This is a genomic window from Solirubrobacter deserti, assembly GCF_027587175.1.
Taxonomy (GTDB): Bacteria; Actinomycetota; Thermoleophilia; order Solirubrobacterales; family Solirubrobacteraceae; genus Solirubrobacter; species Solirubrobacter deserti.
In genome coordinates this window covers 1-54,283 of record NZ_JAPCID010000016.1, presented here as the reverse complement: position 1 = coordinate 54,283, position 54,283 = coordinate 1, and the positions used below count along the sequence as shown (strand labels likewise).

59 protein-coding genes (1 of these 59 cut by a window edge) are annotated in these 54,283 nt (G+C 72.4%); 24 read left to right on the top strand and 35 right to left on the bottom strand.

The genetic code is table 11. The annotated features are described in order from the left end of the window. From OJ962_RS13270 to OJ962_RS13240, 7 genes are all read right to left on the bottom strand, one after another. Positions 1-951: the 5' portion of an aldehyde dehydrogenase family protein gene (locus tag OJ962_RS13270; protein WP_202958483.1), read on the bottom strand. 402 nt of this gene lie to the left of the window's left edge; only the first 951 of its 1,353 coding nucleotides appear in the window; it begins with the start codon at positions 949-951; its stop codon lies beyond the left edge, outside the window. A 154-nt stretch (positions 952-1,105) separates the two neighbouring features. Then, positions 1,106-3,271, bottom strand: coding sequence for a 3-hydroxyacyl-CoA dehydrogenase NAD-binding domain-containing protein (locus OJ962_RS13265; protein WP_202958482.1), 2,166 nt, complete (start codon positions 3,269-3,271; stop codon positions 1,106-1,108). After that, positions 3,271-4,488 (bottom strand): acetyl-CoA C-acetyltransferase, encoded by a 1,218-nt coding sequence (locus OJ962_RS13260; protein WP_202958481.1) that lies wholly within the window; start codon positions 4,486-4,488, stop codon positions 3,271-3,273. Before OJ962_RS13260 ends, OJ962_RS13265 begins: the two co-directional genes overlap by 1 nt. Positions 4,489-4,659: 171 nt before the next feature. Next, the gene (locus OJ962_RS13255; protein WP_202958480.1) at positions 4,660-5,187 is read right to left on the bottom strand and encodes a MarR family winged helix-turn-helix transcriptional regulator; all 528 of its coding nucleotides are present in this window, start codon (positions 5,185-5,187) and stop codon (positions 4,660-4,662) included. A gap of 37 nt (positions 5,188-5,224) precedes the next feature. Next, positions 5,225-5,401 carry a hypothetical protein gene (locus OJ962_RS13250; RefSeq protein WP_202958479.1) on the bottom strand — a complete coding sequence of 59 codons (177 nt, stop codon included), beginning with the start codon at positions 5,399-5,401 and terminating at the stop codon, positions 5,225-5,227. 64 nt (positions 5,402-5,465) lie between these two features. Further along, on the bottom strand, positions 5,466-6,227 hold the full coding sequence (locus OJ962_RS13245) for an ABC transporter permease (protein WP_202958478.1): 762 nt from the start codon (positions 6,225-6,227) through the stop codon (positions 5,466-5,468). Beyond that, positions 6,224-7,072, bottom strand: a complete 849-nt coding sequence (locus OJ962_RS13240; RefSeq protein ID WP_202958477.1) for an ABC transporter ATP-binding protein — start codon at positions 7,070-7,072, stop codon at positions 6,224-6,226. The genes OJ962_RS13245 and OJ962_RS13240 overlap by 4 nt, the downstream gene beginning before the upstream one ends. A gap of 75 nt (positions 7,073-7,147) precedes the next feature. On the opposite strand from OJ962_RS13240, the gene OJ962_RS13235 reads away from it, so the two are divergent. Both OJ962_RS13235 and ppk1 read left to right on the top strand, forming a co-directional pair. Continuing rightward, positions 7,148-7,978, top strand: coding sequence for a Ppx/GppA phosphatase family protein (locus OJ962_RS13235; protein WP_202958476.1), 831 nt, complete (start codon positions 7,148-7,150; stop codon positions 7,976-7,978). A gap of 36 nt (positions 7,979-8,014) precedes the next feature. Continuing rightward, complete coding sequence (gene ppk1, locus OJ962_RS13230; RefSeq protein WP_255526319.1) at positions 8,015-10,141, top strand: polyphosphate kinase 1; 2,127 nt, start codon at positions 8,015-8,017, stop codon at positions 10,139-10,141. 3 nt (positions 10,142-10,144) lie between these two features. Here the strand turns inward: ppk1 and OJ962_RS13225 are convergent, their stop codons facing one another. From OJ962_RS13225 to OJ962_RS13190, 8 genes are all read right to left on the bottom strand, one after another. Further along, positions 10,145-10,405, bottom strand: a complete 261-nt coding sequence (locus OJ962_RS13225) for a hypothetical protein (RefSeq protein ID WP_202958474.1) — start codon at positions 10,403-10,405, stop codon at positions 10,145-10,147. A 454-nt stretch (positions 10,406-10,859) separates the two neighbouring features. Further along, positions 10,860-11,873 (bottom strand): hypothetical protein, encoded by a 1,014-nt coding sequence (locus OJ962_RS13220; protein WP_202958472.1) that lies wholly within the window; start codon positions 11,871-11,873, stop codon positions 10,860-10,862. A 171-nt stretch (positions 11,874-12,044) separates the two neighbouring features. After that, complete coding sequence (locus OJ962_RS13215) at positions 12,045-12,908, bottom strand: sigma-70 family RNA polymerase sigma factor (protein WP_202958471.1); 864 nt, start codon at positions 12,906-12,908, stop codon at positions 12,045-12,047. Between the two features lie 117 nt (positions 12,909-13,025). Then, the gene (locus tag OJ962_RS13210) at positions 13,026-14,798 is read right to left on the bottom strand and encodes an ABC transporter substrate-binding protein (RefSeq protein ID WP_202958470.1); all 1,773 of its coding nucleotides are present in this window, start codon (positions 14,796-14,798) and stop codon (positions 13,026-13,028) included. A gap of 194 nt (positions 14,799-14,992) precedes the next feature. After that, the gene (locus OJ962_RS13205) at positions 14,993-15,796 is read right to left on the bottom strand and encodes an aldose 1-epimerase (RefSeq protein WP_202958561.1); all 804 of its coding nucleotides are present in this window, start codon (positions 15,794-15,796) and stop codon (positions 14,993-14,995) included. Between the two features lie 47 nt (positions 15,797-15,843). Further along, positions 15,844-17,814, bottom strand: coding sequence for an SDR family oxidoreductase (locus tag OJ962_RS13200; protein ID WP_238932663.1), 1,971 nt, complete (start codon positions 17,812-17,814; stop codon positions 15,844-15,846). A gap of 276 nt (positions 17,815-18,090) precedes the next feature. Then, positions 18,091-18,303, bottom strand: a complete 213-nt coding sequence (locus tag OJ962_RS13195; RefSeq protein ID WP_202958468.1) for a hypothetical protein — start codon at positions 18,301-18,303, stop codon at positions 18,091-18,093. Further along, entirely contained in the window at positions 18,300-18,569 is a 270-nt protein-coding gene (locus OJ962_RS13190) for a hypothetical protein (RefSeq protein ID WP_202958467.1), read from the bottom strand. Before OJ962_RS13190 ends, OJ962_RS13195 begins: the two co-directional genes overlap by 4 nt. 30 nt (positions 18,570-18,599) lie before the next feature. Between OJ962_RS13190 and OJ962_RS13185 the strand changes: the two genes are divergently transcribed. Then, a complete protein-coding gene (locus OJ962_RS13185) occupies positions 18,600-20,471 on the top strand; it encodes an ABC-F family ATP-binding cassette domain-containing protein (RefSeq protein ID WP_202958466.1) in 1,872 nt (623 codons plus the stop codon). Here the strand turns inward: OJ962_RS13185 and OJ962_RS13180 are convergent. After that, positions 20,457-20,867 (bottom strand): acyl-CoA thioesterase, encoded by a 411-nt coding sequence (locus tag OJ962_RS13180; protein ID WP_202958465.1) that lies wholly within the window; start codon positions 20,865-20,867, stop codon positions 20,457-20,459. The two genes, OJ962_RS13185 and OJ962_RS13180, sit on opposite strands and share 15 nt — an antisense overlap. Positions 20,868-20,909: 42 nt before the next feature. Between OJ962_RS13180 and OJ962_RS13175 the strand changes: the two genes are divergently transcribed. After that, a complete protein-coding gene (locus tag OJ962_RS13175; protein ID WP_270006390.1) occupies positions 20,910-23,765 on the top strand; it encodes an EAL domain-containing protein in 2,856 nt (951 codons plus the stop codon). On the opposite strand, the gene OJ962_RS13170 is transcribed toward OJ962_RS13175, so the two are convergent. Further along, positions 23,766-24,326: a hypothetical protein gene (locus OJ962_RS13170; protein ID WP_202958463.1), complete on the bottom strand. Its 561-nt coding sequence runs from the start codon at positions 24,324-24,326 to the stop codon at positions 23,766-23,768. A 52-nt stretch (positions 24,327-24,378) separates the two neighbouring features. After that, positions 24,379-25,428: an NAD(P)-dependent alcohol dehydrogenase gene (locus tag OJ962_RS13165; protein ID WP_202958462.1), complete on the bottom strand. Its 1,050-nt coding sequence runs from the start codon at positions 25,426-25,428 to the stop codon at positions 24,379-24,381. 106 nt (positions 25,429-25,534) lie between these two features. Here OJ962_RS13165 and OJ962_RS13160 point away from each other — a divergent pair, with 106 nt between their 5' ends. After that, complete coding sequence (locus tag OJ962_RS13160; RefSeq protein WP_202958461.1) at positions 25,535-26,374, top strand: helix-turn-helix domain-containing protein; 840 nt, start codon at positions 25,535-25,537, stop codon at positions 26,372-26,374. On the opposite strand, the gene OJ962_RS13155 is transcribed toward OJ962_RS13160, so the two are convergent. Both OJ962_RS13155 and OJ962_RS13150 read right to left on the bottom strand, forming a co-directional pair. Continuing rightward, on the bottom strand, positions 26,293-26,466 hold the full coding sequence (locus OJ962_RS13155; RefSeq protein ID WP_202958460.1) for a hypothetical protein: 174 nt from the start codon (positions 26,464-26,466) through the stop codon (positions 26,293-26,295). The genes OJ962_RS13160 and OJ962_RS13155 overlap by 82 nt on opposite strands. Continuing rightward, complete coding sequence (locus OJ962_RS13150) at positions 26,463-27,107, bottom strand: DsbA family oxidoreductase (RefSeq protein ID WP_202958459.1); 645 nt, start codon at positions 27,105-27,107, stop codon at positions 26,463-26,465. The genes OJ962_RS13155 and OJ962_RS13150 overlap by 4 nt, the downstream gene beginning before the upstream one ends. A gap of 38 nt (positions 27,108-27,145) precedes the next feature. On the opposite strand from OJ962_RS13150, the gene OJ962_RS13145 reads away from it, so the two are divergent. Together OJ962_RS13145 and OJ962_RS13140 are read left to right on the top strand one after the other, a co-directional pair. After that, positions 27,146-27,424 carry a cupin domain-containing protein gene (locus OJ962_RS13145; RefSeq protein WP_202958458.1) on the top strand — a complete coding sequence of 93 codons (279 nt, stop codon included), beginning with the start codon at positions 27,146-27,148 and terminating at the stop codon, positions 27,422-27,424. Between the two features lie 27 nt (positions 27,425-27,451). Continuing rightward, positions 27,452-28,396, top strand: coding sequence for an NHL repeat-containing protein (locus OJ962_RS13140; protein WP_202958457.1), 945 nt, complete (start codon positions 27,452-27,454; stop codon positions 28,394-28,396). Between the two features lie 3 nt (positions 28,397-28,399). Here the strand turns inward: OJ962_RS13140 and ald are convergent, their stop codons facing one another. Next, positions 28,400-29,536, bottom strand: a complete 1,137-nt coding sequence (ald, locus tag OJ962_RS13135; protein WP_202958456.1) for an alanine dehydrogenase — start codon at positions 29,534-29,536, stop codon at positions 28,400-28,402. A 55-nt stretch (positions 29,537-29,591) separates the two neighbouring features. On the opposite strand from ald, the gene OJ962_RS13130 reads away from it, so the two are divergent. Continuing rightward, entirely contained in the window at positions 29,592-30,038 is a 447-nt protein-coding gene (locus OJ962_RS13130) for an Lrp/AsnC family transcriptional regulator (RefSeq protein WP_202958455.1), read from the top strand. Here OJ962_RS13130 and OJ962_RS13125 read toward each other — a convergent pair. After that, a complete protein-coding gene (locus OJ962_RS13125; RefSeq protein WP_270006389.1) occupies positions 30,010-31,056 on the bottom strand; it encodes a glycosyltransferase in 1,047 nt (348 codons plus the stop codon). The two genes, OJ962_RS13130 and OJ962_RS13125, sit on opposite strands and share 29 nt — an antisense overlap. Before the next feature lie 139 nt (positions 31,057-31,195). Here OJ962_RS13125 and OJ962_RS13120 point away from each other — a divergent pair, with 139 nt between their 5' ends. After that, positions 31,196-32,245 carry an HD-GYP domain-containing protein gene (locus OJ962_RS13120; protein ID WP_202958453.1) on the top strand — a complete coding sequence of 350 codons (1,050 nt, stop codon included), beginning with the start codon at positions 31,196-31,198 and terminating at the stop codon, positions 32,243-32,245. Here the strand turns inward: OJ962_RS13120 and OJ962_RS13115 are convergent. Together OJ962_RS13115 and tsaA are read right to left on the bottom strand one after the other, a co-directional pair. Then, positions 32,231-32,812 (bottom strand): HD domain-containing protein, encoded by a 582-nt coding sequence (locus OJ962_RS13115; RefSeq protein WP_202958452.1) that lies wholly within the window; start codon positions 32,810-32,812, stop codon positions 32,231-32,233. The two genes, OJ962_RS13120 and OJ962_RS13115, sit on opposite strands and share 15 nt — an antisense overlap. Continuing rightward, positions 32,809-33,210: a tRNA (N6-threonylcarbamoyladenosine(37)-N6)-methyltransferase TrmO gene (gene tsaA / locus OJ962_RS13110; protein ID WP_202958451.1), complete on the bottom strand. Its 402-nt coding sequence runs from the start codon at positions 33,208-33,210 to the stop codon at positions 32,809-32,811. The genes OJ962_RS13115 and tsaA overlap by 4 nt, the downstream gene beginning before the upstream one ends. Positions 33,211-33,231: 21 nt before the next feature. Between tsaA and OJ962_RS13105 the strand changes: the two genes are divergently transcribed. After that, positions 33,232-33,867: a pentapeptide repeat-containing protein gene (locus OJ962_RS13105; protein WP_202958450.1), complete on the top strand. Its 636-nt coding sequence runs from the start codon at positions 33,232-33,234 to the stop codon at positions 33,865-33,867. Here OJ962_RS13105 and OJ962_RS13100 read toward each other — a convergent pair. Beyond that, complete coding sequence (locus OJ962_RS13100; protein ID WP_202958449.1) at positions 33,844-34,764, bottom strand: zinc-binding dehydrogenase; 921 nt, start codon at positions 34,762-34,764, stop codon at positions 33,844-33,846. The genes OJ962_RS13105 and OJ962_RS13100 overlap by 24 nt on opposite strands. A 10-nt stretch (positions 34,765-34,774) precedes the next feature. Beyond that, positions 34,775-35,020, bottom strand: a complete 246-nt coding sequence (locus tag OJ962_RS13095) for a hypothetical protein (protein ID WP_202958448.1) — start codon at positions 35,018-35,020, stop codon at positions 34,775-34,777. A 91-nt stretch (positions 35,021-35,111) separates the two neighbouring features. Here OJ962_RS13095 and OJ962_RS13090 point away from each other — a divergent pair, with 91 nt between their 5' ends. Then, positions 35,112-35,633, top strand: coding sequence for a PadR family transcriptional regulator (locus tag OJ962_RS13090; RefSeq protein WP_202958447.1), 522 nt, complete (start codon positions 35,112-35,114; stop codon positions 35,631-35,633). On the opposite strand, the gene OJ962_RS13085 is transcribed toward OJ962_RS13090, so the two are convergent. The 4 genes from OJ962_RS13085 to OJ962_RS13070 are packed head-to-tail and all read right to left on the bottom strand — an operon-like array spanning position 35,623 to position 39,351. Continuing rightward, the gene (locus tag OJ962_RS13085; protein WP_202958446.1) at positions 35,623-36,621 is read right to left on the bottom strand and encodes an ABC transporter ATP-binding protein; all 999 of its coding nucleotides are present in this window, start codon (positions 36,619-36,621) and stop codon (positions 35,623-35,625) included. The genes OJ962_RS13090 and OJ962_RS13085 overlap by 11 nt on opposite strands. Beyond that, on the bottom strand, positions 36,558-37,370 hold the full coding sequence (gene modB, locus OJ962_RS13080; RefSeq protein ID WP_202958445.1) for a molybdate ABC transporter permease subunit: 813 nt from the start codon (positions 37,368-37,370) through the stop codon (positions 36,558-36,560). Before modB ends, OJ962_RS13085 begins: the two co-directional genes overlap by 64 nt. After that, entirely contained in the window at positions 37,371-38,108 is a 738-nt protein-coding gene (gene modA, locus OJ962_RS13075) for a molybdate ABC transporter substrate-binding protein (protein WP_202958444.1), read from the bottom strand. A 49-nt stretch (positions 38,109-38,157) separates the two neighbouring features. Continuing rightward, entirely contained in the window at positions 38,158-39,351 is a 1,194-nt protein-coding gene (locus OJ962_RS13070) for a hypothetical protein (protein ID WP_270006387.1), read from the bottom strand. Positions 39,352-39,434: 83 nt separating this feature from the next. On the opposite strand from OJ962_RS13070, the gene OJ962_RS13065 reads away from it, so the two are divergent. Next, positions 39,435-40,445, top strand: coding sequence for a sigma-70 family RNA polymerase sigma factor (locus OJ962_RS13065; RefSeq protein WP_202958442.1), 1,011 nt, complete (start codon positions 39,435-39,437; stop codon positions 40,443-40,445). 336 nt (positions 40,446-40,781) lie between these two features. Here OJ962_RS13065 and OJ962_RS13060 read toward each other — a convergent pair whose 3' ends face one another. Continuing rightward, positions 40,782-41,363, bottom strand: a complete 582-nt coding sequence (locus tag OJ962_RS13060; protein WP_202958441.1) for a hypothetical protein — start codon at positions 41,361-41,363, stop codon at positions 40,782-40,784. 39 nt (positions 41,364-41,402) lie between these two features. On the opposite strand from OJ962_RS13060, the gene OJ962_RS13055 reads away from it, so the two are divergent. From OJ962_RS13055 to OJ962_RS13045, 3 genes are all read left to right on the top strand, one after another. Then, entirely contained in the window at positions 41,403-43,289 is a 1,887-nt protein-coding gene (locus tag OJ962_RS13055) for a hypothetical protein (RefSeq protein ID WP_202958440.1), read from the top strand. 68 nt (positions 43,290-43,357) lie between these two features. Continuing rightward, positions 43,358-44,563 (top strand): ROK family transcriptional regulator, encoded by a 1,206-nt coding sequence (locus OJ962_RS13050; protein WP_202958439.1) that lies wholly within the window; start codon positions 43,358-43,360, stop codon positions 44,561-44,563. A 30-nt stretch (positions 44,564-44,593) separates the two neighbouring features. Continuing rightward, on the top strand, positions 44,594-44,950 hold the full coding sequence (locus OJ962_RS13045; RefSeq protein WP_202958438.1) for a hypothetical protein: 357 nt from the start codon (positions 44,594-44,596) through the stop codon (positions 44,948-44,950). Here the strand turns inward: OJ962_RS13045 and OJ962_RS13040 are convergent, their stop codons facing one another. Genes OJ962_RS13040 through OJ962_RS13030 form a run of 3 tightly spaced genes read right to left on the bottom strand, consistent with a single transcriptional unit; the run spans position 44,951 to position 46,902 of the window. After that, complete coding sequence (locus OJ962_RS13040) at positions 44,951-45,649, bottom strand: phosphotransferase family protein (RefSeq protein WP_202958437.1); 699 nt, start codon at positions 45,647-45,649, stop codon at positions 44,951-44,953. Continuing rightward, positions 45,609-46,355 (bottom strand): hypothetical protein, encoded by a 747-nt coding sequence (locus OJ962_RS13035; protein ID WP_202958436.1) that lies wholly within the window; start codon positions 46,353-46,355, stop codon positions 45,609-45,611. Before OJ962_RS13035 ends, OJ962_RS13040 begins: the two co-directional genes overlap by 41 nt. Then, entirely contained in the window at positions 46,348-46,902 is a 555-nt protein-coding gene (locus tag OJ962_RS13030; protein ID WP_202958435.1) for an RNA polymerase sigma factor, read from the bottom strand. Before OJ962_RS13030 ends, OJ962_RS13035 begins: the two co-directional genes overlap by 8 nt. An 88-nt stretch (positions 46,903-46,990) precedes the next feature. On the opposite strand from OJ962_RS13030, the gene OJ962_RS13025 reads away from it, so the two are divergent. The 8 genes from OJ962_RS13025 (at position 46,991) to argS (ending at position 53,458) form a co-directional block, all read left to right on the top strand. Next, on the top strand, positions 46,991-47,314 hold the full coding sequence (locus OJ962_RS13025) for a DMT family transporter (protein ID WP_202958434.1): 324 nt from the start codon (positions 46,991-46,993) through the stop codon (positions 47,312-47,314). Continuing rightward, positions 47,311-47,844, top strand: coding sequence for a TetR/AcrR family transcriptional regulator (locus OJ962_RS13020; protein WP_202958433.1), 534 nt, complete (start codon positions 47,311-47,313; stop codon positions 47,842-47,844). Before OJ962_RS13025 ends, OJ962_RS13020 begins: the two co-directional genes overlap by 4 nt. Before the next feature lie 84 nt (positions 47,845-47,928). After that, positions 47,929-48,114: a hypothetical protein gene (locus OJ962_RS13015; RefSeq protein ID WP_202958432.1), complete on the top strand. Its 186-nt coding sequence runs from the start codon at positions 47,929-47,931 to the stop codon at positions 48,112-48,114. An 85-nt stretch (positions 48,115-48,199) separates the two neighbouring features. Continuing rightward, the gene (locus tag OJ962_RS13010) at positions 48,200-49,171 is read left to right on the top strand and encodes an ABC transporter ATP-binding protein (RefSeq protein WP_202958431.1); all 972 of its coding nucleotides are present in this window, start codon (positions 48,200-48,202) and stop codon (positions 49,169-49,171) included. Further along, positions 49,168-49,953, top strand: coding sequence for a hypothetical protein (locus OJ962_RS13005; protein ID WP_202958430.1), 786 nt, complete (start codon positions 49,168-49,170; stop codon positions 49,951-49,953). The genes OJ962_RS13010 and OJ962_RS13005 overlap by 4 nt, the downstream gene beginning before the upstream one ends. Beyond that, positions 49,908-51,104: a sensor histidine kinase gene (locus OJ962_RS13000; RefSeq protein ID WP_202958429.1), complete on the top strand. Its 1,197-nt coding sequence runs from the start codon at positions 49,908-49,910 to the stop codon at positions 51,102-51,104. The genes OJ962_RS13005 and OJ962_RS13000 overlap by 46 nt, the downstream gene beginning before the upstream one ends. Further along, on the top strand, positions 51,101-51,706 hold the full coding sequence (locus OJ962_RS12995; RefSeq protein WP_202958428.1) for a response regulator transcription factor: 606 nt from the start codon (positions 51,101-51,103) through the stop codon (positions 51,704-51,706). Before OJ962_RS13000 ends, OJ962_RS12995 begins: the two co-directional genes overlap by 4 nt. 27 nt (positions 51,707-51,733) lie before the next feature. After that, positions 51,734-53,458, top strand: a complete 1,725-nt coding sequence (argS, locus tag OJ962_RS12990; RefSeq protein ID WP_202958427.1) for an arginine--tRNA ligase — start codon at positions 51,734-51,736, stop codon at positions 53,456-53,458. Between the two features lie 7 nt (positions 53,459-53,465). Here argS and OJ962_RS12985 read toward each other — a convergent pair whose 3' ends face one another. Next, on the bottom strand, positions 53,466-53,669 hold the full coding sequence (locus OJ962_RS12985; protein WP_202958426.1) for a hypothetical protein: 204 nt from the start codon (positions 53,667-53,669) through the stop codon (positions 53,466-53,468). 156 nt (positions 53,670-53,825) lie between these two features. Here OJ962_RS12985 and OJ962_RS12980 point away from each other — a divergent pair, with 156 nt between their 5' ends. Continuing rightward, positions 53,826-54,215, top strand: a complete 390-nt coding sequence (locus OJ962_RS12980) for a VOC family protein (RefSeq protein ID WP_202958425.1) — start codon at positions 53,826-53,828, stop codon at positions 54,213-54,215. Positions 54,216-54,283: the final 68 nt, after the last annotated feature.

Below are 54,283 nucleotides of genomic sequence, written 5' to 3'. Positions count from 1 at the left end.
GCCGCGCTCCAGCGCATCGGTGACGTGGTCGTGGACGAGCCGGCGCTGGCGCTCGTTGATGAGCGGCCCGATCGTCCACTCGTCGGCCGCCTTGGCGAGCGCGGCGATGAACGGCTCGGCGACGTCCTTGTGCACGTAGATGCGCTCCACCGACGTGCAGATCTGGCCGGCGTTGGCGAACGCGCCCAGCGCCGCCTGCTGGGCGGCCCACTCGGGGTCGACGTCGGCGTCGACGATCAGCGCGTCCTTGCCACCGAGCTCAAGCAGCGCCTTGCCGAAGCGCTTCGCCACCACGTCGGCGATCTCGCGGCCCGTCTGCACCGAGCCCGTGTGCATGACCAGGTCGACGTCCGCGTGCGCGGCGAGCGGCCGCCCCACGCGCGCGTCGCCCTGCAGCAGCTGGAGAGCGCCCGGTATATCCAAAAGCTCGACGATCCGCGCGCCCGTCAGCGGCGTCTTCTCCGACGGCTTGAACACGACCGCGTTGCCGGTCACCAGCGCCGCTGCGATCTGCCCGCACGCGATCGCCACCGGGTCGTTCCACGGCACCAGCAGCGCGACCACGCCGCGCGGCTCGTACCGCATCACGTCGACCGCGTCCCAGCCGCCCTGCAGCGCCCTGCCCCGGTGCAGCGGCCCCAGCTCGGCGTACTGCTCGATCGCCCCGATGCCCGCCTCGACCCCGCCGCGCGAGTCGTCGAGCGGCTTGCCGCCCTCGCGCGTCTGCAGCTCGGCGAGCTCCTCGACGTGCTCGCGCAGGCGCCGCGCGCCGGCCTTCAGCGCGGCGGCGCGGTCGGCGGGCGCGGTCCGCGCCCACGCCGGGAACGCGGCCCGGGCGGCGGCCACCGCGGCGTCGACGTCACCGACCGGCAGCGTCTCGATCACCTCGCCCGTGCTCGGGTCGAGGACGTCGAACGTGCCGGTGTCAGGGGGAGAGGCGAGAGAAGTCACGCCGTCGCCCTACCCAGGCATCCTGAAGACATGCGCACGCTCCGGCAGCACATCGTCGAGGATCACGTGCGGCGACGCAAGGCCGCCCGGACAGCGGGGTGATGAACGAACGAGTCCTGTCGGGACCGGTTCGTGCATCACCCCTGGATCGAAACTACGCCGTGACGAGCTCCGCGTCGTAGAACGGCTCGGTACGAGCGGCCAAGGACTCCGGCGGCGCGAAGCGCTCGCCGTACGTCTCCGCCAACTCGCGGGCACGGGCGACGAAGCCCTGCACGCCGCCCTCGTAGCCGTTGATGTACTGCAGGACGCCGCCGGTCCAGCCCGGGAAGCCGATGCCCATGATCGAGCCGATGTTGGCGTCGGCGACGGACTCGATCACGCCCTCGTCGACGCACTTGATCGTCTCGAGCGCCTCGATGAAGAGCATGCGCTCCTGGAGGTCGCGCAGGTTGATCGAGGACGGGTCGTCGACAGCTGGGAACGCTTCGCGCAGGCCCGGCCACAGCCGCGTGCGCTTGCCGTCCGCGTACTCGTAGAAGCCCGCGCCCTCGAGCTTGCCGGGGCGCTCGAACTCGTCGAGCATGCGGTCGATCACCGCGTCGGCGGGATGCGCGACCCACGCGTCGCCGGCCGCGTCCGCGGACGCCTTGCGGATGCGCCGCATGAGCTTCAGATTGAGCTCGTCCGAGAGCTGCAGCACGGGCGCCGGGTAGCCGGCCTGCGAGGAGGCCTGCTCGATCGAGGCGGCGGGGATGCCCTCGGCGAGCATCGAGATGCCCTCGTTGATGAACGTGCCGATCACGCGCGAGGTGAAGAAGCCGCGGGAGTCGTTGACGACGATCGGCGTCTTGGAGATCTGCTTGGCGAAGTCCAGCGCGCGGTAGACGGCCGCCTCGCTCGTCTTCTCGCCCTTGATGATCTCCAGCAGCGGCATCTTGTCCACGGGGGAAAAGAAGTGCAGGCCGATGAAGTCGGCCGGCCGCGAGACGTTCTCCGCGAGCAGCGTGATCGGCAGCGTCGAGGTGTTCGAGCCGAGCAGCGCGTCCTCGGCGAGGTGCGGCTCGATTTCCTTCATCACCTGCGCCTTGACGCCCGGGTCCTCGAACACGGCCTCGATCACGAGGTCCGCGCCCGCGGCGTCGGCCGGGTCAGCGGTCGGCGTGATGCGCGCGAGCAGGGCGTCGCCCTTCTCCTGCGTGGTCTTGCCGCGCGAGACGCCCTTCTCGACGAGCTTCTCGCTGTAGCCCTTGCCCTTCTGCGCGGCCTCCAGCGAGACGTCCTTGAGCACCACTTCGATGCCGGCCCTCGCGCTCACGTAAGCGATCGCGGCGCCCATCATGCCCGCGCCCAGGATCACGACCTTCTTCACGGACGTCGGCTCCAGCGACTCCGGCCGGCCACGTGAGCCCTGCACGGCCTGCAGGTCGAAGAAGAACGCCTGGATCATGTTCTTGGCCACCTGCGAGGTGACCAGGTCCACGAAGTAGCGGCCCTCGACCTCCAGCGCGACGTCGAAGTCCACCTGCGCGCCCTCGACCGCCGCGGCCATGATGTGGTGCGGCGCCGGGTAGTTCGCGCCCTTGATCTGCTTGCGCAGGTTCGCGGGGAACGCGGGCAGGTTGGCGGCGAACTTCGGGTTCGACGGCGTGCCGCCCGGGATCTTGTGCCCCTTGACGTCCCACGGCTGGACCGCTTCGGGATTCGACGAAATCCACTGCTTCGCGGCGGGCAGGAGCTCGTCGACGGAGCCGACGACCTCGTCCACCAGGCCCATCTCCAAGGCGGCCGCCGGACGGTGGCGCGTGCCCAGCAGCAGGAGCTTCATGAGCGCGTCGGCGATGCCGAACATGCGGACCGAGCGCGTCACGCCGCCCGCGCCCGGCAGCAGCCCGAGCTGCACCTCCGGGAAGCCGAGCACGGCCTTGGAGTCGTCGACGATCACGCGGTGGTGCGTGGCCAGGCAGATCTCCAGGCCGCCGCCCAGCGCGGCGCCGTTGATCGCGGCCACGACCGGCTTGCCGAGGCGCTCCAGGCGCCGCAGGTCGGCCTTGAGCTCGCGCACCATCTGCGCGACCTCGGCGGCATCCTCCTTGCGGGCCTTCTTCAAGTCATTGAGGTCACCGCCGGCGAAGAACGTCTTCTTCGCGGACGTGATGACGACGCCCGTGATCGAGTCCTTCTCGGCCTCCAGGCGCTCGACCGTCTCGTGCATCGACGCCTTGTAGGCGTCGTTCATCGTGTTCGCGGACTGGTTCGGGTCGTCGAGCGTGAGCACGACGACGCCGTCGGCGTCCTGCTCCCAGCGGATCGTCGACATCAGACGCGCTCCACCACGGTCGCGATGCCCATGCCGCCGCCGATGCACAGCGTGGCCAGGCCGTAGCGCTGCTGCGTGCGCTCGAGCTCGTCGATCAGCGTCCCGAGGATCATGCCGCCGGTCGCGCCGAGCGGGTGCCCCATGGCGATCGCGCCGCCGTTGACGTTGATCTTGTCGAGGTCGGCGTCCATGTCCTTGGCGAAGCGCAGCACGACCGCGGCGAACGCCTCGTTCATCTCGATCAGGTCCATGTCGTCGATCGTGAGCCCGGCCTTGGCCAGCGCCTTGCGCGACGCGGGCGCGGGGCCGGTGAGCATGATCGTCGGGTCGGCGCCGGAGACGGCGGTGGCGACGATGCGCGCCCGCGGCTTGAGGCCCAGTTCGGCGCCCGTCTTCTCGTTGCCGATCGTGATCAGCGCCGCGCCGTCCACGATCCCGGACGAGTTGCCCGGCGTGTGGACGTGATCGATGGCTTCGACCCAGTGGTACTTCTGCAGCGCGACGGCGTCGAACCCGCCGTGCTCGCCCATCATCGCGAACGACGGCTTCAGCGACGCGAGCGTGTCCAGCGTCGTGCCCGGGCGGATGTGCTCGTCGCGGTCGAGCACGGTGTTGCCGTTCAGGTCGACGACCGGGATGACCGACTTGGCGAAGTAGCCGGCCTCGGTCGCGGCCGCGGCACGCTCCTGCGAGCGCACGGCGTAGGCGTCGACGTCCTCGCGCGAGAAGCCCTCGACGGTCGCGATCAGGTCGGCGCCGATGCCCTGCGGCACGAAGGACGTGTCGTAGTTGGTCTCCGGGTCCATCGCCCAGGCGCCGCCGTCGGAGCCCATCGGCACGCGCGACATCGACTCCACGCCGCCGGCCAGCACGAGGTCCTCCCAGCCGGACGCGACCTTCTGGGCGGCGATGTTGACCGCCTCCAGCCCGGACGCGCAGAAGCGGTTGAGCTGGACGCCGGCCACGGTCTGCGGCAGGCCCGCCTTGATCGCGGCGGTCTTGGCGATGTCCGCGCCCTGATCGCCGATCGGCGTCACGCAGCCGAGCACGACGTCGTCGATCCGGTTGGGATCAAGTCCGTCGTGCCGGGCGAGCGTCTCGTGCATCAGCCCGACCACCAGGTCGACCGGCTTGGTCGAGTGCAACGAGCCGTTGACCTTCCCCCTGCCGCGCGGCGTGCGAACCGCGTCGAACACCAGTGCTTCCGTCGCTGCCATGCCGATTCTCCTCAGAGCCGAACGTAGGCGTCCCAGGTTACTGACGTCACGTCAGCCCGGGAGCCGGTTGGTGACGCATGTCACCATTGTCGCGCACCACGGCGCCACGTGGCCGCGGCCGGCTTCGCCGGCGCGTGGCCACTTCGGCTGGGGAATCGCTTCGCGGATTCCCTAGCGGTAGCGGTCCGCGGCGCGCGTGACCGGGCAGCGGCGCTCCTCGTGCCCGCAGGCCCGCGCATCACAGAGGCGGCACGTGCGCGCCGCGGCGGCGACCTCGGTCGTGGTGGCGTGCAAGATCGCGTCGAGCACCCGGTCCAGCGCGCGCTTGTCCACGTCGGCCACGACCCGCTCGAGCAGCTCGGCGCGCGCCGCGAGCGCCCGCTCGGCCACTTCCCGGCCGGCGGGCGAGATCCGCACGAGCGCGCGGCGCCCGTCCGCGGGGTCGGGCTCCCGCCGCGCCAGCCCGGACGCCTCCAGCTGGTCGACCACCCGCACCGCGCGCGAGTGGGTGACGCGCAGCGCGCCGGCCAGCACGTCGACCGAGCGCCCGTCCGCCCACTCGTGCAGCGAAACCAGGGCCGCCGGCAGCCCGCCGGCCATGCCGGTCGCGGCCTCGGTCGCGTCGCGGATGCTGTCGCTCAGCGTGAGTGCAGCGGCGCCGAGGCGATTCGCCACCGGCGAGATCTGTGCCTCGGGCATACAACGAAGGCTAACGGCCCGCCGCAGCGGGCCGCAATCAGCTCTCGTCGCGGCCGGGTGCTCCGGCCACCACTGCCGTCATCAGCCCGAGCGCGCCGCCGATCACCAACGGAGCCCACGCTCCGGGCACGCCGGCAAGACGGATGATGACCATGAGGACGCCCGCGATCGCGAGCGCGACGACCAACTGCTTCCAGCCCGATAAGGCCGCCATCCCTCTCCTTGGACGGGTTGTTCGTACGGTGACCCTATCGCGTCGGCCGGACCGCGTGCAACATTCACTGATCGCGGCGGGCTTCCCACGAGAAGCCGCGCACCGCCAGGACGGCGCCGGCGAGGCCCCACAAGCCCAGGATGAGTAGTGAGACGGCGTTGGTGGCGACGCTCTCGCCGTCGATCATCGCGCCCGAGAGCCCTTCGACCAGATGGGTGAGGGGAAGCGCCTGCGCGATGTCGCGGACGATCTGGGGCGCCTCGTCGGCGTCGTAGAACACGCCCGCGATCAGGATCTGCGGCAGAAAGACCGCGTTGACGTACGCGGGTGCGGACTCCGGGTTCGGGATCGCGTGCGCGAGCGCCACGCCGAGGAACGTGAAGCAGACGACGCCCGCGGCCGCGAAGGTCAGCATCGAGCCCCAGTCCCGCGGCCACTCGACGCCGAGGATGAAGTGTCCGGCGAGAATGACGATCACGAGCTGCAGTGCGGCGTTGGCGACCGCGTTGCCGGCGAGGCCGGCGAGGTAGGCCGAAGTTGGCATCGGCGTCCCGCGCAGGCGCTTGAGGATGCCGCGCTCGCGCAGCGTCGTGAGGTTGTAGGCGAGCGACGTGAACGTCGCCGACATCACGCTCATGCCGGCGATGCCGGGCACGATCACGTCCAGGTCCTCGTCACGCCCCGCGAACACGGCGCCGAAGATCGCGAGCAGCCCGAGCGGCAGCAGGACGCCGAAGAACGCCGCGGACGGATTGCGCCAGAACATCCGGCGCTCGAGCCGGAACTGCCGCCACGCCGCGCCCCACCAGGGCACGGCTGCGGTCACGCGACGGCCTCCGTGAGCTCCAGGTAGACGTCCTCCAGTGACGGGCGGGTGACGCTCAGGTCTTCGAGCGTCTCGCCGCGGGCGAGCGCGTCGGCGGTCAGCTCGTGCAGCAGCGCCGTCGGGTCCTCGGTGAAGCGCTCTTCCAGCGTGCCGTCGCTCGCGCGCCAGGCGACGCGGTAGCGGGAGGCGCCGAGCTGGTCCGGCGGGCCCTCGGCCAGGATCAACCCGTCCTGCAGGATCGCGACGCGGTCGGCCAGCGCCTGCGCCTCGTCCAGGTAGTGCGTGGTGAGCACGACGGTCTTGCCGAGGTCGCGCAGCGCGCGGATGACGTCCCAGGCCGCGCGGCGGGCGGCCGGGTCGAAGCCGGTGGTGGGCTCGTCGAGGAAGATCAGCTCCGGGTCGCCCACCAGCGCGAGCGCGAAGTCCAGCCGGCGCGCCTGGCCGCCGCTCAACGTCCGCGCGCGACGGTCGGCGCAGTCGTCGAGGCCGGCGAGCGCGAGCACCTCGCTCACCTGCCGCGGGCGCGGGTACATGCCCGCCCAGTGCGCGACCGTCTCGCGGACGGTCAGGTGCGGATAGGTGCCGCAGCTCTGAAGGACGATGCCGACCCGGGCGCGCAACGCGCGATCCTTCGGGTCCAAGCCGAGCACGCGGACCTCGCCGGAGTCACGGTCGCGGTAGCCCTCGAGCACCTCGACGCACGACGTCTTGCCCGCCCCGTTGGGCCCGAGCAGCCCGAACACCTCGCCGCGCGCCACGGTGAAATCGACTCCTCGCAACGCCGCCAGCGAGCCGTACGCCTTGCTCAGTCCAGTGACCTCGATCGCGGGGACGCCGCTCGTCATCGTTCCCATCATGGCAACATCGCGGGCGTTTCCATGGTTTGCGGCTGCATAGATATCGGCACGAACACCACCCGCGTGCTGGTTGCGGACGCCCGCGACGGCCGCCTGACAGAGCTATTACAGCGGCGCGCGTTCACCCGGCTGGGCCGCGGGCTCGCGCCCGGTGGTGCGATTCCGGCGGCCCGGATCGCCGAGAACGCCGGGGTGGTGGCCGAGCAGGTCTCGCTCGCCGAGCAAGCTGGCGCGCAATCGATTCGCGCGGTGGCCACCGCCTGCATCCGCGTCGCGGCCAACCGTGAGGAGTTCTGCCGCGCGATGCGCGAGTACGGCGGCGTGGACGTGGCGGTGCTCGACGGCGAGGAGGAGGCGCGGCTCGCGTTCCTAGGGGCGACGAAGACGCTGCCGGAGCGGCTCGAAGGGCGCGTCGCGGTCGTCGACGTGGGCGGCGGCTCGACCGAGATCGCGGTCGGGACGGTCGACGGCGGCGTGGAGTGGTGGCGCTCGTTCGCCTTCGGCTCCGGCTTTCTCGCCGACGCCTACCTCGGCGACGACCCGCCTTCTCCCGACCAGCTCGACGAGGTCCGCTACCACGCGGCGCAGATGCTGGCCACGACCGTGCCGCCGCCGGTCGACGTCGCGGTCGCGGTGGGCGGCAGCGCCGCCTCGTTGCGGCGGCTGGTGGGCGATGTGCTCGGCCGCGAGAGCCTCGCGGCGGCGCTCGGCGAGCTCACGCGCGGGCCGGCCGTGGACGTGGCCGCGCGGTTCGCGCTCGATCCCCAGCGGGTACGGCTGATGCCGGCGGGCCTGCTCGCGCTGGAGGCCGCCGGCCGCCTGCTCGGACAGCCGCTCCACATCGCCCGCGGCGGCCTACGAGAAGGTGTGTTGCTTGATCTGGCAGGGATGTAACAACTCATTCACTGATCCCGGACGCCGGGTGCGATGATGCCCGATGTGACCGACGTCACCAGTCCGCCTGCGACACCGCCTGCCCCGGATCTCAAGGATCCGGGCCTCTACTTCAATCGCGAGACCTCGTGGATGGAGTTCAACGATCGCGTGCTGCAGCTCGCCGAGGACCCCAGCGTCCCGCTGCTCGAGCGCCTGAAGTTCCTCGCGATCGTCTCCTCCAACCTGGACGAGTTCTTCATGGTCCGCGTCGCCGGTCTGCACGACCAGATCGAGGCCGGCATCCAGAAGCCGCTGCAGGACGGGCGCACGCCGAGTGAGACGCTCGACGCCATCCGGAGGCTGGTGCGCGAGCACACGCAGCGCCAGTCGCGCTGCCTGCACCGCGAGCTGCGGCCCGCGCTGGCCGAGCACGGCATCCGCATCGTCGGCTACGACGAGATCCAGAGCCGCGAGCGCCGGACCCTGGACGAGCGCTTCCGGCGCCAGATCTTCCCGGTCCTGACGCCGCTGGCGGTCGGGCTCGGGCGGCCGTTCCCGTACATCTCCAACCTGTCGCTGTCGCTCGGCGTGATCGTGCGCGACCCCGTCACCGAGGTCGAGACGTTCGCCCGCGTGAAGGTGCCCAAGGAGATGCTGCCCCGCTTCGTGCCGGTCGACGGGCGCACGTTCGTGACGCTCGAGGAGCTGATCGCCGAGAACCTCGACGTGCTCTTCCCGGGCATGGAGATCCTCGACCACGCCGTCTTCCGGGTCACGCGCGACGCCGACTTCACGGTGTCCGACGAGGCCGACGACCTGCTGCAGGCCGTCGAGGAGGAGTTGCGCGCCCGGCGCTTCGGCGAGACCGTGCGCGTGGAGGTCTCGGCGGGCATGAGCGCGCCGATCCGCGAGCAGATCACGCGGGCGCTGGAGGTCGAGCCCGAGGACGTGTTCGAGGTCGACTCGCTGCTCGACCTCAAGGACCTGTGGGCGATCGTCGGCCTGCCCGGCTTCAGCGAGCTGCGCGACCCGCCGTGGTCGCCCGTCACGCAGCCGCTGCTGCAGCCCGACGAGGACGAGCAGCCGGACGTGCTGGGCGCGATGCGCAAGCGCGACATCCTCCTGCACCATCCGTACGACTCGTTCGTGAGCTCGGTCGAGCGCTTCGTCGAGCAGGCCGTCAACGACCCGGAAGTGCTCGCGATCAAGCAGACGGTGTACCGGACGAGCGACGACTCGCCGCTGGTGCCGGCGCTGATCCGCGCCGCCGAGCGTGGCAAGCAGGCCGTGTGCCTCGTGGAGGTCAAGGCGCGTTTCGACGAGCGCGCGAACATCCAGTGGGGCCGCGCGCTGGAAGAGGCGGGCGTGCACGTCGTCTACGGCCTTCCCGCCCTCAAGACGCACGCCAAGTGCATCCTCGTGGTGCGCCGCGAGGGCGACGGCGTGCGCCACTACCTGCACGTCGGCACCGGCAACTACAACGCCAAGACCGCGCGCCTGTACACGGACTTCGGCCTGTTCACGTGCGACGAGCAGCTCGGCAACGACGTCGCCGACATGTTCAACTTCCTGACCGGGTTCGCCCGGCCGCGCGGCTACCGCAAGGTGCTCGTCGCGCCAGCGCACATGCGCCAGGGCTTCATCGACGAGGTCGACAAGACGATCGCCGCGCACGCCGAGGGCCAGGCCTGCCGAATCCGCCTGAAGATGAACTCGCTCGTGGACAAGGAGAGCATCCGGGCGCTGTATCGCGCCTCGCAGGCCGGCGTCGAGGTCGAGATCAACGTGCGCGGCATCTGCTGTCTGAAGCCGGGCGTCCCGGGCGTGTCGGAGAACGTCCGCGTGGTCTCGGTCGTCGGGCGCTTCCTCGAGCACTCGCGCATCTTCGCCTTCGACCGTCCCGACGACCCGCTCGTCTACATCGGCTCGGCCGACCTGATGCCACGCAACCTGGACACGCGCGTCGAGCTCCTCACGCCGGTGCGCGACGAGTCGCTGCGCGCGGAGCTGCTGGACACGTTGGACCGCTGCTTCGCCGACAACACGAACTCGTGGGAGCTCGGCACGGACGGCGAGTGGACGCGGCGCACGCCGGACGGCGGCGAGGAGCGCAACGTCCAGCGCGAGCTGATGGCCGCGCACGCCTCGGCCGCGGCCGAGGCGAGCGCTTCGAGCGAGTGAACGTCAGGCGCCGCCGCGTTCGGCGGCGCCGTTGAGGTTGTGCAGCCGGGCGAGCTCGAATCCGGTCAGGAGCACCATCGAGCCCGCCCCGGCCAGCATCGGGATCCAGCCCGGGCCGACGAGCGTGAAGGCCGCCACCAGCGCACCCATCGCCCCCATCGCGAGGTTGAAGTGCACGTCGCGCGTCTTGATGTCGGTGAACACGAACAGGTACATCGCCGCGACCAGCGCGAGGACGCGCCGCCGACTGTCACGTCGAGCCAATGCGGCCACCGCCGTCTACGGACGTCGGCCACGCGGTAGGGCTCACGCAGCCGGTTGTCCATCACCGGCTCGGACCCCTCAGGCGCGTGGTCGTGCAGGAAGCGGAACAGCTCGTTGGCGTTGATCCGCCCGTTGCCGTTGCGGTCGGCGCCGGTGAGCGCGTCCGTGAGCGCGCGGGTCGGGACGCCCCTGATGACGGCCTGCCCCTCCGCCGGCCGCAGCTCGACGTCGTCGCCCAACACGGCCAGCAACGCCTGGCTGCGGCAGCGCGCGAAGCCCGCCGGGGCCGCGACACCGGCGAAGTGGACGAGCACCACGTCGTCCTTGCGCCGCGCAGCGAGGAACGCCTCGATCGCCGCCGGGTCGGTCGTGCGCTCCACCTCGAACCCGCCGCGGGCACGGAGCGCACGCGCGAGCGGTTGCGCGTCGGGAGCGGCGATCAAGGCGTAGCGGTTCATACGTTGCGGGTGCCGACGAGGCCGGCGGCGAGAAGGAAGACGGCTACCACGATGACGCCGACGCTGCGCGGACCGACGACCTGGTAGCCGAGACACGCGGCGCCGAACGCGGCGGTTCCGACGTACTCCAGGCGTCTGAGGATCGCTCTCAGGGAGCTGAGCGCGAGCAGCGCGAGGGCCAGGAAGGCGATCAGCACGCCCAGGCCGAGGTCCGGCTCGGCGAAGCGGTCCATGAGGCCGTAGATGCCGCCCACGCTCGCGCTCACGAGCGCGGCCAGCGCCGTGTCGCCGTGGCGGGTGGCCGCGAAGCCCAAGCCGGTGAGCGCCGTGAGCAGGCACAGCAGCGGGGCGATCCGCGACGGCCACGCCGTGTCGCCGGCGAACGCGTACTCGAGGCCGCTGCCGCCGAAGACCCACATCAGCGGCAGCGAGCCCAGCAGCGCGACGCCTCCGGCCGCCGCGGCGACGCGCAGCGACCGCACGCTGAGCTCCTGCCGGTGCTCGCGGCGGTTGCGGCGCAGCTCGCGCTCGCGGGCCCGCGCGTGGCGTTGCGTGTGCGTGACCACGAACGGCGTCTCGAGCTCGTCGCGGAAGTCGAGCGTCATCGTGTGCGCGAGCCGGTTGTGGAGCTCGCGCGCGGTGATGTCCCCGTCGGCGTTCCCGTCGGCCCTGCCGTCGCGCAGCACGCGCACGATCGCGCGCGTGGACGCGCCGGCGAGGACCGCGCGGCCCGGACCCGCTTCGGGCGCGAGCCGGCGGCCGGCGGCGATCACGAGCACGTGGGTGCTGCGGCAGGCGGCGAGTGCCTCGGGGTCCACGGGGACGCGGTCGGTGTGGACGAGCACGACGTCCGTCGGCGTGCGCGCGGCCAGAAAGCGCATGACCGCCTCGCCGTCCTGCGCCCGCTCCACGGTGTACCCGCCGCGGCGCGGATCGCCGAGCAGGCCGGCGAGCGCGGTGGCGTCCTCGTCGTCGGCGGGTGCGGCGATCAGGGCGTAGCGGCCGGCCACGCGCGAATCATGGCGTGGCCGCGCTCAGGACGCGCCGGAGAGACGCGCGGAGCGCGACGCGGGTCGGGGGTGCCGCCACCGGCCGTCTTGTCGGCGGGCGATGGCGGCACCCCGGGGCCGCGGAAACGAACGTCCCTGCAGGGGCGGGACGTTCGTTCGCCTCGGAGCGGGTCAGGCGGCGTCGCGCAGCGCGCCGGTGGCCGGCGACGCACGCAGGTGGCGCAGCGCGCGGTCCTCGGCGCAGCGCACGCGGCGGGGGGTGATGCCGAGCACGCGCGCGGCCTGGCCGGGCGTGTGCGGGGCCTCGGCGCCGAGGCCGAAGCGCAGCTCGAGCACGCGGCGCTCCAGGCCGCCCAGCCCAGCGAGCACGGTGCCGAGGTCGGCGTGCATGCGGGAGACCGCGGCGGACTCCTCGGGCGTGGGGCCCTCGTCGGCGAGCAGGTGGCCGAGCTCGGCGTCGCCGTCGTCGCCCACGGGCGCCTCGAGCGAGACCGGCGCCATGGCGATGCGGCGGACGTCGGCCACCTCGGCCTCGGTCCACTCGAGGGCGTCGGCCAGCTCGACCGACGTCGGCGTGGCGCCCAGCGACATGGCCAGGCGGCGCTCGACGGCCTGCAGCTTGCGGACGCGGTCGCCGACGTGCACGGGCAGGCGCACGGTGCGGCCCTTCTCTGACATGGCGCGGCCGATGGCCTGGCGGATCCAGAGCGTCGCGTAGGTGGAGAAGCGGAAGCCGCGCCGGTGGTCGAACTTCTCCACGGCGCGCACGAGCCCGATCGTTCCTTCCTGGATCAGGTCGAGCAACGTCATGCCGGAGTCCTCGCGCTGGAAACGCTTGGCGAGGTGCACGACGAGTCGCAGGTTGGCTTCGATCATGCGGTCCTTGGCTTCAAGGTCGCCGCGCTCGATGCGGCGGGCGAGCTCGAGCTCTTCAGCGGGGGTCAGGAGCCGCGTGCGGGCGATGCGCTGGAGAAAGATTCCGAGGCCGTCGCCGAGCTCGCGTCCGTCCGGGGTCGGCGGCGAAGCGGTGGGCATGGCGGGGAGCATCGGACACATCCCTAAGCGACTCTGAAGCCGACCCTATGCGGGGGTTAAACAAAGCGGCCCCGCGGGATGCGGGGCCGCAAAGTCTCGGGTTAACCCGAACGCAAACTACTTCAGCGACGTGAAGGCGAGGTCCCACTGGGAGTTGTACTCCGCGACGACGCCGTTGACGTTCGCCGACTGGATCAGCGCCTGCTTGTCCCAGATCCACGGGATGGCGGCAGCGCTCTCGGTGACCATCCGGTCGACCTCAGCCCACAGCTGCGCACGCTCCTTGACCGGAGCCACCTCGGCCTTGTCGATCGCCTCGTTGATCTTCGGGTCGTCGAGCTCCGACCAGTTCGAGTTGCCCTGCGGCAGGATGTTCTTGCCGGCGAAGGTCGGGGCGAGCATCGTCTGACCATCCGCGAAGTCGCGGATCCAGCCGACGTTCGGGCAGACGGCGACTTCGGCCTTGGGCACGTTGCAATAGCGCGTGTACATCGTCTGCGGCGCGACCAGACGCATCGTCACCTGGAAGCCCATCTTCTCCAGGCTGTCCTTGACCACCTCGGCGGTCTTGGCCGGCACGGTGGCGTTGGAGCCCACCATCAGGAGCTTCTCGGTGCCCTCGTACTTCCCGGACGCGTAGCCCGCGGCCTTGAAGTACTTCGCGGACACCTCCGGCAGCGGCTTGCCGTCAGGCGAGATGAAGTCCACGCCGGTGCCCTTCATGCCGCCGGCCTGGTCGAAGCCGGCCGTTCCGGGCGGGAGGAAGTGCGTCGCCACGTCGCCGACCGTCGTGCCGCCGCGGGTCAGCACCAGCGCGTTGCGATCCATGCCGGCGATGATCGCCTTGCGCACGTTGATGTCGTCGAACGGCTTGATCGTCGTGTTGAGCGAGACCCAGCGGCCGCCGATCGGCGGCGCGAGCTTGAGCTGATCGGGCGTGTTGTCGAGCGCCTGCTTGACGTTCTCCGGCGGAACCGTCAGGTCGCCGCTGATCATGCCCTCGTTGTCGACGATGCGGCGGATGGCGATGCCGGCGTCGTCGTTGCCCTGAAGGTTGTCGATCTCGTCGAGATACGCCGGCCTGAAGTCGAGCGACTTGTCCCAGTTCGGGTTGCGCACCAGCTGGATGCGCTTGCCCGGGTCATAGCCGATGGCCTTGCCGGACGCGTCGTTCTTGATCATGTAGGGGCCGGTCGCCAGCTGGTTCTCGCCGTAGGTCGTCTGCGGCTCGGCGTCGAACTTCTTGGCGTACTTCTCCGGCACCGGGGCGGTCGCCGGGTACGCGAGCGCCCCCGCGGCCATCACGCCACCGACGGGGCGCTTGAACTTCAGGACGACCGTGTAGTCGTCGGGCGTCGTGATCCCCTTGATCGTCGTGCCCGAGTCGACGCCGACCTTGGCGCCTTCGAGGTCGCTGAAGTAGGACGTGGTGAAGCCGTTGGCCACGGAGTTGAAGAAGCCGCGCTCGATCGCGTACTTGACGTCGGCCGCCTTGACCTCTTCGTTGTACGGCGGCGAGTACTTGACGCCCTGCTTGATCTTGATCGTGACGGTCTTGCCGTCCTCGGACACCTCCGGCGCGCCCTCGGCGAGGTCCGGCACCATGTTGACCGGGTCATCCGGCTTGTACGAGTACAGCGACTTCTGCGTCGCGGAGCAGATGAACAAGCCCATCTGGAAGTAGGTGCGGCCGCAATCGATGAAGTCGACGTCGCCGGTCCACAAGGCGGTCAGCTTGCCGCCGACCTTGGCGTTCTTGGGCGGCGTGTTCTCCGTCGCCGTCTTCTTGGCGTCTCCGCCGCTGTCGCCGTCGCCCCCGCCGCACGCGGCAAGTCCGATAGAGAGGACCGCGAGCAAAGCGACCCCGGTGGTCCGTGCGGACCTACGCATCTAGAGCGTCCTTTCCTTGAACCTCAGAAACGCGGCCGCTCCAGGTTTGGCCCCCGCCAACCCGTAAGCCGACCGCTGATCTGCCCAGCACGGTAGCGAGTGCCATTGTCGCCGAGAGCCAGTACCCAGCCTGCAAGCTTCCGTGCCGGTTAGTACCGGTAGGTCCGGTTCGCCAGGGTCTACCTGACATTCCGTCAGCGGTCTGACGCTTTCACGATGCTCACGCTGAAGCGCGCGGTGAACGTGTCGCCCGCATCAACAGCGGGCGGCGAGTGGCGGAGCGCGTCGGCGGGGGCGGTCATCGGCTCGAAGCACACCACGTCGGCGACGGCGGGCGCGAACACCTGGGCGTAGCCGTAGCCCTGCTCGAACACGACCTCGATCCGGCGCCCGCCGCCCGCCAGCACGAACGGGCCGCCCGCGTAGGTGAAGCCGTCGTCGAACGTGCGGTCGCCGAGACGGCCGTCCAGGTCGCCGGCCGGGACGCGCTCGCCCGTCGGGATCAGCTGCGCGTCGACGGCGATGCGCTCGGCCACGGGCAGCGTGAGCTCCCACTCCGCGCGCGGCACCCCGGGGAGCCGGAAGAACGGGTGATGCCCGAACGTGATCGGCACGGGCCGCTCCCCCGCGGTGAGCGACGTCGAGAGCGTGAGCGTGTCCGCGCGCAGCTCGGCGGCCACCTCGACGTCGTGCTCGAACGGAAACGCCCGAGCGGCGAAGCGGCGGCCGCCGACCAGCCGTGTCCCGCTCGCATGACGGACCTCCCAGCCCGTCACCGCTGCGCGCAGGCCGTGCAGCGGCAGGTCGTGCTCCTCGAGGTACAGGTCGTCCGCGGCCAGCTCCACCGTGGTCCCGTCGAACGTGTAGGAGAACCCGCCGAGCCGGTTCGCCCACGGCAGCAGCTGCGGGATCCCGCTCGCCCACGGCCGGTCCGGGACATGGGCGCTCACGTCCGCCAGCAGCTCCTCGCCATCGTGGCGCAGGGACAGGCAGTGCATCCCCGCCGCGGGCTCGAAGTCGGCCTCGAGCCCGCCGGAGCGCAGGGTTACCAGTGCACGCCCTTCATGAGATAGGCCAGCGCGGTCGCCTCGCCGGACGCCTTGTCGTCCCCGTCCGAGCCGCCCTTGGCCGCCGTGGACTCCGGGAACACGCGGTACGCGAGGTGCAGGATCTGGTCGACGGCCTTCGGCGCCAGCGCGTACGCGACCTCGCCGAACGTGCCGAGCTTGGTGTTGATCTGCTTCGGCTTGGCCCGGATCGCCTCGCACACGAGGTCGGCGGCCTCCTCGGGCGAGATCGTCGGGAACGAGTCGTACATCTTCGTCGGCGCGATCATCGGCGTGCGCACGAGCGGCATGTGGATCGTCGTGAAGGTCACGTTGTCGCCGACCGTCTCACTGGACACCACGCGCGTGAATGCGTCGAGCGCGGACTTGGAGGCGACGTAGGCGGAGAACCGCGGCGGGTTGGTCTGCACGCCGATCGAGGACACGTTGACGATGTGGCCGCCCTTCTGCTCGCGCATGTGCGGGAGCAGCCCGAGCATCAGCTTCACGGGGCTCAGATAGTTCAGGTGCACCGTGCGCTGGTAGTCGTGGAAGCGGTCGTAGGACAGCGCGACCGAGCGACGGATCGAGCGGCCCGCGTTGTTGACCAGCATGTCGATCCGGGGATGGTCGCCGAGCAGCTTCTCCACGAGCGCGTCGATTGCGTCGAAGTCGCTGAGGTCGCACGGCGCGACGTACGCCGTGCCGCCCGCGGCCTCGATCTCGCTCTTTACTTCCTCGAGCTTCTCCAGCGTGCGCGCGACGAGGATCGGGATGCCGCCCGCGGCCGCGATCTTGATCGCCGCGGCGCGGCCGATGCCCGACGACGCGCCGGTGATGACGACCGTCTTGCCGTTGACCGCGCCCTCGAACGAGTGGTCCTTGTAGAGGTCGGGGTCCAGGACGCGCTCCCAGTAGTCCCACAGCTTGTGCGCGTAGGTCGGCAGCGAAGGGACGGTGATGGTGGAGTCGCGCAGTGCGCGCTGGGTGTCGCGCGAGTCGAAGCGGCAGGTGAGCGCGATGTAGTCGACGACCTCGTCCGGGATGCCGAGGTCGGCGAGCACGTTGCGCCGGATCTGCTTGAGCGCCGGCAGCTTGAGCGCGAACGACATCACGCCCTTGGGCAGGTTCTGCAGCGCGCGGCGGTCGATGCGCATGACCGCGCGCGGCGCGTGCCCGGCCTCGGCGAACGTGTTGAGCACCTCGCCGACGCGCTGGCCCTTGGGGTCGACGATGTGGAACGTGTTGCCTTCCAGCTCGCCCTTGTGCGCGATGTGGTCGATCGCGGCGGCGACGTAGTCGACCGGGACGATGTTCGTCCAGCCCCATTCGAGGCTGATCAGCGGGAACCACTCCGGCAGCGCGTGCCGGACCTTCTGCAGCACCTTGAAGAAGTAGTACGGCCCGTCGATCTTGTCCATCTCGCCGGTCCTGGAGTTGCCGACGACGATCGACGGGCGGTAGATGCGCAGCGGCGCCTTGACGCGCTCGCGCACCAGGCGCTCGGACTCGAACTTGGTCCGGTGGTACGGGTGCAGGAGCTTTTGCCCCTCGTCGAACATGTCCTCGTTGAACGTCCCCTCGTCGTAGACGCCGGCGACGGCGATCGAGGACACGTGGTGGAACCGGCCGACGTCGAGCCGGTTGGCGAGCTCGATCGCGTGCTGCGTGCCGCCCACGTTGACGGCCGCGTTGCGCTCCTCGTCGGCGGCCATGTCGTAGATCGCGGCGAGGTGGAAGAAGTGGTCGATCTTCGGGAGGTCGACCTCGACCCCGAGCCCCGGCTGGGTGAGGTCACCGACGACGGGCTTGATGCGGTCCCCCTGGCCCCAGGTCTCGACGAGCGTGGCGAGCTTGTCGCGCGACTCTTCGCGCACGAGTACGTGGATGTCGCCTTCGCGCTCGAGCAGGCGCTCCACGAGGTGCCGACCGACGAAGCCGGTGGCGCCCGTGACGAAGTAGGTCGTCAACGCTCTCTCCCTCCGTGACCGCTCAACGGGCTCAGAGCCTACTTTCTCTGCGCGCATCGCCGCGCACCACGTTGTGAGCCAACGAGCCCAACGGGGACAGGCCGTCTTTAGGTCCTCGCTTCGAACCCGGCGGCGCTGCGAAGCGAATACCTAAAGACGGCCTGTCCCCGCCGCCGGGGCAGTTGAAGCCCGGCGGCGCTGCGAAGCGAATACCTAAAGACGGCCTGTCCCCGCCGCCGGGGCAGTTGAAGCCCGGCGGCGCTGCGAAGCGAATACCTAAAGACGGCCTGTCCCCGCCGTCGGGGCACGGAAGCGGCCGCGCCGGCAGTCGAGCTCCATCCCGCCCGCCAGGCGGTGGCCGGAGATCGCGGCGATCGTCGGCTTGGGGGAGAACAGGCGCGTAAAGCGGACGTCGACCGCGTTGTGGCGCTCCGGTCGGTCGATCGTGATGAGCGCCGCCGCATCGCCACGGCGCTCGGGGTGGATCACCAGCCGCCGCGAACATCAGCCCGCGCGGTGCGGGCCTTCTCGGCGGCCAGGCGGCGCAGGCGGCGCTTCTCCAGCCGGTCGTACGCGATCGAGAGGATCGTGATGATCACGGGGAAGCCGGCGATGATGATGAAGCCGGCCATCGTGACCACGCGGTCGTTGGTGAGGCCCCAGGTGCCCTCGCCGCCGTCCTTGCCGGGATAGGCGAGCGCGACGGGCGCGCTGAGGGCGAGCAGCCAGAGGGTGAGGAGCGCCGTACGGACCATGGCTTAGAGGTTACCTATCCTCGTTGTCCGATGGCTGTCGTGATCGCGTCCGATCTCGCCAAGGACATGGCGGGCGAGCCCCTGTTGCGGGGCGTCTCCTTCAAGCTCGAGCGCAAGGACCGCCTGACCCTGTCCGGGCGCAACGGCTCCGGCAAGACCACGCTGCTGCGCATGCTGGCGGGTGAGACCGGCGTGGACGGCGGCGAGCTCGCGTTCCAGAAGGGCGTGCGCGTGAAGCTGCACGACCAGCGGCCGCCGCGTGACCGCGACCTGACGCTGCGCGACTACGTGCTGGGCGGCTGCCAGGAGCTGATCGAGCTCGAGGAGGAGCTCGCGGCGCTCGAGGTCAAGATGGCCGAGGGCGACATGAGCGTGTTCGACGCGTACTCGCGCGCGCAGACGCGGCTCGAGCACGCGGGCGGCTACAACTGGCGCGAAGGCGTGAACTCGACGCTGCACGGCCTCGGGTTCCGCGACGAGCACATGGACCGCTCGCTGGAGACGTTCTCCGGTGGCGAGCTCACGCGCGCGTCGCTCGCGCGCGCGCTGGCCGGCGACCCCGACCTGCTGCTGCTCGACGAGCCCACCAACCACCTCGACATCGAGTCGCTGGAGTGGCTGGAGGCGCACCTGCAGGCGCTGGACGCGGCCGTCGTGCTCGTGGCGCACGATCGCTGGTTCCTGGAGGCGGTGGGCACGAGCGTGCTCGAGCTCGAGGGTGGGCGCTCGAAGTTCTTCAAGGGCACGTGGTACCAGTGGCGGGCCGAGAAGGCCCAGCGCGAGCTGGCGCTCGGCCGCGCGATCGAGAAGCAGCAGGCCGAGATCGCCAAGCTCCAGCGGTTCGTGGACCGCTTCAGCGCGGGCACGCGCTCCCGGCAGGCCTCCTCGCGGGCGAAGAAGCTCGAGAAGATGGACAAGCTCACGACCGACCCGAAGGACAGCAAGGGCCTCGGGTTCGCGTTCAAGCCACCGCAGCGCTCGGGCCGGGTCGTGTTCGAGCTCGAGGACGGGAAGCTGCAGATCGGCGACCGGGTGCTGCTCGACGACGCCGAGTTGTGGCTCGAGCGCTCCGAGCACGTGTCCCTGGTGGGCGCGAACGGCACCGGCAAGACGACGCTCATCAGCGCCCTGGCCGGGCTGCGCGAGCTCGACGGCGGCAAGCTGCGGCGCGGGCACAACGTCAACCTCGGGCTGCTCGCGCAGCACGCCGAGGCCTTCCAGCAGGGGCGCACCGTGCTGGAGGCGTGCCAGCGCGCGACCAAGCTCACGCCCAACGAGGCGCGGTCGCTGCTGGGGAAGTTCCTGTTCAGCGGCGAGGACGCCGAGAAGCCGCTCGACGGGCTCTCCGGCGGCGAGCGCCAGCGGCTGTCGCTGGCGATCCTCGTGAGCAGCGGCGCGAACGTCCTGATCCTCGACGAGCCCACCAACCACCTCGACCTCGAGAGCCGCGAGGCGCTGGAAGCGGCGCTGCAGCAGTTCCAGGGCGCGCTGCTGCTGGTCTCCCACGATCGCGCGCTGCTGGACGCCGTCGGCACCCGCACGATCGCGCTCGAGGACCAGACGCTGCACTCCTACGTCGGCGGCTGGCCCGAGTACGTGCGCGTGCGCGAGGAACGGGCGGAGGCCGAGCGCAGCGCCAAGCAGGCCAAGAAGCACGCGCCCAAGGCCGCGGCCCCGGCCAAGCCCGCGCCGCAGCGGTCCAAGAACGAGGTCGCCAAGGCCAAGAAGCTCGAGACGCAGATCGAGAAGGCCGAGGCCGCGTTGGCCGCGCTCGAGGTGGAGCTCGCCGACCCGTCCGCCTGGAACGATCCGCGGTCGGCCGAGAAGTCCACGGCGCGCCACGCCGAGGCCAAGAAGACGCTGGAAGCGCTCTATGCGCAGTGGGAGTCAGTCGCCGGCTAGGCGCTCCAGGGCGGCGCGGATGCCGTCCGGGATCGCTACCGGGCGCCGCGTGACCCGGTCGACGAACACGTGCACGAACCAGCCCGTGGCGGCGGGCTCGGCCGCGTCGCCGTCGTGCAGCGCGAGCTCGTAGGTCACGCTCGAGCGGCTCAGCTTGGACACGCGCAGGCCGGCGTTGACCGTGGTCGGGAACGCGAGCGGCGCGTGGTAGGTGCAGTGGGACTCCGCGCACACGCCGATCGCCTCGCCGGCGTGGATGTCCAGCCCGCCGGCGGCGATCAGGTACTCGTTGATGACGGTGTCGAAGTACGCGTAGTACTGGACGTTGTTGACGTGCCCGTAGACGTCGTTGTCCATCCAGCGGGTTGGAATGGCGAGGACATGGGGAAAGTCCATCCCGCAACGCTAGCTCCGAAATGTTCTGACCATTCGAATCCGATGACCAAACTCGCCGCCGAGACGGCACGCGTGCTCGCGGGTGCGCGGCAGGATGGCCACGAAGGGCTGTCGGCGGTCGCGCGCATGCTCGCAACCCGCTTCGACGGGGGTTGCCTGGTGTTGTTCCGCTCGCACCTGGACTCGACGCTCGTCCCGGTCGCCGGCCACCACGACGACGCCGGGATCGCCGGCCGTATGAGCGAGTTCCTCGGCGCGCCGTCCTCGTTCACGAGCACGCGCGCGGTCGGGCTGCTCGGCGCGGGCACGACGCTGCTGGCGTCCGGCACGCCCGAGCACCTGGGCGCGTGGTTCGGTCCGCATGCGGGCGCGGTCGACCTGTGCTCGGCGCTCGCCATGCCCGTCCGGGAGCGTGACGGCGCCGTCCGTGCCGCGATCCTGCTCGCCCGTCACGCCCAGCAGGCGCCGTTCAGCCGCGCCGACCGCGAAGCCCTGGAGGGTGAGGCGGCCGCGATCGGCGAAGCGCTCGAGCGTGAGTGGCTCGCGTGGGAGCTGCGCCGCACCGAGGTCGCCGAGGCCCGCGCCGCGCGGGGGCTGCGGCTGGCCGAGGAGCGCTTCACCGCCGCCTTCCGCCATGCCCCGGTGGGTCTCGCGCTGTTCTCGCTCGGCCCGGGCGCGGCGCTGATCGTCGAGACCAACCCGCACCTGGCGGCGCTGCTGGGCGTGAGCGAGGACGAGCTGCGCCGCCACAGCTCGCCGCGGGACTTCGTGCACGCCGACGATCTGCCCGCGCTCCACGAGGGCATGCGGCGCGTGCGCGCGGGCGAGGTGGAGGCCGCCACCGTCGAGGCGCGGCTGCGGCGGGCGGACGGCGAGCTGCGGCTGTGCGAGATCGCGCTCTCGCTCGTCCGCGACGGCCAGGGTGAGCTGCGCTTGGGGCTCTGCCAGGCCGTCGACGTCACCGATGCACGGCGCGACGAGGCGCGCGCCGAGCGCCACGTGCGCTGCCAGCGCGCGCTGGCCGCGATCGGCCGGCGCGCGGTCGAGGACGCCACCTGGGAAGGACTCGCGGCGGCGACGCTCCCCGCGCTCGTCGACGCGCTGCGCACCGACCAGGCGTGCGTGCTGTCGGCCGAGCCGGGCGGCTCGCTGCGCGTGATCGCGGGAGAAGCGGCGTTCGCGCTCAACCATCCGTTGCCGGACCGGCCGGTGGCCTACAGCGCGCGCGAGCTGCCGGTCGTGTGGCTGGCGCGCGGCGTGCGGACGGCGCTGGTCGTGCCGATCACGCCGCACACCTGCCGCGCGCCCCCCACCCACACCGACGACGATCCCGGGTCCGACCTCGGGTCCGTCGAGGCCCCCCCGCACCTGCTGGCGGCGGCCGCCGAACGCCGCGACGCCGAGGCGGGCGCGCGCCGGCGCGCGCTGCTGGACCCGCTCACGGGCCTGCCGACCCGCACGCTGTTCGGCGACCGGATCGGTCACGCGGTGACGCGCGCCGCGCGTGAGAACACGACGCTCGCCGTCATCCGTCTCGATGTCAACCGCTTCACCGACGTCAACGAGACCTTCGGGCACGGCCTCGGCGACGACCTCATCCGGGCGCTGGCCGAGCGGCTCGACGGCGCCCTGCGCGCCCCCGACTCGCTCGCGCGCATCGGCGGCGACGAGTTCGGCGTGCTATGCGAGCACGTCGGCGACGAGCGCGGCGCGCTCGCGGTCGTGCAGCGGCTGCTGCGCACGTTCGACGCGCCGATCGTGCTCGGTGATCGGCGCCTGCACGTGTCGGCCGGCTTCGGGGTCGCGGTCGGCGGCGGCGACGCGAGCCCGGAGGGCCTGATGCGCGACGCCGACACCGCGATGCGGCGCGCGAAGGAGCGCGTCGGCACCGGCTACGAGCTGTTCGACGCCGCGATGCGCCGCCGCGTCGTGCAGCGCCTCCAGCTCGAGCAGGACCTGCGGCGCGCGCTCGACGGCGACGAGCTGCGGCTCCACTACCAGCCGCTGGTCTCGTTGCGGGAGCGGCGGATCGTCGGCGTCGAGGCGCTCGTGCGCTGGGAGCACCCGGAGCGCGGGATGGTCTCGCCCGCCGACTTCGTGCCCGTCGCCGAGGAGACGGGGCTGATCGTGCCGCTCGGCGCCTGGGTGCTCGACGAGGCCTGCCGTCAGCTCGCGCGCTGGCAGGACGACTCGATCTACGTGTCCGTGAACCTGTCCGGCCGCCAGCTCGCCGTGCCTGGGCTCGCCGACCAGGTCGCCCGCACGCTCGAGCGCGCGGGGATCGCGCCGGAGCGGCTCGCGCTCGAGCTCACCGAGACCGTCCTGATGGCCGAGACGAGCTCTCCCGCCGCGATCCTGGAGACGCTGCACGCCCTCGGCGTCAAGCTGCTGCTCGACGACTTCGGCACGGGCTACTCCTCGCTCAACTACGTCAAGCGCTTCCCGCTGGACGGCATCAAGGTCGACCGCTCGTTCGTCGCCGGCCTCCCGCACGACGAGAGCGACCGCGCGATGCTGCGCGCGATCGCCTCGATGGCGAGCGCGCTCGACATCGCGGTGCTCGCGGAGGGCGTCGAGCGGCTCGACCAGGCGTCCTGGCTGGCCGGCGTGGACTGCGACGTCGCGCAGGGCTTCGGCCTCGCCCGCCCGGCGCCCGCGGATGTGATCGGCACGCTGTTGCGCGACGGACTCCCGCCTGAGCGCCTCGAGTGGACGCTCGTGCCCGAGCCCGACCACGACGACGAGGCGACGATGCCGCTCAGCGAGGCGGCCGAGGCGCTCGGCGTCTCGACGAGCACGCTGCGCCGCTGGGCCGACACGGGCCGCATCGGCGCGCACCGCACCGCGGCCGGGCACCGCCGCTTCCCGGTCTCGGAAGTGCGCCGGCTGCTCGGCTGATCACACGAACCAGAGCGCGGCGAACCCCACGCACGTCACCGCGGTCAGCGCGCAGCCGGCGTAGAAGACGGCGCGGTGGGGCCGGACGAGCCCGAAGACGAGGAGCGCGATGGCGGCGACGCCCGGCACGAACAACCCGAGGAACTGCGGGGTCGAGCGCAGCTGCTCGGTGCGGTTCCACGGGATGCTCGCGTCGCTGCTCTGGCACTCGACGGTCTCGTCGACGAGCTCCTCGGGCTCGGGGATCTCCAGCCGCCCGACGAGCTCATCGCCGACAACGGCGTTCGGGGACACGGCTTCGCGGGCCCAGCGGACGCAGTAGTCACCGTCGGCGTCGGTGCGGAAGCCGCCGACCGGCTCGTCGAGGCGGGACTCGAACTCGACCGAGAACTCGGTGTCGGCGAGCACGCGTCCGTCCTGCGTCTGCAGCCGGCCGCGGTACTCGGTGGTCTTGTCCGGGCTCTCGGCGCAGTAGGACGTGTCCCAGGCGCACGAGAGGCCGCCCAACGCGAAGTGCAGGAAGACGACGCCGCACGCGACGAGCAGGACGGCGATGAACACGACGCGGGAGATTCCCCCATCGTTGCGTACCCGCCGTCCCGCTCGCGCCGGGTCAGAGCGTGGAGTTGTCGATCACGAAGCGGTAGCGCACGTCGCTGTTGAGCACGCGCTCCCAGGCCTCGTTGACCTGGCCGGCCGAGATGACCTCGATCTCGGCGGCGATGCCGTGCTGGGCGGAGAAGTCGAGCATCTCCTGCGTCTCGGCGATCGAGCCGATGCCCGAGCCCGCGAACGAGCGTCGCTGGAGCAGCAGCGAGAACACCGGCACGGGCAGCGGCTCGCCGGGCGCGCCCACGTTGACCAGCGCGCCGTCGGTCTTGACGAGGCTCAGCAGAGCGCCCATGTCGACCTGCGCGCTGACGGTGTTGATGATCAGGTGGAAGCGGTGCACGAGCGTCTCGAACGTCGCCTCGTCGCTGGTCGCGTAGTAGTGGTCCGCGCCCAGCCGCAGGCCGTCCTGCTGCTTGCGCAGCGACTGCGAGAGCACGGTCACCTCGGCGCCCATCGCCTTGGCGAACTTGACCGCCATGTGGCCGAGCCCGCCGAGCCCGACGACCGCGACCTGCTTGTCCGGGCCGGCCTCCCAGTGGCGCAACGGCGAGAACGTCGTGATGCCGGCGCACAGCAGCGGCGCGGCCTGGTCGAGCGGGAGCTCGTCCGGGATCCGCAGCACGAAGTCCTCGTTGACGACGACGTGGTCGGAGTAGCCGCCGTAGGTGACGGTGCCGTCGCGGTCGATCGAGCCGTAGGTCTGCGTGTTGCCGGGGATGCAGTACTGCTCGTTGCCGGCCTGGCAGTTCTCGCACTCGCGGCACGAGTTGACCATGCAGCCGACGCCGACCCGGTCGCCGACGGCGAACTTGGTCACGTCGGAGCCGACCTCGGCGACCACGCCGGCGATCTCGTGCCCCGGAACGGCCGGGTAGGGGATCTCGCCCCACTCGCCGCGCGCGAAGTGGATGTCGGAGTGGCAGATGCCGCAGAACTTGATGTCGATGCGGACGTCGTCCGGGCCGAGCGCGCGGCGCTCGATCTCCAGCGGTCCGAGTGCGGCGGTCGGCGACAGCGCGCCGACGGCCTTGGCCTTGGTGATAACGGTCATGTCCGCGGCCCACTATGCGAGCGCGGCGCACGCTGCGAAAGGACCCTGCGAGAGGGGTACTGGCAGGGCACCCCGGCCCGCGCAGGGATCGCCGTACATTGGAGTGATGGGCCAATCGCGCGAGCTGTCGCAGTTCCTCGCCGCGCGCCGGGCGGCCGTCACGCCCGCCGACGTCGGCATCCCCGTGCACGGCCGGCGCCAGGTCGCCGGGCTGCGGCGCGAAGAGGTCGCGTCGCTGGCCGGCGTGAGCGTGGAGTACTACAAGCGCCTCGAGCGCGGACAGGCCACGAGCCCGTCCGACAGCGTGCTCGGCGCGCTCGCCGACGCGCTGCGGCTCAACGCCACCGAGCGCTCGCACCTGTTCGACCTCGCCCGCGCCGCCGGGCCCGCGTGCCCCACGCCGCGCGCCGAGCCGGCCGCGCTGCGCCCGATCGCCCAGCGCGTCCTGGACACGATCCAGGCCGCGGCGGTCGTCATCAACGCGCGCGGCGACTACATCGGCGCCAACGCGCTCGGCCGCGCCCTGTTCGAGCCACTCTTCGACAGCCCGGAAGGCGCCAACAGCGCGCGCTTCCTGTTCCTGGATCCCGCGGCGCGGACGTTCTGGGTCGACTGGGAGCAGATCGCGAAGGCCACCGTGGGCTCGCTGCGCAGCTACGCCGGGGCCAACCCGTGCGACCCCGCGCTGACGTCGCTCGTCGGCGAGCTCTCCACTCGCAGCGAGGCGTTCCGCACGTGGTGGGCGGCGCACACCGTCCACGCCCACCAGGCCGGCGTCAAGCGCGTGCGGCATCCGCTCGTGGGCGAGGTGACGGTCAACTACGAGATGCTCACGTTCGCGGCCGACGACGTGCCGATGGCGGTCTACACGCCCGAGCCGGGCAGCGCCTCCGAAGCGGCGCTCAACTTGCTCGGCAGCTGGATCGCGACGCCCGCGGCCGTCTGAGCGTCCGGCTGCGCCTCCTCGGTGGAGAGCAGGCAGGCGTCGCCCTCGCAGGCCGCCGCGTCCGGGTCGCCGAGCATCTCGAAGGCGCTCATGACGGCACCCGCTCGGACTGGACCTGCTCGAGCGCCTGCGCGAACGCCTCGGGGGCCTGGGCGCCGGAGATGCCGTACCTGCCGTCGATGACGAAGAACGGGACGCCGCGGATGCCGTAGCGCATCGCCTGCTCCTGGTCGGCGTGGACGGCGGCGAGGTGCTCGTCCGCGTCGAGCGAGCGCACGACGTCCGCGCGGTCCAGCCCAACCTCGGCGGCCAGATCCGCGAGGTCCTCGACGCGGCCGACGTGGCGGCCCTCGACGAAGTACGCGCGCAGCAGGCGCTCCTTCATCTCGAGCTGGCGGCCGTGCGCCTTCGCGTAGTGCAGGAGCTGGTGCGCCTTGACGGTGTTGGTGTGCTGGAGGGCGTCGAAGTCGTAGTCGAGCCCGACCTCGGCCGCGATGCCCGCGACGTGGTCGAGCATCGGCTTGACCTGCTCGGCCGGCATGCCCTTGTGCGCGACCAGGAAGTCGATCTCCGAGCCCTGGAAGTCCACCGGCGTGTCCGGCGCCAGCTCGAACGAGTGATACTCGACCTCGACCGGGAAGCCGGCGGACCCGGCCTCGAACTTGCGCTTGCCGATGTAGCACCACGGGCAGGCGATGTCGGACCACACGTCGACCTTGATCACGTCGCTCATACTTCAGAAAGTATAGTGACCCCTGTAGCGTCCGCCGCATGGCCGACTTCCACAGCGAGACGATGTCCGTCATCACGAACGACATGGCGCCTGGCGCGGGGCCGGCGCTGCACCGTCACCCGTACGAGGAGGTGTTCGTGATCGTCGAGGGCGAGGCGACGTTCACGCTCGGGGACGAGACGCTCGTGGTGCGTGGCGGAGAACCGCCGGTGGTCGCGCCGCCGAACACGCCGCACGCGTTCAAGAACACCGGCACGGGTCGGCTGATCACCGTCGACATCCACGCCAGCCCGGTGTTCAGGACCGAATGGCTGTGAGGCGCGCACTGACCATCGCGGCCCTCGGTGCGTCGCTCGCCGCTCGCGGCTCCGGCGTACTTCTTCGAGCGGACGGCCGGGCGGTTCGGGCTGGTGCAGAACCGACTCGCCGGGACCAGGCAGGTGCAGGTGCTCCCGGCCGGCGCGGCCGCCGGCGTGACGATCACGGTCGACATGGTGGCCGGCGGGATCGACGCGTTCGGGGTCGACGGGCGCGGCCGGATCGTCGTCGCCGGCTCACGGGCCGGGCAGGCCGGCGTGACGCTGTGGCGCTTCGAGCGCGACGGCCGGCCCGACCTCGGCTACGGCGGCGACGGGACGGTCGAGGTGCCGGAGCTGCGCGCGGCGTGGGAGATGATCGTGGAGCGCGACGGCCGCGTGTACGCGATCGAGCCGCGCCGGCTGGTGGGGCTCGACGCCTCCGGCAAGCCGCTCCCGGGCTTCACGCGGACCGGCCTGCCGTGGCCCGCGGGCCACTACGACGAGCGCTGGATCGACGGGTTCGCGCGCGGCCGGGACGGCACCTTCACCATCCTCGGCTCGGACTCCGGCTACGAGCTTCCCTTCGTCGCCCGGCTGCGGCCGAACGGCAGGCTCGACCGGCGCTTCGCCGCGCGCGGCTTCTTCGCGCGGCACCGGACGTTCAAGAGCGAGATCGAGTTCTCGGCCGTTACGGTAGATCGCCGCGGACGCGTCCTGTTCGGGGGCTCGGTGTTCGCGGACGGGTACGTCGCCGCGCTGTACCGCCTCACCGCGCGCGGCCGGCTGGACCGGACGTTCGCGCGGCGGGGCATCAAGGAGTTCCGGCTCGGCCGGCCCGCGGGCATCGACATCGGGCGGTCGACGATCGGCCACATCGCGGTCGACCGGCGCGGGCGGATCGTCGTCGCGGGCAACGTCTACGACGAGGACTTCGAGTACCGCGAGGACATCGGCAACCCGTACCCGGCGATCGCCCGCCTCCACGGGTAGCCGTCAGGCGACCGCGAGCTCGCCCTCCAGGGCCTGCGCCGGCGCGACGAAGTCGAGGCCCTGGTCGCGCGCGACCGGCTCGCTCGTCAGGCGCCCGCCGATGGTCGCCAGGCCCTCGAGGAAGCCGGGGTCGGCGAGCAGCGCGTCGCGCACGCCGCGGTCGGCGAGCTGCAGCACGTACGGCAGCGTGGCGTTCGTGAGCGCGCGCGTGGACGTGATCGGCACGGCGCCCGGCATGTTCGCGACGCAGTAGTGCACGATGCCGTCGACCTCGTAGGTCGGCTCGGAGTGGGTCGTCGGGCGCGAGGTCTCGAAGCAGCCGCCCTGGTCGATCGAGACGTCGACGAGCACGGCGCCCGGCTTGAGCGCCGGGAGCTGGTCGCGGCGAATCACGGACGGGGCCTTGGCGCCGTGGACGAGCACCGCGCCGATGATCAGGTCCGCCTCGGCGATGCCCTGCTCGACGTCCAGCGTCGAGGCGAAGCACGTGTCGGCCGCGCCGCCGAGCGTCTGCTCGAGCTCGCGCAGGCGCTCGATGCTGCGGTCGTAGATCGCGACGTCGGCGCCCATGCCGATCGCGACCCGCGCCGCGTTGGTGCCGACCACGCCGCCGCCGATGACCATCACCTTCGCGGCGGCCACGCCGGCGACGCCGCCGAGCAGGATGCCGCGCCCGCCGGAGTGCTTGTGCAGCGTGTAGGCGCCGGCCTGCGTGGCGAGCTTGCCCGCGACCTCGCTCATCGGCGCCAGCAGCGGGAGCCGGCCGCGCGGGTCGGTCACCGTCTCGTACGCGATCGACGTCGCGCCCGAGGCGATCAGGCCGTGGGTGAGCTCGGCGTCCGGGGCCAGGTGCAGGTAGGTGAAGAGCGTCTGGTCTTCACGCAGGCGCGCGACCTCGGCCGGCTGCGGCTCCTTGACCTTGACGACGAGGTCGGCGTCGGCGAACACAGCGTCGGCGTCGGGGACGATCGTCGCGCCCTGGGCGACGAAGTCCGCGTCCGGGATCGCGGACCCGGCGCCCGCGCCCGCCTGGATGAGCACGGTGTGGCCGCGGCCGGTCAGCTCGCGCGCGCCCGCCGGGGTCAGCCCGACGCGGTGCTCATCGACTTTGATCTCTGTGGGGACGCCGACGACGGTCATTGCGGGACTGTCACCCCCCACGCGACCGACTTGCAAGATGTGAAGGTCATCTGCTGTGGTTTCGGCTGTGTCCGGCGAGATCGACAACCACATCATCCGTGAGCTCGTCCGAAACGGACGGGCGCCGTTCGCGCAGATCGCGCAGGAGGTGGGCCTGAGCGCGCACGCGGTCGCCGAGCGCGTCCGGCGGCTGGAGGCGCGCGGCGTGATCCGCGGCTACACGGCGCTGATCGACCAGGGCGAGCTCGGGCGCTCGCTCGGCGCCTACATCGACGTGCGGCTCGCGCCCACGACCGACCCGGACACGTTCGAGCGTCTGGCCCGCTCGCTGCCCGCGACCCGCTCGATCGCGTTCGTCACCGGCCGCTTCGACTACATCGTGCAGCTCGCGTGCGAGGACGCGGCAGACCTCGACCAGACCGTGCGCGAGCTGCGCAGCCGCGGCGGCGTCGCCGCCACCGAGACGCGGATCGTCATGCGAACGATCGAAGTTCCGCGCTGACGCGCGCGTAGACGGCGGCGTACTGCTCGGCCACCAGCTCGGGCGTGAAGCCGAGTGCGTACTCGCGCGCCGCCGCCAGATCCGGCCGGCGGCGGCCGCACAGCACGTCGTCGAGCGCGGCGGCGAGCGCGTCCGGGTCCTCGGGCGCGACGAGGATCCCGCGCCCGTCGGCGAGCACCGCCGGCAGCCCTTCCACGGCGGCCGCCACCACCGGCGTGCCCAGCGCCATCGCCGTCACCACGCTCTGTGACCACGCGTCGGCGCGTGAGGGCGCGGCCAGCACGGCGGCGCCGGCGACCCACGGCGCCGGATCGCGCTGCCAGCCCGCGAACACCGCGTCCGGCGCGAGCGCCTCCAGATGCTCGCGCAGCGGCCCGTCGCCGACGAAGTACGCCGGCGGGCAGGCCGGCACGCGGCGCAGCGCGCGCGCCAGCACGTCGGGGCCTTTGTCCGGCGCCAGGCGCCCGCAGAACACGATCCGTGGCGACGGCAGCCCGGGCCGCGGACTCGCGGCCAGGCCCACGACCGGGGAGCGTCCGGGGGCCAGGCGCTCCGGCGCCAGGCCCGCCTTCAGCACGGTTGCGCGCGCGGCCGGACCGTGGGCGAAGAAGTGGTCGACCCGTGGCAGCGCCGCGCGCAGCTCCCGCTCCTGCGGCGGGCCCGGCCAGGTCAGCGCGTTGTGCTCGCTCGCCACCAGCGGCACCTCCGGCGCGAGCACCTGCGCCGCCGCCCACCAGGCGCCGAACATGTGCGCGTGCACGAGCTCGGCCCCCGCCAGCCGCGGGGCCAGCCACGCCGCGAACGCGCGGGACGGCGCCCACTGCAGCCGGCCCAGCTCGCCGCGCAGGCACTCCGGCTCGAAGCCGTGCTCGCGCGCGAGCTGAAGGCCCGCACGGCAGGCCTCGCCCGCGAGCAGCCGCGTCTCGATCCCGTGCTCGCGCAGCGCGACGCTCAGCCGGAGCGCGCTCAGCTGCGCGCCGCCCGGCTCGAGCTTCGCCAGAACGCGGACCACGTCCACTCCGACCAGCTTCCTCGCTCGACGGGCCGAAGATGTAAATGCCGTGTGAGCGCTCGGAAGTTGCCACTTCGTCAGCGTGCGAACCATTTCCGGCATATGCCTTCAAGTTCGCGCGGCGATCGGCCGATACTCACCGCCGATGCAGACCCAGTCGGACCCGGCCCAGGAGTTGATCGGCCTTGTCCAGCGGCTGTCGCTGGCCCGCTCGCTCCCCGAGATCCAGTCGATCGTCCGCACCGGCGCGCGCCGGTTGACGGGGGCCGACGGCGCGACGTTCGTGCTGCGCGACGGCGACAAGTGCTTCTACGCCGACGAGGACGCCATCGAGCCGCTGTGGAAGGGGCAGCGCTTCCCGCTCGGCCAGTGCATCTCGGGCTGGGCGATGAACAACCGGCGCTCGGTCGCGATCGAGGACATCTACGTGGACGAGCGGATCCCGCACGCCGCGTACCGGCCGACGTTCGTCAAGAGCCTCGCGATGGTCCCGATTCGCACGCTCGACCCGGTCGGTGCGATCGGCAACTACTGGGCCGACATGCGCCGCCCGAGCGACCACGAGCTCGACCTGCTGCAGGCGCTCGCGGACTCGACCGCGGTCGCGATCGAGAACGTGCAGGTCTACGAGCAGCTCGACGCGGCGCGCACCGAGACGCTGCAGTGCCTCGCGCGCGCCGCCGAGTACCGCGACGGCGCGACCTACGAGCACACCGAGCGCGTCGCCGACCTGGCCGCGCGGATCGCGTCCGAGCTCGGCTGGGAGCCGCACCGCGTCGCGCTGCTGCGGCTCGCCGCCCCGCTGCACGACATCGGCAAGCTCGCGATCTCCGACGCCGTCCTGCTCAAGCCGGGCCGGCTCAGCGAGCAGGAGTTCGAGCAGGTCAAGGGCCACGCCGAGGCGGGCGCCTCGATCCTCGACGGCGCGCACTCGGACGTGCTGCGGATGGGCCGCGCAATCGCCCGCTCCCACCACGAGTGGTGGGACGGGACCGGCTATCCGTACGAGCTCTCCGGGACCGCGATCCCCGAGGCCGGCCGGATCGTGGCGCTCGCCGACGTCTACGACGCGCTCACCTCGCCGCGCCCGTACAAAGACGCTTGGACGCCGGAGCGTGCCCGGGACGAGATCGTCGCCCTGCGCGGCCGCCAGTTCGACCCGGACGTCGTCGACGCCTTCCTACGGCTCGGCTGAGCGGCGCGCCTGCAGCGCGTCGAAGCGCGCCAGGAACGCGCGCTCGGCCTCGTCCGGCGGCCATGCGACCAGCTCGAGGTCGAGCGCCTCGACGCCCTCGAGCTCCGGCCAGTCCCAGCTCTCGCCGCTGAGCGTGCGCCGCTCGGTGGCGAGCAGCGCGCGGTCCACGCGCTTGATGTCCGGCACGTCGGACTTGATCGCGAAGCGCTCGCGCAGCACGCCCTCCAGGTGGCCCTCGGCCTCCTTGAACGCGGCGCCGAGCGGGGAGCGGTGCTTGATCGGGTGCGGCATGTCGCCGAGGTAGGCCTCGCTGGCGTCGTGCATGAGCGCGGCGAAGACGTCCTCGACGTCGCCGCCGCGCGCCTCCACCAGCTCGCTGACGATCACCGAGTGCTGCGCGACGGAGTAGAACGGCCGACAGTGCCCGCCGAAGCGGCAGACGTTCGCCAGTGCGCGGGCGATGTCGTGCGGGTCCAGCTGCTCGGGGTCGGGGTCGAACGGGTTCACGAATCGCCCCGACACGGTTTGCAGGTACGGCCCGGGGGCGGGTGGGGAAGGTCGGCTCATCGTTCCTCGATGCTGCGCAGCAACGGCTTGACGTCGACGATCGGCGTGCCGTCGAGCGCTTCCAGGTTACGCACGTGCAGGCGCGGGCCGTTCACTTCGAGCACGGTCACCCGGTGCAGGCCGATCGGGTTCGGGCGGTCCGGCGAGCGCGTGTTGAACACGCCCTGGACGCCGCGCGAGCGGTCGCCGCGCGGGATCACCTTGAGCACGTCGCGCTCGGCCTGGTCCAACCACGTCAGCAGGAGCAGCTCGTCGCCCGCCACGATCCCGTCGAGGCCTTCCGCCACCGCCTCGTCGAACACCAGCCAGGCGTCGGGCGCGCCCTCGTCCCCCTGTTTGGGCGCGTCCTCACGCAGCGTGAGCGGCGACTGCACCCGTCCGATCGCGACCAGGTTCATGACGTCGTAGCCTCCCAGACGATGCGGGTGGAGAAGCCGGACGTCCTCGACGACGAGGACCTGACGCCGTGGACGCCGGACGGGCGCTTCGACGTCGAGGACGCGCTCGTGGGCGAGCTCGACCTGAGCGAGCTCAAGGCTGCGGGCGCGCGCGTGCTGCGCAGCCGGCTGGACCGCACGCGCCTTGCGAGCGCGCGGCTGCGCTCGCTGCGGCTGGCGGACGTGGTCGTCACCGACGCCGACCTCTCCAACGCGGACGTCGGCGGCGGGGCGCTCACGCGCGTGCGCTTCGAGCGCTGCCGGATGACCGGGTTCAAGGTGGCGGAGGCGACGCTGGAGGACGTCGCGTTCGTGGGTTGCAAGCTCGATCTCGCCAGCCTGCGCGCCAGCAAGCTGCGCCACGTCAGCTTCGAGGACTGCGTGCTCGACGACGCGGACCTCAGCGGGGCGGAGATCCGCGAGTCGCGCTTCGCCGCGTGCGCGATGCGGCGCGTGGTGGTCGATCACCTGCGGCTGCGGGCCGTCGACCTGCGCGGCAGCGACGTGGAGCCCGACGGCGACGTCACGGCGCTGCGTGGCGCGACGATCGACCCGGTGCAGCTCGTGAGCCTCGGCCCGCTGCTCGCCCGCGGGCTAGGCATCGACATCCGCGACTGACAGGACGATCTTCGCGCGGCCGATGGTCGGGGCGACGGCGAGCTCGAACGCCTCCTGCGCGCGGGTGACGGGCAGCACGTCGGTGATGTAGGCGCCCAGCAGCTCCCGGTGTTCGAGCAGGTAGGCGCGGGCGGCCCGCAGGGCGCTCGCCCGCTCGACCGTGACGCCGGAGAGCAGCGTTCCGTTCTTGCGGAAGAATGGCGTGAACGGGAACGGGTAGTGCGTGTCGTCGGGGACGCCGAACGCGTACAGCGTGCCGTCGGGCGCGAGCGCGTCGACCGCCGCCGACAACGTGTGCGTCTGATGGCCGACGGCTTCGATCACGACGTGGAACGCGTCGTGGGGGAGGGCGGTGGCGTCGTCCCAGCGCACCTCGCGCAACCCGAACGGCTCGGCGAACGCGCGCCGGTCCACGCGGTCGACGCCGCTCACGAGCGCGCCGCGCCGGCTGAGCACGTGCGCGAACAGCAGCCCGATCGAGCCGAGCCCGATCACGGCCGCGCGCCGGCCGGTGACGTCGCCGAGCCGGTCGAGCGCGTGCAGCACCGTGCACAACGGCTGGATGACGGTCGCCTCGACGTCGCTGAGGTCGCTGTCGACCGCGATCACCTGGTCGGCGTCGGCGACGAACCACTCCGCGAGCCCGCGGTGCCCGGCCGGCCAGCCGACCACGCGCGTCCCGTCCTCGGCGTCCCCGACCACCTCGTGCAGCGGGAAGCCGGGGTCGCCCGTGTTGTCGATGAAGTGCTGGCTGCGGCGGCCGCGGAACATCGGCAGGTCCGAGCCGCAGATCCCGCCCGCGCGCAGCCGCACGAGCCGCTGGCCGGCGCCGGCGACCGGCACCGGTACCTCGACACGCTCCAGCCGTCCCGGCGCGATGATCGCGTACGCCCACACGGGCGTCAGCTTAGGGAGCGATCTCGGCGTGCGCGGCACGTCGGCCGAGCACGCCCGAGGCGGTGTCGCGCGCGCTGGCGACGGCGCGCTCGGCGTCCGTGGCACTGACCGTCATGTGCACGAGCATCCGACCGATGCCGAGCTCGATCGACGCGCCCGGCGCCGCGGCGGTGAGGCGCGCGCGCAGGCGGTCGAGGCGGTCCTGGGTCGGCGGATCGCCCGGCAGGGTGAACTCTTGGATGACGCGATAGTCCATGCACGACACGGTCAGTGGTTGTAGCCGAGCGCCGGTCCGCCATCGGCCTGATGGTCAGATCGCAACGCGCGCGGTAGGTTTGCCCGCGTCGATGCGGCGCCGTCCAGACCAGCTCGCGACCGGCGAGTGGGCCGTGCTCGCGCTCGTCGCCGAGGGGCCGACGCACGGCTTCGCGATCGCCCGCGCTCTCGCGCCCGGCGGCGAGGTCGGGCGGGTGTGGGCGATGCGCCGCCCGCTCGTGTACCGGACGCTGGACGTGCTCGCCGAGCGGGAGCTCGTGCAGGAGGTGGGGACCGAGCCGAGCGGGAGCGGCCCGCCGCGCACGGTGTTCGACGTGACCGCCGACGGCCGCGCGCGGGTGGACGCGTGGCGCCTGGAGCCCGTGTGGCACGTCCGCGACGCGCGGGCGGAGCTCATGCTCAAGCTGCTGTTCCTGGACCGTTCCGGCGTCGATCCGGCGCCGCTGCTGACCGCGCAACGCGAGCGCCTCGGGGCCATCGCGCGCGAGCTCGAGGACGCGCGCGACGAGGGCTTCGCACGCACGCTGGCGCTGTGGCGGCTCGAGAGCACGCGCGCGGCGATCCGGTTCGTGGACGGCCTGCTCAGCGGATGACGCGGGCGCTGCCCGGCGCGAAGGACGCGTAGGCGCGCGCACCGCGCTCGAGGCCATCGGCGGTCCCGACCTCGGCCACCAGCGGGCCGACGCGCACGCGGGTGCGCCCGCGGTCGGGCGTGATCGCGCCGACGGTGCCCGCGAGCACGTTGCCGGCGGCGGGCGGGCGGCTCGTGACGGCGATCTCCCACGGGTAGACGGCCACGCCGACGCGCCCGCGCGCGGGCTCGGCGACCTCGATCACGGTGCCGTCGTCGAGCGTGACGCGCGTGCCCTCGGCTTCCCCGTGCAGGAGGTTGCCGCCCGTGAGGCTGGCGACGAACTCGTCGGCGGGATGCGCGGTGAGTTCCTCCGGCCGCCCGATCTGGTGCAGGCGGCCGTCGCGGATCACGCCGACGCGGTCGGCGAGCGTGCTCGCGTCCAGGAAGTCGTGCGTGACCATCAGCGTGGGGATGCGCTGCGCGGCGAGGATGTCGGCGAGCTCCTCGCGCACGGCGGCGCGCGTGTGCGCGTCCAGCGCGGACAGCGGCTCGTCGAGCAGCAGCACCTGCGGGTCGCGGCCGAGCGCGCGGGCGACGGCCACGCGCTGGCGCTCGCCGCCGCTCAGCCGGGTCGGTTTCTCGCGCGCGAGATGGCCGATCCGGAAGCGCTCCAGCAGCTCGCCCACGCGTGCCTGCGACGCGCCGCCGAAGGCCACGTTGGCCGCGACGGTCAGGTGCGGGAAGAGCGCGTACTCCTGGAAGACGAGGCCGACGCTCCGGCGGTCCGGCGCGCGGTCGATCCGCCGCGCGCTGTCGAACCACACGTCGTCGCCGAGGGTGATCCGGCCGGCGGACGGCGTCCGCAGCCCGGCGACGTGGCGCAGGATCGTCGACTTGCCCGCGCCGCTCGGCCCGACCAGCGCGAACGTCTCGGCTTCGACCGTCAGGCGGGCGCGGAGCTCGAACGTGCGAAGGAGGTCGGTGAGGTCGAGCTCGAGCGGCGCCACGAGAGGAGCTTGTACGAAAGCAGCACGACCGCGCTGAGCACCACGAGCAGGATGCCGATCGAGAGCGCGACGTCGAAGCTCGCCTCGAGCTGCTCGTAGATGGTCAACGTGAGCGTGCTCGTCTCGCCGCGGACGTTGCCGGCGAACACGATCGTCGCGCCGAACTCGCCGATCCCGCGCGCGAACGCGAGCACCCAGCCGGCGACGAGGCCGGACGCGGCGAGCGGGAGCGCGATGCGGGCGAACGTGCGCGCGGGGGAGGCGCCGAGCGTGCGCGCCGCGTCGTGCAAGGTGGGGTCCACGCTCTCGAACGCGCTGATCGCCTGGCGCAGGTAGAACGGCGAGGCGACGAAGACGACGGCGAGCACGACCGCCCACTCCGTGAACGGCAGCACGAACGCGCCGCCGAGCAGCCCGCCGGCCCCGAACGCGGCCAGCAGCCCGATCCCGGCCACCGCGGGCGGCAGCACGAGCGGCAGCTCGATCAGCGTGATCACCAGCGCGCGGCCCGGGAACCGGCGGGTCGCGACCAGGTAGGCGGCGGGCGTGCCGACGAGGAGGATCGCGCCGTTGGCGATCGCGTTCGTGCGGGCGGTCACGGCCAGCGCGTCCCGCACCGCCGGGTCGCCCAGCAGGCTCGGCACGTCCCCGAGCGGGACCTCCGTGAACAGCGCGACGATCGGGATCGCCAGGAAGGCCAGGACGACGCCCAGGCACAGCGCCAGCAGGGCGGTGAACCCGGCGCGCACTCAGTCCCCGGGGGGCGGCGTGAAGCCGAGGCGCTGGAGCACGCTCCGGCCCTCCGGCGACCGCACCTGGTCGATGAACGCCTGCGCCGCCTCGGTGTTGGCGCCTTCCCGCTGGACCGCGCACAGCAGGTACTGGATCTTCGGCTGCACGTCCGCGGGCAGGCGAATCACCTCGACCCGGTCGCCCGTGGCGCGCGCGTCGGTGTTGTAGGCGAAGCCCGCGTCGGCCGACCCGAGCGCGACCTTGGCGCTGAGGCTTGCCACGTCCGGCTCGTTGGAGACGGTGTGGCGGGCCAGGACGTCGCTCAGCCCGGCGTTGTCGAGCAGCTCGCGCGTGTACTTGCCGACCGGCACGTCCTCGGCACCCACCGCCAGCCGCCGCCGCGGGCCGGACGCCAGCGACTGCAGCGACGTCACCCTGCCCGGGTTGCCCGTGGGGACCATCAGCACGACCGCGTTGCCGGCGAACGCCACCGGCCGCGAGCAACGCCCGGCGGCGTGCAGCGCGGTCGGCTCCTTCGCACTGGCGGAGGCGAAGACGTCCGCCGGCGCGCCGCGCTCGATCTGGGTCTGCAGCTGGTTGGAGCCGGCGAAGTTGTACCGGGGCGCCTTGTCGATCGCCGGGAAGACGTCCCGCAGCGAAGCCGCGGCGTAGACGGTCACGGGCGTGTCCGCGGCGGCCCCGCCGCACGCGGGGAGGACCACGAGGAGGGCGAGTGCGAGCAGGCGGAACCGCATGACCGGCATCCTAGTCAAAATCGGACTACTGCATAGGTGATGCCTAGGCTCAGTCGGTGGCGACGTGCAGCGCCGGCTGGAAGCCGGTGCGCCACGTCACCCGCACGCGGCCGTCCGCGAGCACCGACACGCGCGGGGCGTGCGGCCCGTCCGTTGCCGCGACCTTCTCGCGCCGCCCGTTGCGCTCGAGGTAGACCGCGCCGCGGGCGGCCCAGGTGACCAGCGGGCGGCTGTCACCCGTGAACGCGACGTCGGCCCCGGTGCCGTCCGCCGTGAGCGTGCGTCGCGCGCCGAACCGTTGGCCCGGGCGCGCGGCGGCCACGCGGACGGCCTTGCGCTCCCCGCGCACGAGCGCGGTCCAACTCGCGAGCGCGCGGCCATCCGGCGCGAGCGCCACGCGCGCGTCCCCGTCGGGGTCGTCCGCGAACGCCGAGAGCGTGCGCGCGCGGTCCAGCAACTGGGCGGGCCGGAAGCGCCCACCGGCGCGCACGGCCGCGTACACGCGGGTGCGCTCGTTCTGCTCCTCGCCGCCGTCGCGGGTGCTCCACGCGACGACCGCGCGCCCGCCCGTGCCGAGGGCGGCGACCGGGGTCGCCATGTCCAGCGAGCGCCCGACGGTGACGGGAAGCCCCGGCTTCCCGGACCGCGAGACGATCGCCGCCCGCACGTGGTCCTGCGTGGACCAGGCCACGAGGACGCGGCCGTCCGGCGCCGTTGTCACGGTCAGCTCGTCCACGCCGGGATCGAGGTCGCCTGCGTCGGGCTCACTCGCCAGCGTGACGGCCTTGCCGCCGACGAGCGCGCGCACCCGCACGCGCGTGTCGGAGAGGTGCTCCGCCCACGCGACGGCGCCGGGAGCGAGCTCGACGGGCTGCGCGTACCCACGCACCGGAAGCGGGGCGCGGCTGAGCACGCGCCCGTCGGCGGCCACGGCGGCGAGGTCCATCCTCGTGCCGCCGCAGCGCTGGGTGTTGAGCACGGCGGTGTAGTGGTCGGCCGTGGCGATCGGGCCGGCCCACAGCTCCTCGCGCAGCTCGGTCACGGGCGGCGGCGCGGTTGCCGCCAACGGCGCGAAGCCGCTCGCGCAGTCGCCGAAGGTCGCGCCGATCAGGCCGCCGCTCAGGCCGGCGACGATGGCGTCGTAGCTCGCGCCGCGTCCGTCCAGCGCGCTGGTCAGGCGCTCGTGCGACCAGGTGGGTGCGGCGGCGACGGCCGCGGCCAGCAGCGGTTCGATCAGGCGCATGCCGACCACGGTCGTACCCCGCCCGGCCACACCGAAGCCACCCAGGGTGGATCCGAGGTCCACCCCGGTTAGAGTTCCGGGTGATGCCGCGGACCGCCGAAGCCCCGATCGAGCAGGAGCTCGAGACCTACCGCAAGGCCCTCACGGGCTACTGCTACCGGATGATCGGATCGGGGGCCGAGGCCGAAGACGCGGTGCAGGAGACGATGGTCCGGGCGTGGAAGTCGGCGGACAAGCTGCAGGAGCGCGGCGCGCTGAAGGCGTGGCTGTTCCGGATCGCGAACAACGTCTGCCTCGACATGCTCGGCAGCGCGCAGCGGCGCGCGACGCCGATGGACATGGGGCCGAGCTCCAGCGCGGACGGCCCGCTCGGCGAGATGATCGTCGACAGCGCGTGGGTGCGCCCGATCGCGGATGTGAAGGTGCTCGAGCCGACCGCCGATCCCGCCGAGCTGGCGGCCTCCAAGGAGTCGCTGCGGCTCGCGTTCGTGGCCGCGCTGCAGAACCTGCCGCCCAAGCAGCGCGCCGTGCTGATCCTGCGCGAGGTGCTGCGCTGGCAGGCGTCCGAGGTCGCCGACCTGCTGGACACGAGCGTCGCCTCGGTCAACAGCGCGCTGCAGCGGGCGCGCGCGACGATCGAGCAGCTGGACCTCGACGAGAGCGGCGCCGCGGAGGTCGACGAGGCCGAGCAGAAGGAGCTGCTGAGCAAGTACGTCAAGGCGTTCGAGGCCTACGACATGACGGCGCTGACCGCGCTGCTCAAGGACGACGCGGCGTTCAGCATGCCGCCGTTCCCGCTGTGGGTCGTCGGGCCGGAGCAGATCGAGGCCTTCATGCGGGGCAAGGGCGCCAAGTGCGAGGGCTCGAAGGTGCTCGTGACGTCGGCCAACGGCGGTCCGGCGTTCGGCATCTACAACCCGACGCCGGAGGGCGACTACGCCGGCTGGGCGGTCGTCGTGATGGAGACCTCAGCCGGGCGGATCTCGGGGCTGCACCACTTCATCTACCCGGAGCTGTTCGCGGAGTTCGGGCTCCCGCTGCGGCTCGACGGCGAGCACGTCGGTGAGGCCGACGAGCTCCAGCAGCCCGCGTAGATCCGGGGACACGTTCTGCAACCGCACGCGCTGACCGCGCCGGCGGGCGCGCAGCTGCATGCGCGCGAGTGAGTCGACGAGCGCCAGATCGGGGCGGGTCGCGTCGACGTAGCCGAGCACCTCGTCGGTGTCGGCGTTGACGATCAGCACGGCGTCTTTGTTCATGTCACCGACTAAGACGACGCGCCTCGCCGAAACTCATCGCCCGGCCCCATTGACCCGGCCGGTGGATTTGTGGATGATCCCATCGAATTTGTCTACGACGGCGCCGTGGACAGACAGGCGGCCGCGGCCGGCCCGGGTACTCCTCCCCGGGCCGGCCGCGGTGGCCAGCAGTTACCGGCGGTCCTCGTGCGAGCTGTGCGAGGCGGTTGCGCGGCCGTTCGAAACCGTGTCTTGGTCACGGTCGCGGTCGAAGCGGCGCTCGGACTCGAGCTCACGTTCGCGGCGCACGTTCTGGGGCGCGCCGCCGCGGCGCTTGCCGATGCGCGGCATCATCGCGAGCAGGATCAGGCCGGCGCCCATCGCGCCCATGATGAGCTTGGTCCAGTTGTTGGTGGCGATCAGGCCGAGGATGTCCGTGCCGTCGGAGAGCGCGATCAGCGCGCCGACGATCATCGCGACGCCGACCATGAACGCCATCGACTTCGCGCCCCAGTGCACCGGCGCGCCGAGCAGCAGCAGAAGACCGGCGGCGGCGAACAGCGCCCACGTCCAGCCGTTGCCCTCGACGCCGAGGAACGTGCTGCCGTTCACGGTCCCGTCGGGGATGTCCATCGTGAAGCTCTGGTTCGCGAAGATGAACCCGAGCACGCCGAACACGAGGGAGGCGATGCCGACGATCGCGACGGGTCCCTTCGCCAGGGACAGCCCTTTGCGCGGTTTGACGGTGTCGTCGTAGGTCTCGGTACGTGCCATGTGATCCTCCTAGAAGCTGTTGTGTAGGAGGATTCCCGCGTGATCGGCACCTCAAGCGCGCTCCGTCAACTTGCGATGCTCCTGGCGCTCGCGTTTCCGGGGAGCGCCGCGGCCGCGCCGCTCGGCGAGGTGTCCTATCAGGACCTGGCGAAGGGCACCGGGTGCCTGGCGCCGACGGGTGCGCCTGGCGAGCTCTCGTGTTGGGCGGCGGGTGGCGCCGAGGTGTTGGTGGCGGGCGTGGACGGAGTGGGCGCACCGGTCCGTGTGCCGTTCGGCCGGCTCCCCGGATGCCCACGCGTCGCCGCGGATGCGAGCGGCGCGGCGGTGGCGGCCGGCGCGACAGACCGGGCGGTGCGGGTGGCCCTGCGGGAGCCGGGCGGCGGCGGATTCGGCGCACCGGTGACGCTCGCCGCCGCCCGGGACGTCTTCGAGCTCAGCGTGGCTGTCTCGCCGCGCGGTGACGCCGTCGTGGCGTGGGCGGAGATGGCCTATCCGCCGCGGCGGCTGCGCATGCGGATCGCGCGCCGCCCGGCGGGTGGCGTGTTCGGCCCGCCCGAGGACCTCGTGCCGTGGCGCTCGTTCGGCGGCTCGGCCGGCGTCGCGGTCGGGATGGCCGCGGACGGTGAGACGGTGCTGATGCTGCGCGAGCCGCGGGGCTCGGACAGCGTGCAGACGCTGCGCATCGCTCCAGCGAACGCGCCGTTCGGTCCCGCCTCGCCGGTGCCGCCGGGCTTCTCCGGCCTCGCGCTCGGCGTCGCGCCGGACGGGCGGGCGCTGGTCGCCGCCTCGACGGGCGCGGGCGTCGCCGTGCTCGAGCGGCCTCCCGGCGGCGCCTTCGGCGCTCCGCAGGTGCTCACCGACCCGGCGGGTGCGATCAACGCGGATCTGATGGCGGTCGGGTTCGGCCCCGGCGGGCGCGCGGTCGTCGCGTGGCACACCGAAGGCCAAGGCACGACCGGCGCGGCGACGCGCGAGGCGCTCGGTGCCTTCGGCCCGCCCGTGGTGATCGTGCCCGCGCCTGCGGACCAGAGCTTCGGCTTCGGCGCCGGCGAGCCGGTGGTGTTCCCGGCGTCGCCGCTGCACGCCGCGATCGCGCCCGACGGGCGCGCACTCGTGGCGTGGCCGGACGACGGCGCCCGCATCGTGACGCTCTCGGGCACGACGATCGTCGAGCGCCAGCGGCTCGGCGGAACGCTGCGGGCCGCCGATGGCCTGTCGCTGCTCATGCTCCCCGACGGGCGGCGCGCGCTGGCGTGGACGAACCACGACCGGTTCCGCGAGAGCGGCCCCGCGCGCCTGCACTACGCCGTCGAGGGCCGCCCGGCCGCGGCGCAGCGGCCGGCGCCCCGGGTGACGATCGGCCGGCCGCGCGAGCGCGCGCTGCGACCCGGACAACCGCTGGTGCTGCCCGTCCGCTGCAGCGCCGCGTGCGACCTGCGCGTCTCCATCCCGGGCCGCGGCGTTCAGGCCGTCGAGCGCTCGCTCACCCGTGCCGGCACCGCGATCGTGCGCTTCCGGCCGTTCGCGCGGGCGATCGCCGCGCCGCGGGCCGCTCCGATCCGGATCGTCGTGCGGGCGAGCGCTCCGGGCTCGCAGATCGTCGCCCGCGCGACGGGACGCGTGTCGCTGACGCGCGTGCCCGCACTCCCGTTCCCGCGCGTGACCGACGTGCGTGCCCGGCGGATCTCGGGCGGCCGCGTCGAGGTGCGCTGGCGCATGACCGGGTCCGCGACCGAGACGCTGCTGTCGGTGGAGGGAATGCTCACGAAGGGCGGCGAGGCGGTCGCGCTGAACGCGCTGTGGGGTGGGCGGCGGCGCAGCTACCGCCTGGTGCTGGACGACGCCGCGCGCGTGCGCTGGGTCACGGTTCGCGTCCGTGCCCTCACCGGCCGCCGTACGCACAAGGTGATCGTGCCGCTTCGCTGACGTTTACGAGCGTGCGTGAGCATCGTGCGGGCGCGCAGTCGCCGAACCGTCTACCTTCTGCTGGCGAAGTGAGCTTAAACGAGTCACCGACCCCGAGCGTCCGGCACGCCAACCGGGTGCGGATGCTGCACGCGCTGCTCCGCCATCCCGCGCGCAGCCGGGCCGACCTCGGGCGCTCGCTGGGACTCTCGCGCGCGACGGTCACCGCGCTGCTCCACGAGCTGGAGGTGGCCGGCATGGTCGAGCAGCAGCGCTACGAGCTCGACGACGAGCGGCCGCCCGCGATCGGCCGCCCGCCGCTGCAGGTCTCACTCGCGCCGCGCGCCGCGTACGCGGTCGGGCTCGACTTCGGGCACCGCCACGTGCGCAGCGCGGTCTGTGACCTCGGCGGCCGGATCGTCGGCGACCAGTGGGCCGCCAACGACACCGACACGCACCCGCTCAGCTCGTTCGACGTCGCCCATCGACTCACGAGCGCCGCGCTGGCCGAGGCGGGCGTGTCGCCCGCGCACGTCGTCGGCGCCGGGGTCGGCCTGGCCGCACCCGTGGACGCCGTCACCGGGCTCATCTACGCCGAGGGCGTCCTGCCGCGCTGGGACGGCGTGCAGCCCGCCGCCGAGCTCGAGCGCCGCCTGGGCCTGCCCGTGCAGGTCGTCAACGACGCGAACGCCGGCGCGATGGGCGAGCACCTGTTCGGCGCGGGCCGCGGCGTCAGCGACTTGGTCTACCTGCAGCTCTCGGGCGGCGTCGGGCTCGGCTTGATCCTCAACGGCGAGTCCTACGGCGGCGTGGCCGGGGTCGCGGGCGAGCTCGGGCACACGCCGGTGATCGAGGATGGCCTGATCTGCCGCTGCGGCAATCGCGGCTGCCTGGAGACGCTCGCGACGTCGGACGCGGTCGCGGACCTGCTCGGCCGCAGCCGCGGTGAGGCGATGACGTTCGCGCGGGTCCTCGAGCTGCTCGAGTCCGGCGACCGCGGTGCGCGCCGCGCGGTGACGGACACCGGCGCGGCGGTGGGCCGCGCGATCGCGGGCGTCGTGAACCTGCTCAACCCAGAGCTCGTGATCATCGGCGGCGAGCTGGCGGCGGCCGGCGACACGCTGCTCGAGCCGATCCGCGAGGCCGTCGACCGCCGCGCGATCCTGCCCGCGGCGCGCGCCGTCCGCGTCGTGCGCGGCAGCCTCGGCGAGCACGCCGAGGTGCTCGGCGCGGCCGCCGTCCAGCTCGCCCGCGCGCCTGAGGCGCTCGCGGGGCGGCTGGCGAACATCGCGTGACGAACGCGCGCCGCGCGCGTAGTACCGGTGATGCGCTGGTTGGTCCTCGCGTTGGTACCGGCCTTCGGCTTCGCGGGCTTCGTCGTCGTCGCGGCCGTGACGTCGGGGCCGGCCGGCGAATCCGATCTGGGTGAGCGGCATCTTCCCGAGACGGCCGAGGAGCAGCTCGTCGCGCGCGTGGCCACCGCGCACGTGCGCAAGCTCATCCGCGGTCGCAGCGTCCACGCCGAGGGCGACTTCGAGCTCAACAGCATCGCGGTGCGCGAGGACGGGACGGCGAGCGTCTGGTTCACCGGGCTGCAGCCCGGGCCGATCCTCAGCGTCTCGCTGCGGCGCGAGGGGGAGCGCTGGCGGGCGATCTCCCACGACTCGTTCGCGCTGATCTGATCAGTGCAGCGCCGCGAGTGCGGCGCGCGCGTTCTCGACGTACAGCGGGACGCCGTAGTCGAGGTCCTCGAGCGCGGTGCAGATCGCGTAGAAGCGCGCCCGCTCGTCGCCGGGCGTGCCGAAGTCGCGCATCAGCCGGCCGAGATCGATCGCGGGGTCGCCGATCGCGGCGTCGCCCCAGTCGATGATGCCGGTGATGCGGTCACCGTCGGCGAAGACGTGCTCAGCGCCGAGGTCGCCGTGGATGAAGGTGAGCCGCGTGGCCGGGGCGGGCACCGCGACGCCGGCCCGGTCGTCGAGCCAGGCCTCGGGCGGCGTGTCGTCGAGCGGCGCGTCGACGCCTTCGAGCGCGTGCACCGCGGCCGCGAACTCGAGCAGCTGCGGCGCGAACGCGACACGGTCGGCGCGCGGGCGCTCCAGCAGTGGCCGGCCCGGGATGCGCCGCTGGACGATGCAGCCCGCGCCGACGATCACCGGCTCGGGAACGGGGAGGGGGAGCTGCGGCGCGATCTGCGCGAGCAGCCTCGCCTCCTGCTCGACGCCGTCGCCGAAGCGTGCGACCAGCCGGTCGCCGACCGCGTAGGCGCGGTGGTCGAGGCCCGCGCCGAGCGGGACGATCTCGACGTCCCCGAGCAGGCGCCGGATCGCGGCGCGGTCCCTAGATGACCAGCCGCTTGCGGTACTCGGTCCCGGACGCATCGCGCCAGACGATCTCATGCAGGCCGCGCTGCTGGAACTCGAGGACGTTCCCGCGCACGCGCTTCTCGACGGTCTTGCCCGATTTCAGGTGCAGCGTCACGCGCTCGACGCCGTCCGGGAACAGCAGGAGGTAGATCGGGCCCTCGCGGTGCGTCGTGCGCGTCCAGGACGGGAAGTCGACGCGCGGGAAGCCGGGGTTGCAGATCACGCCCAGCGTCCGCTGCCCGCGCTGGCCGACCGTGCACAGTCCCGGGATGCCGTCCCACAGGCCCGGCATGACGAACTCGCGGACGTCGCCGCGCTGCTTGACCAGGCGCGCCCGGTCCCAGTCCGGCTGCTGCGGGACGACGAAGCGCGGTTTCAGGCGTGAGGCGGGCTGGTCGGAGGCGCGCGCAGCGCGCCGGAACAGGCCGAACGCCGCCTCGGCCTGGGCGCGCGCCTGGGCGAGCGTCGCGGGCGGGGTGGAAGGATCGCGGCGGTTCGGCGTGAACGGATTCGGTGCGGGGGTCGCCGTCGCCGTGGTCGTCGGCCCCGCCACGACCGGCCGCTCGTCGCTGCGGCGGTCCCCGCCGGCCACGTACGCGAACGCCGCGGCCGCCACGGCCGGAACCGCGACCAGCCGCAGGCCGAGCGTCGTGCGCCGGCGGCGCGCGCGCCGCTCCGCCACCTCGCGCACGAGCGCGCGCAGCTCCGGGACGTCAGACATCGTCGTGCTCCATGATCGTTCTCAGGGTCAGCAGCCCGCGGCTCACGTGCTTGCGCGCGACGAGCGTCGAGCAGCGCATCCGCTCGGCCAGCTCCGGATAGGTCAGCTCCTCGATCACCCGCGCGCGGATCGCCTCCGCCTCCCGCGGGCGCAGCTGCGCGAGCAGGTCGTCCACCGACCGGTTGCCGAGCTGGTCCACGCGCTCGAGCCGCTCGTCGATCAGCTCCAGGCGCGGCGCGCCCAGCTTGCGCCGCGCGCGCTCCTGCACCCGGCCGCGCTCGACCGAGCGCAGCAGCTTGTGCCGGGCGATCCCGAGCAGCCACGCGACGGCCGGCCCTTCGGACGCGCGGTAGCGCTTCACCGACGCCAGCGCGGCGACGAACGTCTCCGCCGCGAGGTCGATCGCGACGTCCGCGGACGCCGTGCGCTTGCGCAGGTACCCGAGCACGAGCCGCTCGTGGCGCACGTAGAACGCGTCGAACGCCGCCGCGTCACGGGGTGTGCGCCGGAGCAGCTCCTCGTCGCTCAGCTGGCTGAAATCGGCCACCACTGAACTCTTCCGGTTGAACGCCACAACGTGACACGCTAAAGTTGAACGAACTTCCTAGAAGATCGTTCAGAAAAGGGTGCTCGACATGGGATACGTCTTCCTCGCCGGCGCGATCAGCGTCGAAGTCATCGCCACCATGAGCCTGCGGGCGTCCGAGGGCTTCTCCAAGCTCGGCTTCAGCGTCGTGGTCGTCGTCGGCTACATCGCCGCTTTCACCCTGCTCACGCTCGCGCTCCAGCGGGACCTGCCACTCGGCATCGCGTACGGCATCTGGGCCGCCGTGGGTGTCGCCGCCGTCGCGATCCTCAGCGTCCCGATCTTCGGCGAGACGCTGACCACGATCCAGATCGGCGGGCTCGCGCTGGTCGTCGCCGGCGTGTTCGCGCTCGAAGCCGGAGGCGCGCATTGACCGAGCCCGACGGGCGCCGCGCCCGCGGCGAGGCCCGCCGCCACCAGCTGATCGAGGCCACGCTGGCCGTGATCGAGCGCGACGGCCTCGCCGGCCTGACGCACCGCGCCGTGGCCGAGCAGGCCGGCGTCCCGCTCGCCTCCGCGAGCTACCACTTCCGGGGCATCGACGAGCTCGCCGCGACCGCGCTCAACCAGGTCACGGACGATCTCGTCGCCGCCCTGCGCGCCGAGGGTGACCGCAGCCTGGGCCGCCTCGCGCAGCTGCTCGCCGACGAGGTGCGCGACCACCGCGGCCAGTGGATCGCCTGTTACGAGCTGTACCTGCTCGCGATCCGGCGCCCGCAGTTGCGCGACCAGGCCTTCGCGTGGCTCGACGTGATCGCCGACACGTTCGCGCCGACCCTCACCGGCACCGACCGGCAGGCCTTCCAGGCCCTGGTGGAGGGCATCTGCCTCCACACGCTCCTGCGCGACCGCCCGTACACCGCGGCCGAGATCGAAGCGCTCCTGCGCACCCCCGGGGTGTAAGTCAAGGGGTTTCCCCCATGGTTGCTCCCCGGAGGCGGCGCGAGGCTGCGCAGCGTTCCCGCACACCTCCGAGAGGACGCTTCGATGCTTCGCCGCCTGCTCGCCGCACTCGTGATCCCGACGGCCGCGTTCGCGCTGCTCGCCGGGCCTGTTTCCGCCTCGCCCGTGGCCGTCTCCGGCGCCACGGCGAACGTCAACCCCGCCGGCGTCCCCACCCAGGGGATCATCATGCGCGACGGGGGCATCTGCAACCCGCGCTGGGGCTGCTGACGCCGCCGCGCCCATGACAGACGTCATGGGCAATTGGTGAGTCTCGGTACTACACGGGCCGCCGCCGGCTCGCGACCTTGGGGGCATGAACACGAACCCAGGTTCCAAGCCGGCGGTCCAGGTCCGCGGCCTGCGTCGAACCTACGGGCAGGGACCCTCCGCCTACGAGGCTGTCCGAGGTGTGGACCTCGATGTCCCCACGGGCTCGATCACCGCGCTGCTCGGTACGAACGGCGCGGGCAAGACGTCCACGCTGGAAGTGATCGAAGGCCTCGCGCCCGCGACCGCGGGTGAGATCCGCGTGCTCGGGATGGACCCGATCTCCGAGCGCGGCGCGATCCGCCGCCGCACCGGCGTGCTGCTCCAGCGCAGCGGCTTCTCCGGCGACCTCACGGTCCGCGAGACGCTGCGCCAGTGGGCCGGCACGCTCTCGGACCCGCTGCCGGTCGACGAGATGCTCGAGCGGCTCTCGCTCACCGAGCGCGCCGACGTGCGCATGCTCGCGCTCTCCGGCGGCGAGACGCGCCGCGTCGACCTCGCCTGCGCCCTGATGGGCGACCCCGAGCTCGTCATCCTCGACGAGCCCACGACCGGGCTTGACCCCGAGAGCCGGCGCGAGGTCTGGCGCCTCGTGTCCGACCTGCGCGACCACGGCGCAACCGTGCTGATCACCACGCACTACCTCGAGGAGGCGGAGACGCTCGCCGACCGGCTCGAGATCATGCACGCCGGCGAGATCGTCCGGTCGGGCACGCCCACGCAGATCGCCGAGGGCCACCCGTCGATGATCAGCTTCGAGGGCCTCATCGACGTCCCCGAGCTGCCCGGCCTCACGCGCGTCACGCGCGAGCATCACCGCACGACGCTCGAGACGAGCGCGCTGCAGGAGACGCTGACCGAGCTGATGCTGTGGGCACGGGCGCAGGACGTCCGCCTCGACGACCTCGACGCCCGCAGCCCGAGCCTCGAGAGCGTCTTCCTCGCCATCGCCGACGGCCGCGATCCGGACGTCCCGCAGACGCCCGCGGGCAGCACCCCCGAAAGGAGCCTCGCATGACCTCCGCCTTCTCCCTCAAGCGGACGCTCAACCTCGCGCGCTGGAACGCGGTCCTGCTGACCCGCAACCGGCTCGCGTTCGTCTACGCCGTCGTGCTGCCGGTCCTGCCGATCCTGATCATGCTCGCCGGCGAGCGCGGCGACCCGGCCGTGGGCGCGACCTCGATCACGACCGTGTTCCTGGTCGTCGGACTGTTCCCCGTCTACTACAACGTGCTCTCCCAGTTCGTCAGCCGCCGCGACGAGCTCGTGCTCAAGCGGATGCGGACGGGGGAGACGCGTGACGCCGAGATGATCGTCTCGATCGCGCTGCCCGGGATCGTCAGCGCGCTGGTCATCAGCGCCGTGGTCGTGCCGTTGTCGCAGCTGTTCGAGCAGCCGCTGCCGGTCAACCCGGTGCTCTACGCCGCTGCTGCCGTGCTGGCGGTCATCATGTTCACGGCGTTCGCGTACTGGACCGCCGCCTGGACCCGCAGCGCCGAAGCCGCACAGCTGACCAGCATGCCGATCATCCTCCTGGCCTCCCTCGGACCGCTCGGCGCGTCGCTGGCCGACAGCAACGAGACGCTGGCCCGGATCATCGACGCCACGCCGGGCGCCGCGATGAACGAGCTCGTCCGCGTCGGCTGGTTCGGCTTCGACGGCGCGGAAGCGACGGAGAAGACGCTGAGCTTCGCCGAGACGTGGAGCGCCGCCGGCCCGCCGCTGATCGTCATGGCCGCCTGGACCATCGCCGCGTGCTCGCTGGCCTCGCGCTCGATGCGGTGGGAGCCGCGGTCCTGAACGTGCGCTGGCCGCGCTGGTCGGAGCTGTCGCGCGTCGGGCGCGTCGGCCTCTACACGCGCTGGTCGCTGTACACCGTGCTGTGGGGGTTCAACGCCTCCGCGCTGCTGACCGCGGTCGTCAATGCCGAAGACTCCACGCCCGTCGCCGAGCTGCTCGGCGGCGGGCTCGTCGTCACCGTGTGCGCGCACGTGGCGCTGCAGACGCTGCTGAACCGCCTCCCGGACGTGCACCCGCTGCCGTGGCCGCGGCTGGCGCCGCTGCTGGTCGCGAGCGCCGCGTACGTCGTGCTCGCCGAGCTGCGGCTGGAAGGCGACCCGCGCGGCTCCGCGGTCCTGATCGCGGTCGCGAGCGCGATCCTGGTCTTCGCGGTCGTCCCGGGCCGGCGCATCCTGCCCGCGCTCATCCTGGTCCCCACGGCGGTGTTCGGGATCACCGGGGGCCAGCCCATCAGCGTCGCCGCCGGGATCTTCGTCAGCGCCTTCTTCGTGTTCACCGTCCGCGCCTCGCTGTGGCTGCTCGGCATCGTGCGTGAGCTCGACGACGCCAGCCGTGCCAAGGCCGAGCTGGCCGTCGTGGAAGAGCGGCTGCGCTTCTCGCGCGACGTCCACGACGTCCTCGGCCGCCAGCTGTCCACGATCGCGGTCCAGGCCGAGCTCGCCGCGACGCTCGCGGCCCGCGGCGACGAACGCGCCGCCGGGCGCATGCTGGAGGTGCGCACGGTTGCCCACGAGGCGCTGCGCGAGGCGCGCGAGCTCGCACGCGGCTACCGGTCCACGAACTTCCTCAACGAGCTCGAGGGCGCGCGCTCGCTGCTGCGCTCGGCCGGCATCGACGTCCGGCTCAGCGTCGGCGCGCTGCCGCGCGCGTGGCACGAGCCCGCCGGCTGGGTCGTGCGCGAGAGCGTCACCAACGTGCTGCGCCACTCGAGCGCGGGTTGCGTGCGCATCGCCTTCGCCGACGGCGAGCTGCGCATCGACAACGACGGCGCCCACCTGGTCGACGGCACCGACGGCTCGGGCCTGCGCGGCCTGCGGGAACGGCTCGCGCCGCTCGGCGCCTCTCTCGAAGCCGGAGCCGAGGGCGACCATTGGATCGTGGTGGCTCGGTTCCCCGGCGCCGGCCCGCTCAGCTCCCAGGAGACCGCATGATCCGCATCCTGCTCGCCGACGACGAGCACCTGATCCGCACCGCGCTCGGGCAGATGCTCGATCTCGAGGACGACCTGCACGTGGTCGCGCAGGCCGCGCGCGGCGACGAGGCCGTGCGGCTGGCGGTCGAGCACGCCGTCGACGTCGCCGTGCTCGACCTGCAGATGCCCGGGCTGGACGGGATCGCCGTCGCCGAGCAGCTCGCGCAACGGCTGCCGCGCTGCGGGTGCGTGATCGTGACCAGCCACGGCCGGCCGGGCCACCTCAAGCGCGCGCTCGCGGCCGGGGTGCGCGGCTTTCTGCCTAAGACGACGTCGTCGGTGACGCTCGCCTCGGTCGTGCGCACCGTGCAGGCGGGCGGGCGCCATGTGGACCCGGAGCTCGCGGCCGAGGCGATCGCCGCCGGGGACAGCCCGCTCACGCCGCGCGAGGCGGACGTGCTCGAGCTGGCCGCGAGCGGCGCGCCGATCGACGAGATCGCCGACCGCGCCGCGCTCTCGCCCGGCACCGTGCGCAACTACCTCTCAAACGCGATGAGCAAGCTCGACGCCGCGAACCGCCACGAGGCCGTCGCGACGGCGAGACGGCTCGGCTGGATTTGAGGGCAACGCGCGCTAGCGTCTTAGCGCGTGCCGCCTCTTCCGCCTTCCCACGGCGTGCGGGCAGCGCTGGCGGCGGCGATCGAGCGCGCCGTCGGCCAGCCTGACGTCGACCCGCTGCTCGTGCCCAGCCGCCAGCCGGGCGTCGACTGGCAGGCCAACTTCGCGATGAAGCTCGCCAAGGTTGTCGGCGAGCCGCCGCGCGCGATCGCCGAGAAGGTCGCCGCCGAGCTCGGCGACGCCGGCGGCCTGCTGACCAGCGTCCAGGTCGCGGGCCCGGGCTTCCTCAACCTCGCGTTCGCCCCGGCCGCGCTCGCCAGGTGGGCGACGTTCGCGCTGGGCGACGAGCGGCTCGGGGTGCCGCTCGCCGAGCACCCGCAGACGGTCTATGTCGACTACAGCGCGCCGAACGTCGCCAAGGAGATGCACGTCGGCCACCTGCGCTCGACGGTGATCGGCGACGCGCTCGTGCGCGCGCTCGAGTTCGAGGGCCACACCGTGATCCGCGCCAACCACCTCGGCGACTGGGGCACGCAGTTCGGGATGCTCACGCAGCACATGCTCGACACGGGCGTCGAGCACCTGCGGGACTTCGCCGCGCTCGGCGAGCTCTACCGCCAGGCCAAGGCGCGCTTCGACGAGGACGCCGAGTTCAAGGAGGCCGCGCGGCGCCGCGTCGTCGCGCTGCAGGCCGGTGACGAGCAGACGCTCGCCCTGTGGCAGGACCTCGTCGACGTCTCGCTCGCGCACATCAACGCGATCTACGCGCAACTCGACGTCACGCTCACCGACGAGCACCTGATGGCGGAGAGCTTCTACAACCCGCTGCTGCCCGGCACGGTCGAGGACCTGCTCAATGCCGGTGTCGCGACCGAGAGCGAGGGCGCGGTCGTCGTCGCCTCCGAGCGCTTCACCGACCAGGACGGCCGGCCGAGCGTGCTGATGGTCCGCAAGTCCGACGGCGGCTACGGCTACGGCACGACCGACCTCGCCACCATCCGGCACAGCGCGCAGGAGCTCAAGGCCGACCGGATGATCTACGTCACCGACGCGCGCCAGGCCCAGCACTTCGCGATGGTCTTCGACGCGGCGAGCACCGCGGGCTGGATCAACGGCGTCCGGCCCGAGCACGTCCCGTTCGGCGCGATGCTCGGCGACGACGGCAAGCCGTTCAAGACCCGTGCGGGCGGCACCGTCCCGCTCACCGACCTGCTCGACAGCGCCGTGCAGCGGGCGCGGGCGATCGTCGACGAGCGCGACGCCGACCTGCCCGAGGACGAGCGCGCCGCGATCGCGCGCGCGGTGGGCATCGGCGCCGTCAAGTACGCCGACCTGTCCACGTCGAGGCAGCGCGACCTGATCTTCAGCTTCGACCGGATGCTCGCGCTGGACGGCAACACCGCGCCGTACATGCTCTACGCGTGCGTGCGCGCGGCGTCGATCGCCGAGCGCGCGGACGAGCACTCCACCGCTGTCACGGCGCTGGACGAGCCGATCGAGCGCACGCTCGTGCTCAAGCTCGCGGACTTCGGCGACGTGCTCGAGCTGATGACGGAGACGCTCGAGCCGCACCGGCTGTGCACGTACCTGTACGAGCTGGCCGGACTCTACACCCGCTTCTACGAGGCGTGCCCGGTGCTCAAGGCGGACACGCCGGAGCGGCGCGCGTCGCGGCTCGCGCTGTGCGACCTCACCGCGGCGACGCTCGAGCGCGGCCTCGGCCTGCTCGGCATCACCGTGCCGGCGCGGATGTGACCGCGGCCTAGGCGACCTGCTGTTCGCACGCGCGCGCGGCCAGCCAGCCGCGCCGCGTGAGCGACCAGTGGTCGCCGGCTGAGAGCACGTAGGAGTCTTGCTCGAGCGCCTCCAACGCGGCGGCGACGGCTTCGGTGTCGAAGACGGCGATCCGCGCGGACAGCAACTCGGGCGTGTTGTCGTGCGGGTGATCGCACAGACAACCGAGCACACGGCGGAGCAACTCTGAGCGCGGGGGAGCTTCAAAGCGGGTCATGACGTGCGTTGACTTTGTCACGATCCGCGAGTCGGTACGCAGGTTCGGTCAGCAGGGTAACGGCAATTGTTGCGGTCAGAAGTTGACCGCAACCGCCCGTAGCCTCGAAGCATGACCACGACCACGCCCGCGATCACGCGCGTCGACTTCGTCCCGATCCCGACGCAGGACGCCGAGCGCGCCACCGCGTTCTACACGGACACGCTCGGCCTCGTCCAGTCGGACCACACGCTGGACAAGCCGTTCTCGGAGTTCGACCTCGACGGCACGACGTTGAGCGTGTGGGACCCGTCGACCGCGGGCCGTGACTTCGCGGCCAACACGAACGCGATCGCGCTGCACACCGACGACGTCAAGGGTCTGCGCGGGCACCTCGAGGGCAAGGGCGTGACGTTCTTCGGCGACATCGTGGACACGGGCGTGTGTCACATGGCGTTCTTCGCCGACCCGGACGGCAACCCGCTGATGCTGCACGGGCGCTACGCGCCGCGCGGTGAGTAGCTAGGTGTCCTGCCTCTAGAGGTTGTGAACGCGGCTGATAGGCGGTCGGTTGCCGATCGCTGAGTGCG

Bases quoted from the DNA above. Each gene is read 5' to 3' on its own strand.
- OJ962_RS13265 (WP_202958482.1), bottom strand. From the start codon at position 3,271: ATGTCGACGATCCGCTGGGAGCAGGACGCCGACGGCGTCGTCGTGCTC.
- OJ962_RS13260 (WP_202958481.1), bottom strand. From the start codon at position 4,488: ATGGCAGCGACGGAAGCACTGGTGTTCGACGCGGTTCGCACGCCGCGC.
- OJ962_RS13255 (WP_202958480.1), bottom strand. From the start codon at position 5,187: ATGCCCGAGGCACAGATCTCGCCGGTGGCGAATCGCCTCGGCGCCGCT.
- OJ962_RS13250 (WP_202958479.1), bottom strand. From the start codon at position 5,401: ATGGCGGCCTTATCGGGCTGGAAGCAGTTGGTCGTCGCGCTCGCGATC.
- OJ962_RS13240 (WP_202958477.1), bottom strand. From the start codon at position 7,072: ATGACGAGCGGCGTCCCCGCGATCGAGGTCACTGGACTGAGCAAGGCG.
- ppk1 (WP_255526319.1), top strand. From the start codon at position 8,015: ATGCCCGATGTGACCGACGTCACCAGTCCGCCTGCGACACCGCCTGCC.
- OJ962_RS13215 (WP_202958471.1), bottom strand. From the start codon at position 12,908: ATGCCCACCGCTTCGCCGCCGACCCCGGACGGACGCGAGCTCGGCGAC.
- OJ962_RS13210 (WP_202958470.1), bottom strand. From the start codon at position 14,798: ATGCGTAGGTCCGCACGGACCACCGGGGTCGCTTTGCTCGCGGTCCTC.
- OJ962_RS13205 (WP_202958561.1), bottom strand. From the start codon at position 15,796: ATGCACTGCCTGTCCCTGCGCCACGATGGCGAGGAGCTGCTGGCGGAC.
- OJ962_RS13190 (WP_202958467.1), bottom strand. From the start codon at position 18,569: ATGGTCCGTACGGCGCTCCTCACCCTCTGGCTGCTCGCCCTCAGCGCG.
- OJ962_RS13185 (WP_202958466.1), top strand. From the start codon at position 18,600: ATGGCTGTCGTGATCGCGTCCGATCTCGCCAAGGACATGGCGGGCGAG.
- OJ962_RS13180 (WP_202958465.1), bottom strand. From the start codon at position 20,867: ATGGACTTTCCCCATGTCCTCGCCATTCCAACCCGCTGGATGGACAAC.
- OJ962_RS13175 (WP_270006390.1), top strand. From the start codon at position 20,910: ATGACCAAACTCGCCGCCGAGACGGCACGCGTGCTCGCGGGTGCGCGG.
- OJ962_RS13165 (WP_202958462.1), bottom strand. From the start codon at position 25,428: ATGACCGTTATCACCAAGGCCAAGGCCGTCGGCGCGCTGTCGCCGACC.
- OJ962_RS13160 (WP_202958461.1), top strand. From the start codon at position 25,535: ATGGGCCAATCGCGCGAGCTGTCGCAGTTCCTCGCCGCGCGCCGGGCG.
- OJ962_RS13155 (WP_202958460.1), bottom strand. From the start codon at position 26,466: ATGAGCGCCTTCGAGATGCTCGGCGACCCGGACGCGGCGGCCTGCGAG.
- OJ962_RS13150 (WP_202958459.1), bottom strand. From the start codon at position 27,107: ATGAGCGACGTGATCAAGGTCGACGTGTGGTCCGACATCGCCTGCCCG.
- OJ962_RS13145 (WP_202958458.1), top strand. From the start codon at position 27,146: ATGGCCGACTTCCACAGCGAGACGATGTCCGTCATCACGAACGACATG.
- ald (WP_202958456.1), bottom strand. From the start codon at position 29,536: ATGACCGTCGTCGGCGTCCCCACAGAGATCAAAGTCGATGAGCACCGC.
- OJ962_RS13120 (WP_202958453.1), top strand. From the start codon at position 31,196: ATGCAGACCCAGTCGGACCCGGCCCAGGAGTTGATCGGCCTTGTCCAG.
- OJ962_RS13115 (WP_202958452.1), bottom strand. From the start codon at position 32,812: ATGAGCCGACCTTCCCCACCCGCCCCCGGGCCGTACCTGCAAACCGTG.
- tsaA (WP_202958451.1), bottom strand. From the start codon at position 33,210: ATGAACCTGGTCGCGATCGGACGGGTGCAGTCGCCGCTCACGCTGCGT.
- OJ962_RS13105 (WP_202958450.1), top strand. From the start codon at position 33,232: ATGCGGGTGGAGAAGCCGGACGTCCTCGACGACGAGGACCTGACGCCG.
- OJ962_RS13095 (WP_202958448.1), bottom strand. From the start codon at position 35,020: ATGGACTATCGCGTCATCCAAGAGTTCACCCTGCCGGGCGATCCGCCG.
- OJ962_RS13090 (WP_202958447.1), top strand. From the start codon at position 35,112: ATGCGGCGCCGTCCAGACCAGCTCGCGACCGGCGAGTGGGCCGTGCTC.
- modA (WP_202958444.1), bottom strand. From the start codon at position 38,108: ATGCGGTTCCGCCTGCTCGCACTCGCCCTCCTCGTGGTCCTCCCCGCG.
- OJ962_RS13070 (WP_270006387.1), bottom strand. From the start codon at position 39,351: ATGCGCCTGATCGAACCGCTGCTGGCCGCGGCCGTCGCCGCCGCACCC.
- OJ962_RS13065 (WP_202958442.1), top strand. From the start codon at position 39,435: ATGCCGCGGACCGCCGAAGCCCCGATCGAGCAGGAGCTCGAGACCTAC.
- OJ962_RS13060 (WP_202958441.1), bottom strand. From the start codon at position 41,363: ATGGCACGTACCGAGACCTACGACGACACCGTCAAACCGCGCAAAGGG.
- OJ962_RS13045 (WP_202958438.1), top strand. From the start codon at position 44,594: ATGCGCTGGTTGGTCCTCGCGTTGGTACCGGCCTTCGGCTTCGCGGGC.
- OJ962_RS13040 (WP_202958437.1), bottom strand. From the start codon at position 45,649: ATGCGTCCGGGACCGAGTACCGCAAGCGGCTGGTCATCTAGGGACCGC.
- OJ962_RS13035 (WP_202958436.1), bottom strand. From the start codon at position 46,355: ATGTCTGACGTCCCGGAGCTGCGCGCGCTCGTGCGCGAGGTGGCGGAG.
- OJ962_RS13025 (WP_202958434.1), top strand. From the start codon at position 46,991: ATGGGATACGTCTTCCTCGCCGGCGCGATCAGCGTCGAAGTCATCGCC.
- OJ962_RS13015 (WP_202958432.1), top strand. From the start codon at position 47,929: ATGCTTCGCCGCCTGCTCGCCGCACTCGTGATCCCGACGGCCGCGTTC.
- OJ962_RS13010 (WP_202958431.1), top strand. From the start codon at position 48,200: ATGAACACGAACCCAGGTTCCAAGCCGGCGGTCCAGGTCCGCGGCCTG.
- OJ962_RS13005 (WP_202958430.1), top strand. From the start codon at position 49,168: ATGACCTCCGCCTTCTCCCTCAAGCGGACGCTCAACCTCGCGCGCTGG.
- OJ962_RS12995 (WP_202958428.1), top strand. From the start codon at position 51,101: ATGATCCGCATCCTGCTCGCCGACGACGAGCACCTGATCCGCACCGCG.
- OJ962_RS12980 (WP_202958425.1), top strand. From the start codon at position 53,826: ATGACCACGACCACGCCCGCGATCACGCGCGTCGACTTCGTCCCGATC.